Genomic DNA, 57,671 nt, shown 5'->3' on the forward strand with positions numbered 1-57,671 from the left:
CGCTATGCCCTGCCCCAACCCGCGGCCACCGCCGGTGACCACGATGTGGCGACCGGTGAGTCGATAGTCTTCCGACGGCATGGCGATACCCGCCAGGGCCTCTGTTGCTCCACCACGAACGTTCTCATCCAACGATCTCATCTTCCTTATCTGCCGCACCGCGACGTCAACTACTCACTGCCGATTTTGTGATCAAGTCTTCGCTCGCGTCGAGAACACGCTGAAGATGTTCACGTGCTGCGGCTGCGGCCAGTGTCGGATCCCGCGACTCGATCGCATCGGCAATCTTGGCGTGTTCGGCGTAGGTCTGGCTCTGCGCTGCCACATAACCGCGACTCTCGTCATATGCCTTGCGCAGGTAGTCGTTGACCGGGTTGACCAGATGAACGAAGAACGGGTTGTGAGATGCTGCCGCGACGGCCGCGTGAAAATCAATGTCTGCCTGCAACGTCTCGTTCTGACCCTGGTTCGCGCCGAATGCCGCCAGCGCCGTTCGGATGAGCGCCATGTCTTCAGCAGTGTGCCGAAGCGCCGCGTATTCAGTCATACCGACCTCCATGACCAGCCGCATCTCCATCAGCTGCCGAAACGTTCCGTGCTGCATATCGAGGACCAGCCCGAACTGACGAGATATGGCGGCGCCGTCAAAGTCGGCGACGGTCATTCCCCGACCCGGGCGAATGTCGACCAGCCCACGTTCGGTGAGAATGCGGCCGGCCTCGCGGATCACACTGCGACTCACGCCGTAATATTCGGCCAGTTCCGGCTCGGTTGGCAGCTTGTCGCCAGCTTTGAGTCCGTCGGCGATGAGCTTGTCGGTGATTGACTCCGCCACCTGATCAGACAAAGATTGGCGCTTGGCCCGCCGATCCGGTCTCAAGCCAACGGCGGGCGAGTCGAGCGAATCAATCGTCATCTTGGTGGCCCATTTCTTGAGAGATTGTCACACTGCCTGTTCACCAGTCATACCACCTTGCACCGCAATGGCTCGCCGCGAAGCGCCCTGGCACCCTCTTCGCTCGCCAATTGCTGCAACCGATGAAGGGACTGTTCGTCATAGAAGGCGGCGTGGGGGGTGAAGACGACGCCTGGCAACTCTCGCAACGGGGAGTCGGACGGAACCGGCTCCGGGTCGGTGACGTCGAGAGCCGCGCCGGCCACCCGACCGCTGCGTATCGCTTCAACAAGGGCAGCCTCGTCGATCAGGCTACCGCGAGCCGTGTTCACGATCACCGCCCCTTCAGGAACCTTCGACAGGAACTCCGCGTTGATGATTCGATGGGTCTCCGACGTGCTCGGGGCATGCAGGCTGATCGCGTGCGAACGTTGCGCCAGTTCGTTGATCTCGACGATTTGAACGCCGAGTGAATCGGCGACATCACGGGGGCAGTACGGGTCATACGCAACGAATTGGAATCCGAAGGGGCGCAGTCGTGCAACGACCTCTTGCGCGATCTTTCCCAGACCAACCAGACCCACCGTCATCGAGCGGAAGCTGCGGATCGGTCCGAGCCCAGCCGGTGCGATCCAACCTCGCGCACGAATCTCGTGATTGAACATCGGGATTCGCCTGGCCAGGGTCAGCAGCCCGGCACTAGCGTGGTCGGCAACGGTCTGGATGCCGTAGTCGGGCACATTTGCCACCTGGACCCCAAGCTCGTCGGCGGTTTCAATGTCGACATTGTCATAGCCGATGCCGTACCGAACGACGGTGGCTCCCGGGTTCAGCGCGCTGAGAACTGCGTGGTTGACTGGCGCAAAATTCACGAACGCAACATCGGCACCGGTCACCGCGGCTACCGTTTCCGCCTCCGAAGCACAGGAGAACTCGGCGAAGTCTGCGTTCAGCGCACGCGCCATGGCGGCTTCCTGCACCACGTTCTGAAACGCATGATCGGTGACAACGACTCGTTGTTGCATCGGTGATCTCCTCTGAACCCATTCACGACATCATGCCCAAAACCTCGAACATCGGTTGATCCTATCATCTGATGTTTGCTGTGTTATAGTTCATCATGCCGCAGGGGAACCATCCGGTCTTCCCCTTTTCAAAGCCGAGAAGGGTACAGCAGTGAACGATCAAGACTTCACCAACCACACCAAAGGCTCCCGCCTTCCCCGCTACGCCACTCGCGCCGCCATCGCAGCCGTCGCTGCACTGAGCCTCACCCTGGTCGGTTGTTCCGGTAAGGCCCCAGATGCCGTCGGTACATCTGCAGACGGACCGACGATCGGCATCTTCGTCGACAACGCGTTCGGAGACGGCGACTTCTTCGACCAGGCCGCCGGAGCAGAGGCCACCCTCGCCAGCGAGTTCAACGCTTCGGTCAAGACATATGAGGGCCAGCTTCAGGCGCAGAACTTCGAACCCCTCCTGCAAGACGCGGCCGACGCCAACGAGTTGGTTTTCGTGCTCGGTTTCGAAGCAATCGACGCCATGATCAAGACTGCGGACAGCAACCCCGACACCACCTTCGTCTTCGTCGACGGCGTCGTCGACAACCCGGCAATTGTTTCTGCCGAGTTCCGCACGGCTGAGGGGTGTTTCATGGCCGGGGCTCTCGCCGCAGTCAACAATCAGGGTGCCGGCAAGTCGGTAGCCGGATTCATCGGCGGCGTGAATGCCCCAGTGATCGAGAACTGCCAGAGCGGCTACGAACAGGGCGTCGCCCAGGCAGACAGTTCACAGACTGTCTCGTCGCAGTATGTCGGATCGTTCGTCGACCCCGCGAAGGGCAGCGAGATCGCGACCGCACTCGCCAACAAGGGTGCATTCTCCATGTTCGCGTACGCGGGCCTTTCAGGCGCTGGTGCCTTCGACGCCGCCAAGTCGGGTGCCGACATCGCGCCGATCGGCGTTGTGGCCGACAAGAGCAGCCTGGCCCCCGGAAAGGTTCCCGGCAGCCTCACCATGGGCGTCGACAAGGTGATTCTCGCCACCACCCAGAAGTTCGTCTCTAACGAGCTCACCAAGGGCGAGTCCACCAGTTACGGTTTTGCCGAAGGCGGCTGGGCAATGGTCTACGACGACACCCTGCTGAGCAGTGACCAACTGGCCACTCTGGCAGACATTCAGGAGCAGATCACCAGTGGCTCACTCACCGTCACCGCAAAGTAGCCCGGCTGGCGCCGGTGCCAAATCGGCCACCGGCGCCACGGTGCTGAAGGTCAACGGTGTCACCAAGCGATTCGGCTCCGTCACCGCGAACCAGAACGTGAACTTCGACCTGCACAAGGGTGAGATCCATGCCCTGGTCGGCGAGAACGGCGCCGGAAAGACCACTCTGATGCGCATTCTGTACGGAATGTACCAGCCGGATGCAGGCTCGATTGCCATAGATGGTGCAACGGTACGGTTCGCCAAACCGATGGATTCGATCAGGCATGGCATTGGGATGGTTCACCAGCACTTCATGCTCGTGCCCAGTTTCACCGTGGCCGAGAACGTGACGCTCGGTGCGGAGCCGGGGCGTGGCGGCTGGTACAGCCACGCGGCCGCCGCGGAGTCCCTGGCCGACCCGATGGCGCGCCTGGGCATCCGACTCGACCCGAAGGCAATCGTGGGTGACCTGAACGTCGCCACCCAGCAGAAGCTCGAGATCATGAAAGTGCTCTACCGAGGCGCTCGCATCATCATCCTCGACGAACCCACCGCGGTTCTCACACCGCAGGAGACGGAAGAACTGTTCATCCTGCTGCGAAAGCTCGCCGATGACGGCTCGTCGATCATCTTCATCTCGCACAAGCTCCGTGAGGTCTTCGCCATTGCCGATCGCATCACTGTGCTGCGCAATGGAAAGACCGTGATCACTCAGGTGGCCACCGAAACAACCGCCGCCGAGGTGGTCGCAGCCATGACCGGCCGCAAGAATGTCAGCCTCGGCCGAATGGAGCACACCAACGACACCAATGCACCGGTCGTGCTCGAGGTCGCTGGGCTGTCGACCGGCCCGCAGGGCCACGACGCCTCGTTGGAGGGTGTCGGCTTCCAGATCCGGGCTGGGGAGATTCTGGCAGTCGCCGGCGTGGAGGGCAACGGCCAGTCCGTACTCGCTGAAACACTGATCGGCACCATCCAGCCGAGTGAAGGCTCGATTCTACTCGACGGCGAGGATATGGCCACCAACGGGGTCTCCGAACGGCGCGAACGCGGCGTCTCCTACGTTCCCGAAGACCGTCACTTGGAAGGCATTCCGATCAACGGAACGGTACTCGAAGGCCTCGCAGCCGGGCGTCTTCGTGCCCGCAACGCGGTGCAGTCGTTCGGCAACGCCTTTCCGCCTGCCATGCGCGCCTGGGCCTCCGAGCTGGTGGATCGCTACTCGGTCAAGACTGCCGGCATCGACGCCCGCTGCAGCACTCTCTCGGGCGGAAACCAACAGAAGGTTGTGCTCGCCCGGGAATTGGAGGAACTGCCCAAGTTGCTCATCCTCGCCCAGCCCACGCGCGGGGTCGACCTCGGTGCCATCGAGTTCATGTACGAACAGGTGGCGGAGGCGACAAGGCGCGGATGTGCCGTGTTGCTGATCTCGGCCGACCTCGACGAGATCCTCCGTTTCGCCGACCGCGTGATCGTCATGTATGACGGCAAGATCGTGGCTGAGGAGATCGCCACTGAAACCACCGCCGAACAGCTCGGCATGCACATGACCGGAATAACGACGGGAGCCGCATCGTGAGTTTCATGCAGACTCGGCCGATCAAGGTGGCCCAGGCCACCGGCCTGCGCACCTGGTTGGCAACGTCGACCGGCCGCACAGTCGTCACCAGTGTGTTCATCATCGCGGTTGCACTGGTCACCGCCGTCATTCTCATCCAAGTACAAGGGTATGAGGCATTCGGCACCATCGGTGCCGGCCTGCAGTACGCGCTCGGCTCGGGCACCAGCATCGCGCGCACTCTGGCGTGGGGACTACCGCTTTACGTGGCGGCGCTGGGAGTCGCGATCGCGTTCCGATCGGGAATGTTCAACATCGGAGCCGAAGGCCAGGTCTACGCCGGTGCCTTGGCGGCGGCACTCGCCGGCGCGTACCTGGGCCCGATGTTCACGGGCCTGCACCTGGTGATCACTACCGCAGCAGCCGCCATCGTCGGTGGTGCCATCGCGGCCGGTTTGGGCTGGCTACGCGCGGCGTGGGACGTCGACGAAGTGCTCTCCACCCTCCTGTCGAACTACATCATCATCCTCTTCTGCACGTACCTTGCCACCGGTCCCCTGCGTGACCCGGGCCGACAAAGTGGAACCACGAGGGAGATCTTCAACTCCGCGCGCTTCACAGAGATCATGCCCAGAACCGGCCTGACCTGGGCCATCGTTGTAGTGTTGCTCGCCTGCGTCGGCACCTGGTGGCTCAGCGAACGCACCATCGTCGGCTACCGATGGCGCATGACCGGGGAGAGCCCCGGATTTGCAACGGCTGTGGGCATCAATGTCAAGCGGTCCCGCATTCTGGCCATGATGACCAGCGGTGCTCTCGCGGGCATCGGCGGATCACTTCTAGTCACCGCTTCCCAGGGCAGGTTCTGGACGGAGATCGGCTCCGGCATCGGCTGGGACGCCGTGCTGATCGCACTGATCGCCCGCGCCCGCCCGATCCCGACGATCGTCTGGGTGACCATTTACTGTGTGATGCGTGCCACCGCCCGCGGAATCGAGCAGGTCTCGACCGTGCCGTCGGAGTTGTCCCTCATCCTCATCTCGGTGATCATCATCGCCGCCGCGGCCAAGTCAGGCCTGTTCGCCCGCATCGCCGCCCTGCATACCCGCTTCAGCAGCACGAAAGGACGGTAGGTCATGGATCTCATCGATGCGTTCCTCGCCTCCGGAATCCGGTTCACCACCCCAATCCTGCTCGCAGGCCTCGGCTGTCTGACCACGATCTGGACGAAAGACCTCAACGTTGGCCTCGAAGGGGTCATGCTCTTTGGCGCGTTCCTCGGCGTGGTGATCGGATTGACCACCGGGTCGGTCGGTCTGGCCATCATCTACACGCTGGTTCTGGCGGCAATCGCCGGATTGGTTTTCGGCTATCTGATCACCGTGCTCAAGGTCAACGTCTTCGTCGCCGGCATCGTGTTGAACATCTTCGCGGCCGGGGCGACGGTGTATCTGTTGCGGTCCATGTTCGGGGTGAAGGGTACTCTGAGCGATGACGGCATTCCGGGCGTGGCCAAAGTCGTGATCCCCGGGATTTCAAACGTACCGGTGCTCGGCCCCCTCTTCTCCGGCCACACAGTGTTGACCTATGTCAGCTGGGTGCTCGTGGTGCTGGTCTTCATCGCGGCCCGCCGAACCGTGCTGGTGCGGCACCTGAAGGCTGCCGGCGAGCATCCGGCCGCGCTCATCTCGGCCGGCGGCAGCGTGGTTCGCATGCGCATCCTCGCTCAGGTCTGGTGCTTCGTTCTCTGCGCCCTGGCCGGCGTGCAACTGAGCATGGGGCAGCTCACCCTGTTCACTGAGGGGATGACCAGCGGTCTCGGGTTCGTCGCACTGGCCGCCGTGATCTTCAGCCGGGGACGTGTGCTCCTGCTGGCACTCATGTGTGTCGGCTTCGGGTTCTCGTCGGCCGCCTCCATCGTGATCGATGACTCGGTCATGCCGCCCCAATTCGCCCAGATGATTCCATATGTGGTCGCGTTCATCGGGTTGGTGGTTCTCGCCCGCACGTCGAAACAGGGCTCCACGCGCATCGCGACACCGGTGATGGACTGACATGAAGACACGTGAACTGACCGCCGCAGACGTCGACCTGTTCGAGCGAGCCAAAGATCTGCTGCAGCGCGCGCACCATCCCGAACTCCATCAGGTGGCCGCGGCGGTGCAGACTGCACGCGGGTCTGTCTTCCTGGGGTTGCACATGGGGTCGCGGCGAATCAACATCTGCGCCGAATCGTCGGCACTCGCGAACGCGCAGATGGCAAATGACACGCAGATCGTATCGATGGTGGCGGTCTGCAAGAACGAGGAGGGTCGCATCGTTGTGACCAACCCATGCGGGTTCTGCCGGGAGCTCATGGGCACCTACTGTCAGGACGCCGAAGTGATCGTCGACGTACGCGGCACGCCGCAAGTTGTCGCCTCCCGCGACCTGATGCCGTTGCCTTGGATGTTTCCGCAGGAGAACGACTGGTCCGTGAGCGACCCGCAGAACCCCACGGTCTCCAATCCCTGACCACACCGCGCCAACCAGCCCTGCCCCGACCAGAACAACGATTGAGGAGAACTGATTTGTCCCCCAAACCGAACATCACCGATGTCTGCCTGATCACCCGCACGCTTGACGAGAGTGTGACCTTCTATACCGAAAAGCTGGGGTTCACTCCGCGCAGCCGGATGCCCGGCTTCGCCGACTTTGAGGGCCCCGGACTGATCCTGGCCCTGTGGGACGCGCGAAAGCTCACTGAAACCACGGGCGTCCCGGGTCAACTCACCGAGTCCTCTGGCCACGGAGTCATGCTCGCCTGCGAACTGGACTCCCCCGCCGCCATCGATGAGACCTACCAGGCGCTACTGGCCAAGGGCGTCGAGGTGTACTCCCCGCCCGCAGACTACCCGTGGAACGCCCGCTGTCTTTACTTTTCAGGACCCTCTGGTGAACTGTGGGAATACTTCGCGTGGAATACAGGCGGCATGCCCGGCGTCGTCCCCGCGACCGGCGCTACTACGACATCCGTAGATACGAAATGAACGCTGAGGAACCCAGCACAGTGACCCTGAACTCCATTACGCTCGCCGAGCTCCTCCCCGCCGATGCAGAAAAAGCCACGTTGGTGGGCCGGGTGTTCGACCCTGAAGCCGGCGGACCATGCGTGGTCGTCGTTGATTCCGGCTTTGCCGTTGACATCACCGACCTCAGTCCGACGGTTTCGACACTCTTCGAGCGAGACGACCTGCTGGCGGTGGTGGCCCGTGGTCGCGCAGAGAGCGCCGACCGAAAGCGCTGGGAGTTGGCGAGCCTCGTGAGCGCATTCGGGGAAGAACGGAACCCTGAGGTTCCTCATCTTTTGGCCCCGATCGACTTGCAGGTCGTGAAGGCCGCCGGCGTCACCTTCGTGGCCTCGATGATCGAGCGCGTGATTGAGGAGCGGGCCGGCGGCGACTCAGCGAGGGCTGCCGCCCTCCGAGAGAAGCTCGCCGAGGTCATCGGCGGGGCCATCTCCGAGGTCAAACCGGGCAGTGAAGAGGCGGCCCGGGTGAAAGAGGTCCTGCAGAAGGAGAACCTGTGGTCACAATACCTCGAGGTCGGGATCGGGCCCGACCCGGAGATCTTCACCAAAGCACCCGTGCTGTCCTCCGTGGGCTCAGGACAGGCGATCGGTGTGCACTCCGAATCGTCATGGAACAACCCGGAGCCAGAGGTCGTCTTCGCCGTACGTTCCGACGGCCACGCCGTCGGGGTGACCCTCGGCAATGACGTCAACCTTCGCGATGTCGAGGGGCGAAGCGCTCTGCTGTTGGGTGAGGCCAAAGACAACAATGCGTCGTCGGCGATCGGGCCGTTCGTGCGGCTCTTCGACGATCAATTCACCATGGACGATGCGCGCACGCTCGATATCGAGTTGAGGGTGGACGGCCAGGATGGGTTCACGATGGAGGGTACGAGTTCGATGCGCAAGATCAGCCGCGACCCGCTCGAGCTGATCGGCCACGCGATCGGTGACCACCACCAGTACCCGGATGGTTTCGTGTTGTACACCGGCACCCTGTTCTCACCGACCACCGATCGCCTCGCCCCGAAGGCCGGCTTCACCCATGTTCTCGGCGACATCGTGCGAATCTCGACTCCGCAACTTGGAACGCTGGTGAACACGGTCATGCATTCCGAGACGGCGCCGCGCTGGGAGTTCGGAATCTGGGCGCTCGTCTCGAACCTGAAGAACCGCGCACTCCTGTAGGGGCTGCGCACTCACAACTACCGGTATCAACGAAGGAGAATCACAATGTATAAGGTCACGAACCCCGCCGATGGAACCGTCGTCGAGGAGTTCCCGATCATTTCCGACGAGAACCTGCGCGACGCAATCGAGCGGGCCGACGTCGAATATCACTCGTGGAAGAACCGAACGGTCGCCGAGCGCGCCGCCATCGTGCACCGCGCCGCGGAGCTCTTCGCCGAACGAGCAGACGAGCTTGCCGCGATCATCACTCTCGAAATGGGAAAACGGATCGACGAGGCCCGCGGCGAGCTCGGCATCACGAACGAGATCTTCCGCTACTACGCCGACAACGCCGAGCAGCTGACCGCCGACGAGCCGATGGACATCGTCGGCGGCAAGGCGGTCGTGCAGAAGCGGCCGATCGGGGTCATCCTCGGCATCATGCCGTGGAACTACCCCTATTACCAGGTTGCCCGGTTCGCCGCGCCGAACCTGGTGTTGGGCAACACCATCCTGCTCAAGCACGCCTCCAGTTGCCCACGCTCCGCCGCGGCCATCGAGAAAGTGCTGCAGGATGCGGGTGTGCCCCGGGACGCCTACATCAACGTTTACGCGTCGAGTAGCCAGATCGAATGGGTGCTCGCCGACCCCCGCGTGCAGGGTGTCTCCCTGACCGGAAGCGAGCGGGCCGGACGTGCCGTGGCCGCGATTGCGGGCGCAAACCTCAAGAAGATGGTGCTCGAGCTTGGCGGGTCCGACCCGATGGTCATCCTGGATTCGGACGACCTCGACAAGACGGTCAAAATCGCGGTGGATTCGCGTATGGGCAACACGGGGCAGGCCTGCAACGCTCCCAAGCGCATGATCATCATGTCTGACCTCTACGACGAGTTCGTCGAGAAGTTCGCCAAACGTCTGGAGCGCTTCACGCCCGGCGACCCAGCAGACCCGAAGACAACCTTGGCGCCGCTTTCTTCAAGGAAAGCGGCCGAGGATCTGGTCGGCCAGATCCAGGGTGCGGTGAACGACGGGGCGACCCTTCACACCGGCGGGCAGCTTCATGACGGTCCGGGGGCGTACGTGCAGCCGGCCCTCTTGACCGATGTGAAGCCGGGCATGAAGGCCTACCACGACGAACTCTTTGGTCCGGTGGCGATCGCATTCCGGGCAGAGTCGGAGGACGACGCCATCCGCATCGCCAATGACACCCCGTTCGGTCTCGGCTCCAGCGTCTTCAGCACCGACCGTGAACGTGCCGCTCGAGTCGGGTCACGCATCGACGCCGGAATGGTCTACGTGAACCAGGCCGGCGGCTCTCAGGCCGACTTGCCGTTCGGCGGCATCAAGGCGTCGGGTGTCGGCCGCGAACTCGGCCCGCTGGGCATGGAGGAGTTCATGAACAAGAAGGTCGTGCGCCTGTAACGAACCTTCGACTGCTGGATTCCGGTGCAGCGAATTCAGGCGTGACAGGATCGCAAAAACGTTGGGGCACCGGTTCGACATTGTCGGCCGGTGCCCTGACGTTTCCTGAGGAGCGCTTGAAGCCGCATTGTGGCCATTTGTCGAAAATCGTGCCGGTCAGCAGCAGTCGACGGCCAAGCCCTAGGACGCGACCGCAAGCCGGGTGTCGTTCGTCCACAATTGATCACAGCCGGAAAGTTGTGCCGCTGCGAGGCGAAACGCATCCGGCGTTTTGAGCTCGTGCCGTGCACACAGCTGAGCGGCTGATCTGCGCACTCAATCCGCCCCACGGCTACGTCCCGCGACGCGGGCGCGGCGCTCTGCCTGCACCGCCGCCCGGTGTTTGACAAGCGCGTCAACCGGAATTGAAAGGAACAAAACCAGCAACGCCCAATAGCCGATCGATGGAAATACGACCCCAACCAGCAAAGCGACGAAAAAGCCTGACGTGATCGTGATGCTCCCCGACATGAACCGGGAGGTCAACGGGTTGTCGGTCGATTCGAGGTCGGGGCTTCGCCGGATGAGAAATGCGATCGCGGTCAGGCAGAGGCTGCTGAGCGTCATCGTGCCGATGTAGAACGCGATCGTAAATCGGGTCGTCGGAAACTCGGCGGTCATAGCGGTCGGCAGGGGCAGCACGACGATCGTCAAAAGCCAGAGCATGTTGAGAAACACCAACCGGCCCGAGTACGACCGGATGTGTTCGAAGACCGAGTGATGGGCGAGCCACAGCCGCGCAATCACGGCGAAGCTGATCAGGAACGCGATCAACTCTTCGAAATGTTGCCCCAGGAACTGCGTCGCCGACACCCGGCTGTCGGCGGCACTGACCACTAGGTCGACCAGCGGCAGGATGAGTACGGTCAACGCGATTGCGGTGACCGCGTCGGTGAAGAACACCAGCCTGTCGAAGCCACGGGTCGTGCCCATACCTCACACGCTAACCCCTTTGCCTGATCACGGCCGAGGATGCCCGTGGCCCGGTCTCACCGTCGCCCGGCCATGACCCCGGATCACGCTTTCCCTCAAGGCTTCCGAGCCGCCACGGCACTCGTTCACCGTCCCGGCGGCGCCTTCCGGTCACGGCCCCGGGGCTCGCTGCGGCCCCCACTTCGCATCGCTGCTTGAGATCGTGGCCCATGACCCGCGGGAGCTCGCAGCCTCTTCTGGCGCTAGTCGTCATCGCTCGACGACACGAGCCGACGCCTCGCCGAGAGCAACTCGATCTCGGGCCGGTCGGCGACGAACCGCTCCACCTCGTCGAGCACCTCCACCGCGTGCTGGCTCGTGGACGACACGACCGCAACGCCCACCAGGCTGCGGCGGTGCAGGTCGAGGTGGCCGACCTCGGCGACGCTGAGCTGAAACCGGCGCCGCACCTCGGCGATCAGCGGGCGCACCACGGAGCGCTTCTGCTTCAGGCTCTGCACGTCACCGAGCAGCACATCGAATTCGATCCAGCCGATCCACATGCCTCCATCGTGGCAGACTCACGCCTGACACGAGCCAGCCACATCACCGCAACCGCTGGCCAAGGCGGTGAGGGAGCAAAAGGGAGCCTTCCGAAGCAGCGCGAAGGCGCTGTTGTGCGGTCTCAGCGCGAAGGCGCTGTTGTGCGCTCTCAGCGCGCCACCTTCAGGCAACGAAGGCATGGAATCAGCTCAGGCGAGCTCGAACCCGCGGGTGCGGCCGGCCGCCGGGGCTACGTCGGATGCCGCTGCGGCAGTGAAGCGCGCGGGCGACAAGAATGTGGGGTCGACCTGCGGCGGGCGCCCGGTCGCGAGGTCGGCCAGGATCTCGCCGATCACGGGCACGAACTTGAACGCGTGGCCCGAGCATCCGGTGGCGACAATGAGCCCCGGCGCCTCGGGCAGTGCTCCGATGATGAAATCCTCATCGGTGCTCATCGTGTACATGCAGGTGTAGGAGTCGCGCACGTCGCCGGCCCCCGCCGGGATGAACTCGCGCAGCACGGCGTGCAGTTCTTCGACTTCGTGCGGGTGCACCGTGCGATCGATCGTGTCGGGGGTGCACCATTCACCGCTGGAATGCCGGGCGATCTTCAGCCCTTGGCCGTCGAGCACCGGAAAGCCGTAGTACTCCTCGTCGTTGTGGGTGACGAAGAACGCGGGGAAGGTGTCGGCGGTCAGTTGCGTGTCATCCAAAGGCGTGAAATGGGCGACCACCTTGCGCCTGGTCCGGATCGGCAGTTCCAGGCCGGCCAGAAGTTCTGGAGCCCAGGGACCTACGGCCATGACCACCGCACGCGGCCGGTAGACGGCATCGGCGGTGATCACCCGCAGCACCGGATCGTGCTCGACGCCGAGCACCACCCTCTGCTCGAATACCGCGCCGTGCTCTTTCGCCAACCGGTGGTGCGCGGCGACCGTCAGTTGCGGATCGACGAATCCGGCGTCGGCTTCGAATACCGCCTCGTAATCGTCACCGACCGTGATCGCCGGAAACTGGGCCCTGATCTGGTTGGCCGACAGGTGGTCGAGCGGCAGGCCGTACTGCTGGCCCGCGTCGAGGGTGTCGTGCACGATCGCGACCGGGTCGCCGATTCGGCCGATTCCGACCACGCCGGATGCCGTCAGCAGGTGTTCCCCGGCCGCGTCTTCCAGCTCGTGCCAGAGCTGCCACGCGCGGCGGGCCAGGGGCACATAGGCGGCATCCTCGAAGTAGGCCTGTCGCACCATACGGGTGCGCCCGTGGGACGAACCGTCGGTGTGGCCGGGAAGTCGGGGGTCGAAGCCGAGCACCGTCTCGCCGCGGGCGGCCAAATGGTAGGCGGCGGCCGAGCCGAACCCGCCCAGGCCGACGACGATGACGCCGTCATATTCGATTTCGGGCATGTCTACACTCCAGTCATTCATCTGCCGCCGGGCGCACTGCATCTGTGCGCCTCGCCGCCGTGTTCATCACCGCGTGGTCGTTCACCGCGGTGTCCATGACCGGCGTGCTCCATTGCCGGACGCTCTGCCGGCAGGTGCCGCTCCAACCAGCCGAGAAGTCGACCCAGAAAGTCGGCCGTCTCGGGAAACCCGGTGATGCCGTGCCCCTGCCGCGGATACAACACCAGTTCGGTGGGCACACCGTTGCGCCTGAGCGCCTGGTGGAACGGCACCGCCTGCGCGGGCGGGGTGCACTTGTCCATCAGGCCAGCAGTCAGCATCGTCGGTGTGGTCACCCGCGACACGTAGCGCAGCGGGCTGCGGGTGACATAGGCGCTGGAATCCGATTCGACCTCGGCGTCAAGAAAGATGCGGTCGAAGTCAGGAATGTTCGACGAATGGTGCTGGGTGGTGAAATCGACCACCGGTGAGGTGCAGATCGCGGCGGCAAAGCGGTCGGTCTGCGTGACCAACCAGGCCGACATCTGGGCACCGTAGCTGTTGCCGGTGACGGCAAGCGCTGCCGGATCGACCAGGCCCTCGGCAATCAGGTGGTCGATGCCGCTGAGCAGGTCGTTCATGTCGGCACCGGCCATGTCGCCGTGAATCAGGCCGGTGAACTCCTGGCCGCGACCGTGGCTGCCGCGCGGGTTCACATACAACGACGCGATGCCGTTCTCGGCGAGCAGGCCGACATACGGATGCCGGTCGTGGTTGGCGATCCCCCACCGGTTGCGCCAGGCGGCCACCGGCCCGCCGTGAACGTTCAACAACAGAGAATGCGGGCCGGGCGAATCAGGACTGACGAACAGCCCCTCGACGGTGCGCCCGTCTGGGGCAGTCCATGAGATCTGTCGCATCACCCCACCGGTGCGCCGGATCTCGACGCTGCCCGGATGCGCGAAATCGACGATCGTCGTCACCGAGTCGCCCCTGAGCGAGACCAGCTGCGGGTAGCGGTCGTAGGATTCCAACACCCCGTAGAACGTGCCGGCCGCATCGATTGTGACCTGCGGGGAGCTGCCGTAGAACGTTTCCGGTGTGCTCCAGACGATTCGGCCCGTGTGGGAGTCGGGGTCGATCAGTCCGACCACTGTTTCGAGCCCGCGCAGCCCGGTGAAGCCGATCGCGCCGATTCCGGCCGAGGTGAGGCAGGTCACATCTGCGCCGAGCGTGGGCTTGTGGATGTCGCCGGCCGGGTCGACGATGACCACGTCGCCGGCGACCACACCGCGGTCGCTGCAAATCGCCTCGACGGCCAGGCAATGGCCGTCATGCACGAGCGGAAGCGCCAGTTGCACTCCCTCCACCGGCCGATAGAGCTCGGTGACTGTTCCGGTAGCCGCGTCGAGAACGACCAGGGCTGAGTGGTACCAGCCGGTCTCCCCAGCCGTCTCGGAGGCAACCGCCAGAATACGGTTGTCGTCGAGCCAGCATGCCTCCCACACGTTCACGTCGGTCGGCACCACGTTCGCCGTGCCAGCAGTGGGGTCGACGATCACCAGGCGGCGCGGCTGCTCCGGCACCCCGGTGAACACCAGCGGTTCGACCTGCCCGGCCTCGGGCAGCAGCTGCTCGCTGGCGTCGTAGTTGTCGGGCTGCGGAACGGCCACCACCGCCAGCAGACGGCCACCTCCGGGCGAGGTGGCCAGAAACTCGGCTGCTCCGCCGAGATCGACGCGGTCATCGACGCCGTCGCCGTCTGAGTGATCATGCGCCTGGTTGCCAACGTGCTCACTGGCCTGGTTACCGACATCACTGCCCGCCAGACCGGCAATCCGCCCGCCGTTGAGGCCGGGATCGAGGCCAGGCTTGGTGCCGGCATCTTCACCGAGTCCCGCCGGCACGCCCTCGGCTGGGTCCCACAATCGCACGCGCCGGCCACTGACGACAGCAATGCGGTCACCGAACCAACAAAAAGCAGTGGGCGACCCCGGCAGGATGCTCAACTCCCCGCTGGCGACGGTGACCACGACAACGACGCTCCGGGCCGCCACCTTCAGGCTCGAAAGAATCGTGCCGATACCAGCGACGAATCGGCCGCTCGGATCCACCTGCACCAGTTCGAGGGTGCTGACAGCACCGAATGCCGGCGACTGGGTTCGATGCAACCAGTCGAGTGCCCTCTCCTCGGCCGAGCCGCGGAACTGATTCCGGGCGCGCTCGTTCCCCGAATCGGAGGGGTGACGGGCCGCTGTCTCATCTGCCATCCTCTGACCCTATCCAGCGGCATCCGCCCACCGTCATGGCTGTTCGTTGAGGATTTACAGGCACGTCATATACATTTGTCGAAAGACACAGGGGCGGCACCGTGTCGCAATCGACGGTGAGATCGGTCATGTCTTCGTTTCAAAGTGAACTCGAGCGGTTCAGCAGACGTGTTCAACGCGCTCTCGCCGTCGACGACACCGACTTCGTTCTGATCGCCCACACCGCCGGCGACGGCCGGGAGGACGGCACCCGGGTGGAATCGATCCTCTACCGGCGTACCGCCGAGGCCGCCATCGCACACGGCATCTCGTACGGCATCGACACCGCGACCGAGCCGGTGCGACTGCCCGCAAACGAGAGCATCGGCTACGACGCGCGCGTCTGCGTGCCACTGGTCGTGGGGGCGGTGCGTCTGGGATACCTCTGGGTGATCGACAATGACGACTCCCTGCAGCAGTGGCAGTACGACGCGCTCTCCAGTGGTGCGCGCGCACTGTCTGCCTCCCTGTACGCCACCACGCATGGCGACGGCACCCAGATCACCGATGACCGCTGGGTCGTGACGCGGCTGCTCTCCGACGACCCGACCGACCGAGAGGCTGCCCGGCTCGTGGTCGAGGAGGGCTGGGCCTCCGCGCCTGTGCTCGGTGTCGTATTCACCGCCGCCGCCGGGGCCGACCATGACCAGCTGACCTCGGCCCTCACCCGAACGTTCGACGGGTTGAAGACTCTGGCCGCCGACGTGACCGAGACCGAGACCGTGCTTCTTGTCGCCAATACCGGCATGTCGGGCACATTCGCCCACGATGTGCTGTCGCGCGCATCCGCCGCTTTGCACAAGCTGAATCCGGCCACCGGCGCCCCGGTGTGGTGCGCCGGCGTCGGCCCGCGGGTGGAGGAATTGGACGACATTCGCACGAGCGTCGACCGGGCGAGGCTCTGCCTGCACCTGGCCGACCGCATGCCCGGGTTCGGAACCGTGGTCGCCTGGTCTGACCTCGGCGCCTACCACGTCTTGTTGCAACTGCCGCTGGACAACGGCCCGAGCGACTTGGTCGACCCGCGGGTGCGACGACTGATCGACGCAGACTCGACCGGCCAACTCGTGGCGACTCTGGAGTCGTATCTGCGAAGCGGAGGCTCACCGAAGGCGGTCAGCGACGAACTGCACATCCACCGCGCCAGCCTCTATTACCGGCTCAGCCGCATCACCGAGATCTGCGGCCTCTCCCCTGCCGACGGCGACGACCGCTTCCAGCTCGACCTCGGGCTGAGGATGGCCCGCCTGACCGGGCTGCTCACCTGATCGGGCCCGCTCACCCGAGCGGATGAGGCACCGATCAGGTCAGACACCCATCGGGTGGGCTCCGACATATGTCGAAACGGGAGCGGTTGATTTCTTCCAATCGTCCGTATCCGCACCCCCATCACGCCTGACTAGAGTGAGTTATGCCCCTTGATTCCCACCAGCTTTCCGAGCCCATCTGCGTTGTCGGAGCCGGCATTCTGGGTGCATCCGCCGCGCTGCATCTGGTGCGCGCGGGCGCGACCGACGTCACCATTGTCGACGCGGTCGAACCGCTCGGAGGCACCACCGAGGCCGGAGCCGGGTTCGTCGCAGCCTTCGCCGCCGACTCGGGGCGCCGGTTCGACCGGGCCGCGATCGCCATGGCCCAATACAGCATCGAGTTCTACAAGGGCCTGCGGGATGCGGGCCACGAGATCGAGTTCGCCGCGAACGGCAACCTCGTGCTGGCCACCACCGAGAAGACCCTGGAGCGCATTCGCACGGGCATTCTCGACCACCCCGACAAACTGCCCGGCACCCGTGAATTGACGCCAGCCGAGATCGGCGAGATCAGCGGCGGCACCATCGACCCGGATGCCGTGCTCGGCGGCGTCTACCTGGCCGAGGGCATCCAGTTGACCACACGGCTCGCCCTTCTCGCGGTGCTCGCCGATTTGGAGACCGCCGGAGTGACATTCCGCTTCAACGAACGCGTGACCGGTTTCACCCGCACCGACGACGCGGTCACCGGCGTCGAGACCGACACCGGGCACATCCCCGCGGCGCGCGTCGTGCTCGCCTGCGGTGCCTGGTCGGCCGACCTGCTCGCCGACCTCGGCTGGCCGCTGCCGCTGGTGCCGGTGGTGGCGACCCGGTTCGTCACCGACGACTGCGGCCTGCCATCGACCATGCCCACCGTTCAATGCCTCGACTTCGAGTTGTGGCTGCGCGAGTTGCACGGCGCCTTCTCGTGGGGTCTCGGCCCCGCCTACCGCAGCGTCAGCGCGCTGGAGAAGGATGGCGTGACCATCGGCCGCGACCGCCCGGTCGTGGAGCAGCTGATCCAGGCCCAACGCGAGTGCCAGGCCTCGTTGGAGAAGGTGTTTCCGAAACTGCGCGGCACGACTCCTGCGGAGATCATCCAAGGCATCCCGGTGTACACGGTCGACGGTAACTTCTACGTCGGGCCGGTTCCCGACTGCGCGGGCATCTGGGTGCTGGCCGGCGACAACGAGTCGGGCGTCACCCACGGCCCGGCCATGGGGCGCCTGGTCAGCGAATTGATCGTTGGCGCCGAGCCGTTCGTCGACCCGCACCCCTTTCGCCTCGACCGCACCGCACCCGACCAGTTCTCCACCGAGGAGTCTGTGATCGCCGCATTCGAGGGCGACCGCATAGCGTCCATCCTGTCCTGAGCCCCGCGCGACAGGCCACCCTGTGCCTGAGCGCGCCACCGCACCACACCACGCCCCATCAAAGGAGTATGCCGGCATGACGAAAACGAACAAACTACTGACGGTTCTCGCTTCAGTCGCGACCGTCGGCCTCTTGGCCTCCTGCGCCAACGCCGGAACCACCTCGGGCTCGGATGCGCCAGCCGCCGGTGAGCCGATGATCATCGGCACCACCGACAAGGTGGTCTCGCTCGACCCGGCCGGCGCCTGGGACCTCGGTTCGGCCACCCTGCACAACCAGGTGTACCGCTGGCTGCTCACCTCCGAGCCCGGTGACACCCAGCCGGTGCCCGACCTGGCCGAAACGGCCGAGTTCACCTCCGACACCGAGTTCACCGTCACCATGAAAGACGGGCTCACGTTCGCGAACGGCAACCCGCTGACGGCGTCCGATGTGAAGTTCAGCTTCGACCGCATGGTCGCGATCGCCGACGCGAACGGCCCCTCCCAGTTGCTGTCCGACCTCAAGAAGGTCACCGTCGACGGCGACAGCACAGTGGTCTTCGAGCTGTCATCGCCGAACAATATTCTCTGGCCGCAGCTGCTCACCAGCCCGGCCGCGATCATCGTCGATGAAGACACATTCCCCGCCGACGCCCTGGCCGACGACAACGCCATCGTGAAAGCCAACGCGTTCGACGGTCAGTTCACGATCAGCACCTATGAGAAGAACAGCCTGCTCACCCTGCAGAAGAACGAGACCTACAACGGGATCCTTGACCAGGCTGCGACGCCGTCATTGGTGATGAAATACTACAGCGATGACAACAACCTGAAGCTCGACCTGCAGCAGGGCAACATCGACGTCGTCTACCGCACCCTCGGCCCGACCGCTGTCGCTGACCTGGAGAAGGATGACGCGCTTGCTGTGCACACCGGCCCCGGCGGCGAGATGCGCTACATCGTCTTCAACTTCGACATCGCGCCGTTCGGCAACAAGCTGCCTGACGCCGACCCGGCCAAGGCTCTCGCAGTGCGCCAGGCCGTCGCCGACCTGATCGACCGCGAGCCAATCGCCGACCAGGTGTTCAAGGGCACGTACGCACCCGCCTACACCCAGGTTCCGAGCGGCCTCGACGGATCGACGGATGCCCTGAAGCGCCTCTACGGCGATGGCAACGGTGGCCCCGACGTGGCCAAGGCCACGAAGCGGCTGGCGGATGCCGGTGTGAGCACCCCGGTGGCGTTGAACCTGCAGTACAACACCGACCACTACGGCTCCTCCTCCTCCGAAGAGTACGCCGCGATCAAGGAGCAGCTGGACTCGAGCGGCCTGTTCGCGATTGACCTGCAATCGACCGAGTGGACCCAGTACGTCACCGACTCGGAAACCGACTACCCCGCCTACCAGCTGGGCTGGTTCTCCGACTTTCCCGACACCGACAACTACATCAACGTCTGGTACGGAACCCCGGAATTCCCGTCGATCCTGGGCGCCCACACCGAGAACCCGGAACTGAACGCGCTGATCGAGAAGGAGCGGGTCACGGCAGACCCCGACGAGCGCACGAAGGTGATGGAGCAGGCTCAAGAAATCGCAGCCTCCTACCTGCCCACAATCCCACTGTTCCAGGGCTCAGACATCGTGATCGCAAAGAAGAGCATCCAGGGCATCGACTCGGCCCTCGACGCCTCACTGCGGTTCCGGTTCGCCGCACTCAGCCAGGGCTGACCCCGGGTCACAGCTCACCAGGAGCGGCCGCGCCGGTGCCTCGCACCGCCGCGGCCGTTCGGCTTCACACACGACTTTACGTTTCAGGCCAGGGCTTCGGCCCGCACTGACGCGGTCAATGACTCCTTGTATTCCATCAGGGCCGGCGAGGTGAGCACCTCGGGGCCGCGCGGGCGCGGAATCTCGATGCGCACATCGTCTTTGATTCGCCCCGGCCGCGCGCTCATCACGAGGATGCGGTCGGAGAGGTAGATCGCCTCCTCGATGTCGTGCGTGACGAACAGCACACACAGCCGGTGACTCTCCCACACCTCGGTCAACAACTCCTGCATCTCGATTCGGGTCTGCGCGTCCAGGGCGCCGAACGGCTCATCCATCAGCAGGATCTTCGGCCGGTAGGAGAGCACACGGGCGATGCCGACCCGCTGGCGCATACCTCCCGAGAGTTCGGCCGGCTTGGCATCGGCGAACTTCTCCAGGCCGACCAGGCGCAGCTGTTCGTGGGCGATCTCCCGGCGCTCCGCGCGGCTGAGCCCGAGCCCTTTCAACGCGAATTCCACGTTCTCGGCCGCCGTCAGCCACGGGAAGAGCGAATACGACTGGAACACCATGCCGCGGTCTCGGCCAGGGCCGTCCACCCGCACGCCGTCGACCAGAACCTCGCCGCTGCTGGCAGTCTCCAGCCCGGCAGCGATGTGCAGCAGGGTGCTCTTGCCACAACCGGAGGTGCCCAGCAGTGTCGTGAACTCGTCGGCGTGCAGTTGAAAAGAGACCGGTGCGAGCGCCTGCACCTCGCCCTTCTTGGTGGCGAACGTCTTGGAGACGTTAGCGAACTCCGCGACTGCGTTCATCGGGCTCCTCCTCTGGACCAGCCGAACCAGGCGCGGTCGATGGCCCGCATGGCCTGGTCGATGACGAGGCCGATCACACCGATCAGGATGATGATCATGAAGATGCGGTCGGTGTGAAAGTAGCGTTGCGCGACGATGATGCGATGCCCGAGACCGCTCTCGGCGGCGACGAGTTCGGCGATCACCAGCCAGGTCCAGCCCCAACCGAGGGTGATCCGAATGGTGTCCCAGATCGCTGGCGCCGAGTAGGGCAGCACGATGCGGCCCAGCAGCGGCAGCGTTTTCATTCCGAGGGTCTGCCCGACCTGCACATATTCGCGCGGGGTGCGCTTCACATTGTCCATCACCATCAGCGCCTGCTGAAAGAAGGTTCCGATGAACAGGATCGAGTACTTCTGGCCTTCGCCCACACCCAACCAGACGATGGTCAGCGGCACGAACGAGACGGCGGGCATGTACCGGATGAAGTCGACAATCGGCTCGACCGCGGCCTCGAACCGCCACACGGTTCCCATCAGGATGCCGACCGGCAGGGCGAACAGGGTCGCAATGCTGAACCCGATCGCGATTCGTTGCAGGCTTATGGCCAGGTCGCCCTGCAGGGTGCCATCACCCCAGAGCTCGGTGAACGCCCCGAGAACGGCAGCCGGTGACGGCAGAAAGTACGGGCTGACCAGCTGCAGGGCTGTGACAGTCCACCAGAGTGCGAACAGCGCTGCCAGCGCCGAACCGCCCCACACCCAGTAGTCGCGGGCGCTGACCTGGTGGAAGAGTCCGCGCCGTGAGTCGCGTCTCATCTTCTGGCGAGAGCAGCTTCACCAAACGACGGGTCGGCGATCCCGGCAAGGTCGACCTCCGCAAGTGCTGCATCGCCGCTGGTCTGCCAGAGGTTCTTCAGCACGTCGGCAACGGGGCCGTAGTCGTCGGCGAAGAACTCGTTCGACGCGGTCAGGGTCATCAGCTGAATCCCCTTGAAGGTCTCGGCGAATTCGGCCGGGTCGGCACCGATCGCGGTGGTGATAATGGTCTGGCCCTCGGTGGGATTCTGTTCGAAGAACTCCACCGCGTCGTTCCAGGCGAGCAACACGTTCTCCAGAGTCTCGGAGTTCTCCTTCGCCCAGTCGGGGTTCACCAGCAGGGCGTCGGTGATCAGGCCGAACGTCTCGGCAGCCGTGTGTACCACCTGCAGGTCGCTGCCCTCGCCGAGGGTGGCCGAGAGGTAGGGCTCGTAGGTGACCGCGGCATCCACCCCGCCGGAGAGCAGTGCGGCTCCCGCCGAGGAGGCGGGCGTGCCGACGACGGTGATGTCGTCGAGGGTCATGCCGGCCGTGGCCAGGTAGTCGCGGATGAGGATGTCGCTGGTGGCGCCCTCCTCGAAGGCGACGCGCTTTCCACGCAACGACTCAGCAGTGTCGAGCCCGGGGCCGGCCATCACGGCGTCGGCGGTCGTGGTGACGGCTTGGATGAGCACGTTGCTGACATCCTGACCGGCCGTCGAGTAGACGGCGGAGGTGTTGAGCGCCGCATCCGCCAGCGGAACTCGGCCCGATCCGAACGCAGAGATCATGTCGGAGTCGGTGTTGAAGGTGATCAGGTCGAGCTTCACACCGTGGTCGGTGTCGAAGCCCTTCTCCACCGCGATCTGCCAGGGTCCGTAGCCGATCCACGGTTGGGTGGCGATGCTCACATTCACCGGGGAACCATCGGTCGTGCCTGTGTCGGCCGGCGAACCGTCGGGCACGGCAGGGTTGCAGCCGGCAAGGAACAGGCTGGACGCAACGGCAAGGCCCGCCGCGATGAGAATACGGTTTTTCAACAACACTCCTAATAATTGGGTTTCTGCAGAACGCGCCGCCGATTGTGGCGAGCCCGGCCGCGGCGCGCGGACCGTGTCACTCTGCTGTGGCGCATTCGGGCTGAGAGACTCTTCAATTCCTGTCCTCGACCGGGCACGCCGAAGCATATTCCCAGTCCACGGTCGAAACTGTGCGGATACATCACGCAGGTATTGAACGTCAGTTCAGGTTATCAGTTCTTCAACGCTGAGACTCGCGCGCCGACACCCTCCTGAGGCCCGCGAACACGCCCTTGCCACACTGACCGCACGGGCGGAAACTCAAATTGTGCACGACTCTTCTCGGCACAGGCAGGGATTCTCATGACCAGTGAAAGCGTTCCCATCGGCCCGGTCGATGCGAGTGTGGTGCCCCGGTTCGCCGGGATCGCCACGTTTGCCCGGCTGCCGCGGTTGGACCAGGTGCCGCGCGCCGATATCGCGATCGTCGGGGTGCCGTTCGACAGCGGTGTCAGCTACCGGCCCGGGGCCCGCTTCGGCCCCTCCCATGTGCGCGAATCCTCGCGGTTGCTGCGCCCCTACAACCCGGTGCAGGACGTCTCCCCGTTCGCCTCGCAACAGGTGGCCGATGCCGGCGACATCGCCGTGAACCCGTTCAACATCCTCGAAGCCGTCGACCAGATCGAAGCCGGCGCCCGCCACCTGGCCACGGGGGGAACGAAACTGGTCACCATCGGCGGCGACCACACCATCGCCCTGCCGCTGCTGCGGGTCGCGCACGCCCAACACGGCCCGATCGCCGTGCTGCACTTCGACGCCCACCTCGACACCTGGGACACCTACTTCGGGGCACCGATCACGCACGGCACCCCGTTCCGCCGCGCCTCCGAAGAGGGCCTCATCGATCTGCAGCACAGCCTGCACGTCGGCATCCGCGGGCCGTTGTACGACCGTGAGGACCTGCGCGATGACAAACGGTTGGGCTTCGCGATCATCGCCAGTCACGAGATCCAACTCGAAGGCCTGCAGTCGGCGATCGATCGGATGCTCGCCCGCCTCGGCGACCGCGCCGTGTATCTGTCGGTCGACATCGATGTGCTCGACCCGGCGCACGCGCCCGGCACCGGTACCCCGGAGGCCGGCGGGATGACCAGCAGGGAACTGCTGGCCATGCTGCGCGAACTGCAGCACGTGAACCTGGTCGGCGCCGACATCGTCGAGGTCGCCCCCGCCTACGACCACGCCCAGATCACCGGCATCGCCGCCGCCCACGTGGCCTACGAGATCATCTCATCGCTCGCACCCCGCGAACGATCCGTCCCCGCCGAAAAGGATGACGATGAACGCGGCACCGAATAACCCACCGACCTCCCCGCCGCGCACACGCGAAGGGGTCATCGAGAGACATTCCATCGACTACATCCCACTCGCCGAACGTGGGGGCAAGGTCTGGCACCAGGGACCGTTCTGGTTCACCGGCAACTTCGTGCTGCCCACCATGGTGACCGGCTTCATCGGCCCGGTGATGGGGCTCAGCGTGGGCTGGACCATTCTCGCGGTCACCCTGGGTGCGTGCTTCGGCACATTCTTCATGGCGTTCCACGCGAACCAGGGGCCACGCATGGGGTTGCCGCAGATGATTCAGTCCCGCGCCCAGTTCGGTGCCCAGGGAATCATCTTCCCGTTCGCGGCAACCGTGTTCGTCTACATCGGGTTCATGGTCTTCGACACGATCCTGGCCACGCAGGGGTTGCAGTTGGTTCTTCCCGGCAACAACTTCTTCTGGTACACCGTGCTGATCGCGATCTCCATCGTGATCGCCGTGGTCGGCCACGACCTGCTGCATTTCGTGCAGCGCTGGCTCACGTACCTGTTGATCGTCGTGTTCGTGATCATCACCATCCTCGCGATCACGACCCTCGGCGGAGACCCCGCCGCCCCCGCAGCCACTGCCGGGTGGGATCCAACAGCGTTCCTGGTGCAGTTCTCCCTAGCGGCCGGGTACAACATCAGCTACGCCGTGTACGTCTCGGATTACACGCGCTACCTCCCCGAGAACGTGTCGGCCCCGAAACTGATCAGCTGGGTCTACGCCGGGGCCGCCGGATCGGCCGTCTGGCTGATGTCACTCGGCGGGATCCTTGCCAGCCAGATTCCCAACGCCGACGCGATCGGGGCGATCAAGCGCGTCGGCGACAACCTGTTTCCCGGGTTCGGCACGTTCGCCGTGCTGGTCTCCTGCGTCGCCCTGGTCTCGATCATGGGGGTGAACGCCTACGGCGCAATGCTCACCGGTTCCAGCGCGGTCGACGGCTTCCGACAGGTGCGTCCCACCGTGCGCCTGCGGGTGGTCGGCCTGGTTCTGGTCGGCATCGTCACGCTCATCGTCGCGCTCGCGATCCCGGAGAACTACCTCGGCAGCTTCAACGACTTCGTCATTCTGATGCTGTATTTCTTGGTGCCGTGGACCGCCGTCAACCTGGTCGACTTCTACCTGGTGCGGCACGGAAAGTACGCCATCACCGAGATCTTCAACCCGAAAGGCATTTACGGCCGGTGGGCGTGGCGTGGCGTCACCGCGTACCTGATCGGCTTCGTCGCGATGATCCCGTTCTTCTCGACCACCTTCTACGAGGGCCCGGTGGCCCAAGCGCTGGGCGGTGCAGACATGTCGTTCATCGTGGGTCTGGCGGTCTCCGCCGTGTTGTACTACATTTTCTCCCGCAACCTTGACCTGACGGCCGAGGCCGAGGCCCGCCGCCTCAGCCGGTTGCAGTTGGAAGGCTCGGCCCACTGACCAGGGTCGACCACGCCAACAGTCGAACTGCACGTACGATCAAAGGGTGGCCCCGCCCGCGAGGGTGCGGCACGCCGCCTTCAACGACAGGAGACACTCTTGGAGTCCCCCGCAACATCCACAACAGACACGACAGACACAGCGATCACAGCGAACGCCAAGACCACCGTCGCCTGCTGCCAGCTCGCCCTGGCCGTTGGCGACATTGCCGGTAACCGCGCCAAGGCGCGCGCCGCGATCATCGAGGCGGCGGATGTCGGCGCCAAAGTCATCGTGCTGCCGGAGTTGTGCAACACCGGCTACATGTTCACCGACCTCGACGAGCTGCGGCCCGCAGCCGAGACCGTCGACGGGCCGACCGTCACCGAGTGGGCAGAATTGGCCCGTGAGCGCGACCTGATAATTGTGGGCGGGTTCGTCGAAGCCGGTGACGACGGCAACGTCTACAACGCCGCCGTCGCGGTCGATGCGAGCGGGGTTCTCGCGAAGTACCGCAAGGCACACCTGTGGAACTTCGAGAAGAACAAGTTCACTCCAGGTTCGGAGACTCCCCCGGTGGTAGACACTGCCGTCGGGCGGATCGGCATCGCCATCTGTTACGACCTGGAGTTTCCGGAGTGGATGCGCCTGCTCGCGCTGGCCGGCACCCAGTTGCTGTGTTCGCCGGTGAACTGGCCGGAGTACCCTCGGCCTGACGGCGAGCGGCCGAGTGAGATCGTGAAGGTACAGGCGAACGCCACCTCCAACCGAATGTTCATCGCTGCAGCCGATCGGGTCGGCACTGAGCGCGGGCAGGACTGGGTGGGCGGTTCGGTCATCGTCGATGCCGACGGGTTTCCGGTCACCCAGATCCGTCTCGGGGCGGAGATGATCGCCTACGCCTCTCTCGACCTGACGGATGCGCTGGAGAAGCAGATCAGCGAGAACAACAATGTTCAGACCGACCGCCGCCCCGAACTCTACGGCGGCGTGGCCGAGGCTCCCCCCGTCTCGGCCTGAGCGTTCGTAATCAGCACGATAGCCCCTGTCGCCCACGGGCACCCCAGCCGGCAAGGGCCCGGCCAAGACGTTTCTGAAACGTCTTCTGCATGCTATTTCGGACTTTCGCGTTCACCGCTTACCTGTTGGCCGTGTTCTCCGTTCTGGGTGACCTCTTCCGCGACCGGAAGCCAATGACCGGCGCTCTGGTCAGGGCGCCGGTACGCCTTTATCTTCTTCCTCTTCTTCTTCCTCTTCTTCTTTTTCGTTCTCGTCGTTACGCACATCGGTCAGCACCGTGTCGGGGATGTTGCGGGAGAGCATCAGGGAGAGGCCACTGATCAGGGCGAGCGCGAAGAAGGAGATGCGCAGCGAGCTCACCTGTGCATCCTGGTAAAGGCCCATCAGTTCGCTGCTGTCCGAGGAGCTGAGGCCCGCTTTTTCGGCGATCTGTGGCACGGACGAGGCCGGCACGATGGCAACACCGGAGTCCGTTGACTGCACCACCGTCGTCTTCGCCGATTGGGGCAGTGAGCTGGGGTTCACCCCGGCCAGGAAGATCGACCCGAGCGAGGCGATCAGAATCGAACCGATCAGGGCGGTGCCCAACGAAGATCCGAGATTCTGGAACACTCCCTGCAGCCCGCCGGCCTCACTCGACTGCTTCTCAGGAACGCTCGACATGTTCACGTTGCCGAGTTGTGAGGCGAGAAGACCGAGCGCAGCGCCGGCGAAGAACATTCCGACCCCGAAGGCGACGCTCTTCAGGTTTGCAGACACCGACGCGACCAACACGAGACTGCTGGCAATCAGAACCAATTGGCCGATGCGCACAATGAACTTCGGCGACCAACTCCGGTTGAGCCAGGTGCCTACCATCGAAAAGAGGATGAGCGCAATCGAGAGTGGAAAGATGCGGATGCCGGTATCAAGCGCATTGAGACCCAGAGTCATCTGCAGGTAGATCGGAACCATGAAGAACAACCCGGCGGTGAAAGCGTATTGTGCCGCCACGACGCTCAGGCCGCTGCGAAGCCGGCGGATGGAGAGCATCGAAACGTGAAGCAGTGGCACCCGACCGTGGCGTTCGAGGGTGCTCTGCCGACGAAAGAACCACCAGAGCAGCAGCCCGGCCACGATGAAATAGGGCACCAAGGAGAGGCCCAACGGGGTGATCGGGGCACCGTTGATGGTGGGCGGAAACAGCGGCAGAACCCATCCCTAGGTCTTCGTCTGCAGCATGCCGAACACAACCAGCACAAGGCCGGCGGCCGACCGAACATCTCTCCCGTGCGTGGATGCCGCCCGCTTTCACGAAACGACGAACCACTTCGCAGGCCAGGGCGAAAAGAATGTGCCAGCCGTCAGGAGCGTGCGCTGCGGGCGAATGTCAGCGTCTCGCCGCGGGCTCCGCCCATCCAGATGTCCTGGCAGGCGGCCGCCATCTCGTCGAGCCCCTCGACGACCGTGCCGAACACATTGCCGGGCACCCAGCCCTGGTCGCCGTTGATCAGCAGGTTGTTGCGGCCGTAGAACAGGGCCAGGTCGATGATGTCGCGCTTTTCGGTCGGCACCTCGCCGCCGCCGTAGCCGTGCGACGGAGTGACCAGCACGTCGGAGTCGAACTGAAAGTAGCAGAGGTCGCCGGGGATCGGCGTGACGGTCGTGTTCTCCTTACCCGGCTCCACCTCTGCGAAGGCGGGCACCAGGTTGTAGATCTCGTTGCGCGCATACTTGCCGTGGAAGACCTGAGACGACAGCGGCAGGGCATTCCACACCGCCGAAGCTGTGCGCGGTGCTTCGTCGTCAAGCAGTCGGGCGAGGCAACTGACGCCGCGCTTCTCGAGAGTCACCGTGATGTAACGCGCCATGGCAGAAACTCCTTTGATCCGGCGTAAAATCACCGACGAATATCTTCCCTGAGACTACGACCCATAACGTAGGATTGTCAACAATTACTCTCGTATTGTCACCGAGGCCGATGGCACCCGGTTCGTCCCCTTGGAGTCCCGTTATGAACCTCACCCCGCCACCGCCCAGGCGCGTTCCAGACGCCAGCGTTCCGGGCCCGGTCGCCCCCGACTTTCCAGACGCATCACCGTCGGGCATCCCGGACGGCCCGGCCTGGCGCATCCCGGTCGGGATCGTCGCCCCCTACGACATGGCCCTCGACTCCGAGCTGTGGCGATGGGTTCCGGACACCGCTGCCCTGCTCTTCGCCCGCACCCCGTACGAGGCGCTCCCGGTGACTCTGGAGATGGTCAGATTACTCGGCGACGAAGCGGCACTCCGCGCCACAACCGAACAACTGAAGATGATCTCACCGGCCGCGTATGCATTCGCCTGCACCTCGGGCAGTTTCGTGAACGGCCGCGATGGGGAACGCGCAATCGCGACCGCCATGGCCGAGGCCGGCGGCGCCCCGGCGGTGACCACCTCTGGTGCCGTCGTCGCCGCCCTGGCCGCGCTGGGCGCAGGTGCCGTCGCCATCGCCACCCCGTACGACGCGGAGATCACTGCGAAGCTGGCCCGGTTTCTGGCCGAGCACGAGATCGATGTGACCGGCGCCGCTCACCTGGGGCTCGACTCCGAGATCTGGGCGGTGCCGTACCGGCGCACCGCCGAGCTGATCCGGCAGGCGAACACTCCTGATGCCCAGGCGATCGTCGTCTCCTGCACGAACCTGCCCACCTACGACCTGATCTCCCCGCTGGAAGCGGAACTCGGCAAACCGATCGTCAGCGCGAACCAGGCCACCATGTGGGCGGTGTTGCGCGCGGTCGGGCTGGAGGCGGTGGGCCCCGGCCAGCGGCTGCTGGAGGCGACGCTGCAGCGCTGAGGCTGAAGTCCTGGTGTTATGGGTTTCGAGACGATCCTTCGTTCCTCAGGATCCCTCAACCCGCGTAAATTCACGCTGGTCGAGGGTGACGCGGGGATCAGTAGGGGTTGACGGCTTCCAGAAACTTGCGCGTGCGGTCGTGCTCGGGGCTCTTGAAGATCTGGTCGGGAGGGCCCGCCTCGACTACGACACCCTTGTCGAACATGACCACCCGATCGGAGATCTCCTGGGCGAACCGCATCTCATGGGTGACCAGCAGCATGGTCATGTCGGTGGTGGTCGCCAGGCGACGGATCACGTTCAGCACTTCCCCGATCAGCTCGGGGTCAAGCGCCGAGGTCGGCTCGTCGAAGAGCATGACACGCGGGCGCATCGCCAACGCTCGCGCGATCGCCACACGCTGCTGCTGGCCCCCAGAGAGCTCCGGCGGGGTGTGCTTCATGTGCTCCTTGAGGCCCACCAGCTCCAGCAGGTCGACCGCACGTTCGGTCGCATCCTTTTTGGAAAGCCCCAGCACGTGGATGGGTGCCTCGATCACGTTCTCCAGCACCGTCATGTGCGGAAACAGGTTGAACTGCTGAAAGACCATGCCCACCTTGCGGCGAGTGGCGATCGTCTGCTTGGTCTCCCTGGCCTTTTCGCCCGGCTTCACGTTCCAGAGGGTATCGCCGCCAACCGTCACGAGCCCCACATCCGGAGTCTCAAGCGTCATCAGGATGCGCAGAATAGTGGTTTTGCCCGAACCGGATGGTCCAATGATCGAAACCTTCTCGCCGGCCTTCACCTCGAAGTCGAGGCCGCGCAGAACGTGATTATCGCCCCACGCCTTGTCGACTCCGGCGAAGGAGATCTCAATGTCAGAGCTGGGCTCCGGGGAATTCAGGGTGTGCAGAATGTCAGTATGCGGGGACAAGGCGTCGCTCCAATCGGCGAATCAAAAGTGATGACGGGAAGCTGATCGCCAGATACAGCAACCCAGCGATCGTCATCGGTTCCAGGTACATGTAGTAGTTGCCACCGATCTGCAGTGAGGTGCCCATCAACTCGAGGATGGTGATCGACGACAGGATCGCGGAGTCTTTGAACATCATGATCAGGTAGTTGCCCATGACAGGCACGATCGGTCGTACCGCTTGCGGCACGACGATTCTGAACCAGGTGCGCGCAGGCGGCAGGCTCAACGCACGCGACGCCTCCCACTGCCCTGTGGGCACCTGCTCGATACCCGACCGGTAGACCTCCGCGCAGTAAGCGCTGTAGTTGATGCCGAGCACCACGATCCCGGTCGGCAGGGCGTCGAACCCCATCCCCCACAGTGGCAGCACGAAGAACGCGATGTACGCCTGAACGAGCAACGGGGTACCGCGCACGAACGACACGTAGAAGTCGAAGAGCTTCGACACCACGGGGATCTTCAGGAAGCGCACGATGGCCACCAGCAACCCGACGGCCAAGCTGATCGCAAAGCTTACGAAAGTGATCTGTATGGTGAGCCAGAACCCCTTGAGCAGGGCGGGCATGATCGAGATCGCGAATTCGTTGTCCCAGACGTTCATCAGAGCCTCCCTCCCACCAGCACGGCCTTGCGCGGTCGCGCCTTGGCCAGCGATTTACGGTCGAGCGCGAATCTCTTCTCCAGCCAGCGGGTGAGCCAGCCGAGAAGCAACGAAAGTAGGTAGTAGAGAACCAGGATCGTGAGGAAGAGTTCCACCGTGTTGCCGGTGACAGTGCGTTCGTTCATCGCGCGCCACGTGAGATCCGAAACCGTGACGAGAGACACCAACGATGTGTTCTTCAAGAGATCGACCATCACGTTGCCGAACGCGGGAAGCATTGCGGGAATCGATTGCGGGATCAGAATGCGTCGCATGCGAAGGCCCGGGCTCATTCCCAGCGCGATGGCCGCTTCGGTCTGGCCCTTGGGTCTTGATCGGATGGTGCCGCGAACGATCTCGGCGGCATAGGCGCCCTCATTGAGTGCGAGTGCGAGCACACCGGCGACCAGCGGTTCGAGCCGGATGTCAAAGAGCACGGGGAGGGCGTAGAAGAACCAGAACATCTGTACCAGCAGGCCGGAGCCGCGGAACACTTCCACGAAGACTGTTGATGGCCAACGCAAGTACCAGCGCTTCGAGAGCCCGGTCAATCCTGCGATGAAAGCGACGATCAGGGTGAAGAATATCCCGAGAACGGTGACCAGGATGGTGACCCCGAGGCCCTGCATCATGAGCGGGAAGAAGTCGATTATCGCACTCAAGCTTTACCAGCCTTCCTTGGCGGCGAGCGAAATGAGACGGGGCACAGCTGCTGTGTGCACGGCAACTGTGCCCCGCCCGGAGGAAACTAGCCCTCGGTCTTGCAGAGCTCCGCGGCGGTGACGCCCTCAACCACGTCGGGGTCGAAGCCCCACTGGGTGAGGATCGCGGCAAACTCGGGAGTCTTCTTGAACGCGGCGAGTGCCTCGTTGTAGGCGGCGAGCAGCTCGGTGTCACCCTTGCGGAATGCAGCGCCCGAGCCTGTGCGCGGGGCATCCTCGATTGGTGCAGTCACTTCGATGCTCGCGTCTTGCTCCACGAGTGAACGCAGCGACAGTGTCGGCAGCAGGAATGCGTCTGCACGCTTGGCGGTGACCGCCTCCATGCCGCTTCGGCTGTCCTTCACGAGAACCATCTGCCCTTCGGGAACGCCTGCGGAGTCAAGAATTCCCTGCTCGAACGCACCGGTGAGCACCGCGACCTTTAAGTCTTTGTTGTCGAGAACGTCTTTGATCGTGGTGATGTTCTTCGGGTTGCCCACGGGGGTACCGAATGACTCAGTCGAGACGATAACCGGCTCGGAGTATGCCACTGCGTCACAGCGTGACTGCTTCATGAACAGCCCGGCGGCGATCACGTCCCAGCGGTCAGCGTTCAGCCCAGGGACCATAGCGTCGTAGGGAGTGATGACACCTTGGATGTCGTCGATGCCCATGGTCTTCAGAACGGCGCGAAGCACGTCTGGCTCAGCCCCGTGCACCTCACCGCTCGCTGTGACCTCCGTGTATGGCGGCTCGTTGGCGATACCAACGCGAAGGTAGCCGTCAGCCTTTCCCCGCTCAAGCGTGTTGCCGGCGCTGGAGGCACCGTCGCTTGCGCCGCCGTCTGCGCCGCCGGATGCCGACGAGCAGGCAGCAAGGCTGCCGGCAAAAAGCAGTCCCGCAGCGACGGCACCGATCGTGCGCATCATCAATCGACGTTGAGGATTTCGGTTCATTCTTGGTGTCCGATCTCGTTGGGGCCCGACCTTGGGCCATGTATGACTCCTGCTGTTCAACTGTACGAAACAGCGCGTTCGTGCTTTAGTCGAACTTATTGATTCTCTATAGGATTGTCAACAATCAACGAATAACATTTAGGAATCGGGTCAAATATTTCTCTATACAAGGGAGCTACCTTGCCACAGTCACCCGAGGGGTTGCAAATGCCACTTCCGCTAAATATCGGCCTTCTCTACCCCGGATTGGGCGCTGACGACGACTTTCCCTACTTGGAAAGTGCCCACCCCGGGTTGCTCAGTCTCCCCCTTGTTCGCACCGCTGGCGGCGATGTCGCGCACCTCGTCGATGAGCTGCTGGCTGTCGGTGGAACCGAGAATCTACTCGCCGGAGTAAGTGAGCTCCAATCGTTACATCCCGATGCCGTGATGTGGGCCTGCACCTCCGGGAGTTTCGTGTACGGCTGGGCCGGGGCTCACGTTCAGGCTGACGAGGTGGCCGAGGCAGCCGGAGTGCCCGCATCATCCACCTCGATCGCGTTCGCCGAGGCGTGCCGCGCCCTGAACGTGACTTCGGTGGCGGTCGCGGCGAGTTACCCCGACGACCTGGCGCAACACTTCCGGAGGTTTCTCGACGACTGCGGCTTCGGCATCGAGGTACTGTCGTTCACCAGCAACGACATAGCCACAGCGGGCGAGGTGGGGTTGCTCGGCAGGGACGAGGTGATTGCGATGGCGAAGGCTGCGGATCATCCAGACGCACAGGCCGTTCTCATCCCCGACACCGCGATGCACTCGCTGCGGTGGATCGACGATCTCGAGCGAGAGCTCGGCAAGATCGTGCTCACCGCCAACCAGGTCACGGTGTGGGAGGGCCTGCGAATCGCCGGCCGTCCGCTGAAGCTGGACGGCCTCGGCACCCTCTTTCGCTGAGGCACCCAGCCCGCGAATGCTTCGCGCCACGCGGAACGCTTCGCACCTGTTCGAACTTGAGCGAAGCGTTCCAACTGGTGCGCACGCGAGAATAGCCCAGCGTTCGCTCCGCGCACAGCGCGCACGGGGGTCAGTTGGGCACGAAGCCAAGTTGCTTGTCGACCACGTTCACGAGGTCGGCGCCGCGCACGTAGCGGTCAAAGTTCTCGCGGAACAAGTCTGAGAGCCGCTCGAGCCAGCCCACGGCGTCACCGCTCAGGTGAGACGAGATGAGCACGTTCTCCATAGCCCACAGCGGGCTGGAGTCGGGCAGCGGTTCGGTGCTGAACACGTCGAGCGCGGCCCCGGCAATCCCCCCGGAGGCAAGCGCATCAACAAGCGCGTCGTCGTCGATCAGCTCACCGCGGCCCACGTTGATCACCCGGGCGGTGGGCTTCAGCGCATCAAGCACCGCCTTGTCGACCATGTTGCGGGTGGCATCCGTCAGTGGTGCGATCAGCACCAGCCAGTCGGCATCGGCAACCACGTCGGCAAGGCGGTCGGAGGCGTGCACCACACCGAAGTCGGGGTCGACGCGGTCGGTGCGCCCGACGCCGACCACCGTGAGTTCCATCGCGGTCAGCATGCGCGCGGTCGCCCGACCGATCGCCCCGGTGCCGACGATCAGCGCCTTGGTGCCGTCGATGCGCTCGGTCTCACGGTGCTCCCACTGGCGCTTCTCCTGGCGGCGAAGCGAACCCGGGATGTCCTTGGCGATCGCCAGAATGCTGGCCAGCACGAACTCCGCGATCGGGCGGTCGAAGATACCGCGGGCGTTCGTGACCACGACGTCGGATTCGTTGAGCTCATCGAACAGCAGCTTGTCCACCCCGGCCGCGGCCACGTGGATCCACTTGAGCGAATCCGCGTGCTCCCAGACCGTCTCGACCGCTGACGAGAAGAAGTCCCAGAGGAAGAGCACGTCTGCACCGGGCAGCGCGGCAGCCAGCCCGTCAGCCTTCACATAGCGCACCTCGGCGACGGCCTCGACCTCGTCCATTCCTGCAGGAAGGTCTTTGCCATGCAACACGACGACCACCGGTGACTTCGACCCTGCCACGTTCACTCCTTGCTCTCTTTTGCACCGAGGTTCTCTGTTGCACCGCTGTCATCTGTCACACCGAGCAGGCGTAGCGCCATCAGCGCATAGGCCCGGGCGGCGATCACGAGTTCGTCGATGCCCACCGATTCGTTGGCCTGGTGGGCCTGGTCGTTCAGGCCACCCGGCCCGAGCACGATGGTCGTGATGCCCACGTCGCGCGAGATGAACCCGCCGTCGCAGGCCGCGGTCCAACCGCCCACCTCGAGCCGGCCGCCGCCCGCATCATCGATGGCGTCGACGGCGGCTGACACGAGCGGATGCCCCGGATCGGTGCGAAACCCGGGCATCTCCATCTCCACATCGAGGGTGATGTGGATCCCGTCGCCGTCGATGCCAGCATCGCGAACCCGCTGCAGCATGTCGTCGGCAACCTCACGGGCGTCTTCCCCCGGCATCAGGCGCCGGTCGATCGAGGCCACACACTCCGCGGCGACGATTGACGTGCCGGTTCCGCCGACGATGGTACCCAGGCTCCAGGTCGGGGCGCCGAGCAGCGGGTCGGGTGATTGGCGGTGCTTCTCATGATCGGCGCGGATCAGCTCGAAAACCCGCGCGGCAGCCGCAATCGCGTTGCGCCCGTCGTCTGGGCGGCCCGAATGTGCGGCGACGCCGGTGACGCCGAGCCTGAGATAGCTGTCACCGCGGCATCCGATCACCGTCTTCAAATCGGTGGGTTCGGCCACCACACAAGCTTGAAACCTGCCTCGGGGTGCGATCGGCGCGTACGCGCGGATACCCAACCCCAGGTCTTCTTCATCAACGGTGCACACTAGTTGCACCGGGCCGCGCAACGAGAAACCGGCCCGGCTGATCGCCGCCATGGCGAGAATGACCGCTGCCAGACCGCCCTTCATATCGGTCGAGCCTCGACCGTACAGCCGACCATCCTTCTCAGCGGGTAGGAACGGATCGTGCAGCCAGCCGTCACCGGCAGGCACCACGTCTGAGTGGCCGAGAAACATGAGCCCCGGCTCTCTGCCGCCTGCCAGCGTCGCCACAAAGTTCTGCCTTCCAGGCGCCACATCGAACAGTTCCAATTCGAAACCAAGCCGGCTGCAGGCGGCGGACAGTGCCGCGACCGTTGCCTCCTCGGTGGAGCCGGGGTTCTCGCCCGCTGCAGCGATCAGCGTGGAGGTGAGTTCGACGATCTCCTCGACGTCGATCTGCTCCGTCACCGCCGCCTCAGCCTCGGTCAGGCCGGACGGCAGGGCAACATCGCGGCTCATCGCGCATCCCGTGCGATGTCCAGCGCGCGCGTCAGGCGCTGCACTCCCTCTTCGATGCGCTCGGGTGACGACGATGCGAAACACAGTCGCAGGGCGTCGTCGAAATGCCCGGCCGCCGACAGTGCGGGCCCCGGAATGAACGCGACGCCCTCGGCGAGCGCCGTCTCGAACAGGTCAGACGTCGAGGTGCTGGCGTCGGCCCCCTGGAGGGTCAGCCACAGGAAGAACCCGCCGTCGGGGTCGGTCATGGTGATGCGTTCGCCCAGGTGGTCGGTCAGGCTTGCGACCATCGCGAGTTTGCGCTCGTGGTATGTGGCCCTGATGCGCTCGATATGGTTGGCCAGCCCACCCCGGCGAATGAATTCGGCCACCAGGTGCTGGGCCGGCACATTCGTGCAGGTGTCCATAGCCTGCTTGGCCTTGATCACGAGTTCACGCACCGCCGGGTCGGTGTCGACCCAGCCGACTCGGATGCCGGGCGCGAGAATCTTCGAGAAGGTGCGCACCGAGAAGATCAGCGGGTCGTCCGGGCTGAGCTCCTGGAAGCCGGGCAGGTGCTCACCGGAGAAGCGCAGCAATTCGTAGGGGTCGTCGTCGACGATCACCGCGTTCCACTCATGCGCCAATTCGATCAATCGTTCGCGGCGTCCAAGGGACAGGGTGGTTCCGGTCGGGTTCTGAAAGTTGGGGATGACGTAGATGGCCTTGGGGATGCGGCCGGCCTTCTCCACCAGGGACGGCAACGCCTCCACGATGAGCCCATTGTCATCCATCGGCGCCTCAAGAATCCGGGCGCCATAGCTGGCGGCCGTCGCGCTACCGTTGGTGTAGGTCGGGCTCTCGACGATCACGAGGTCGCCCGGGTCGACGAAGAGCTTGAAGGCGAGGTCGAGCCCCTGCATGCCGCCTGAGGTGATCGTCAGGCGGTCACGGCTGGTGGGTTGGCCGGATGCGGCGAGGTATGCAAGCAGCTGGTGGAGCAGTTCGGGCTCACCCTCGGTCGCCCCATAGGTGAGGCTGTGATGGTCGAGAGTGGCCGCTGAGATGTCGCGAAATTCGTCGAGCGGCACCGCCTCATCGGCCGGCGATCCCATCGCGAATCGCACGATGTCGTGCGTCTGTGCGGCGAGCAGCGAGGTGCTCGAGTCGATTACCGACCCCGTCAGCCGCGAGGCCCGATGCGCGAGTGGAAGTACTTGGGTTCTCATTCATTTCCTTTCTGGATGAGCTCACGCGGAAAGTCCGTGAACGTCTCCACACCGTCGGCCGACACCCGAAAGGGCTCGGAGACCTCGTAGCCGTAGTTGTCCATCCACATTCCGCAGATCAGATGGAAGGTCATGTTCTCCTGGAGCTCGGTCTGTTCGCCGCTGCGCAGACTGACCGTTCGCTCGCCCCAGTCGGGCGGGTAGCCGATTCCGATCGAATAGCCGAGGCGAGACGGCTTCTGGTAGCCGTGTTTGGCCAGCGTGATGTCCCATGCCTCGGACAGTTCGGTAGCGAGGATTCCGGGGCGTACCAGATCAAGAACAGCCTCAAGTCCCTCGCCCACAGCACCGGCAACCTTCTGCAGCCTCTTCGACGGCTTGCCGAGCATGATCGTGCGCGCGAGCGGGGTGTGGTATCTCTTGTGCGCGCCGGCGAGTTCGACTATGACCGCCTGATGATCCTCGAAGGGTTCAGAGTTCCAGGTGAGGTGTGGCGTGTCGGCCGCCTGCCCGGTGGGCATCATCGGGACGATGGCGGGGTAGTCCCCACCGAATTCCGCCGTTCCCGCGGCCTGGGCGCGGCTGATCTCTGCGGCCACGTCGCACTGCCTGGCACCGACGCGCACATGCTCGATGGCCGCGTTCATCGCCTCGGTGCACACCCTGGATGCCGCCCGCATCAGGTCGATCTCGGCCGGTGACTTGATCAGTCGAACCCAGTTGACCAGCTCGTGGCTGTCGACGAAATCCCATTCCGGCAGCCCCTGCACCAACGAGCGGTAGGCCTTCGGCGAGAAGAAGTGCGCGTCGAGATCGAGACCCACCTGTTCCCCCGCGATCGGGGAGACCAGGCCGCGCTCCCTCAGGTCGCCTGCCACCCAGTCGAACGGGTGAATCTCGCCGTGGTGCACATAGTGTTCCGGATACCCGACGATGTTCTCGGGGGGCAGCCAGGCGGTGCGGAACGCCCCGAAGGCATCCATGGCGCGGGAATAGAAGATCATATCCCCAGATGCCGGTACGAACAAGAACTGCGGGGTGTAGAACGACCACGCGTTGTAGCCGATCAGATAGTAGAGATTGGCCGGGTCAGAGACCAGTATCGCGGCCAGATTCTGCTCGGTCATCCGTGCGCGCACATTATGGAGCCGCGCAGCGTACTCCTCGCGGGATATGGGCATCTTTAACACCTAACTACTTTGGTAGATTGTTGACAATCAGAATATCTTTGTGCGCCTCGCAAAGCAAGACCCGAGAACCCTCAGGATTTCGTTGAATCGCGTGCCAGCAGCGAAGCCCTGAGGTCGGTGACGCCGGCAGCCATGTGGGCAGCGATCGCCGTTTCCAGCCCGGGCCAGTCTGCGGCCACCAGTTGGTCGATCAACGCCTGGTGTTCGGCGACAAGGGCCTCGGCGTGGGGGTACGATCCTTCGAGGTTGACGATGCAGATGCGGGACTCTGCGGCCAGCGTGGAGTAGATCTTCGACAGCCGCGAATTACCGGCGCTGGCCACGAACGCCATGTGGAACGACAGGTCAAGCTCGGCCAGGCGCAACCAGTCCCGCTGTTCGACCAGAGGCTCCATCCTCGCGATGATCTTCTCCAGCGACTTGACCGTCTTCTCGATCGTCGGACGGTCCTGCTTGCTGATGGCCGCAGCAGCACCGATCTCGATGGCCTGCCGGGCCGCGTAGATCTCCTCGATATCAGTGATCTCCAGCTCAAGCACGAACATGCCGCGGTTGCGGTGGCTGACCAACAGCCCCTCCTGGCTCAGCCGCTGCAGCGCTTCGCGCACGGGGCCGCGGGAGACCCGCAGCTTGTCGACCAGGGCGGCTTCACGGATCTGCTCTCCCGGACGGAACGAACCGTCAATGATGCGTTCGCGCAACTGGTCTGCGATCAACACCGACGTCGGGCGCCCTTCCAGCGCCGACAGCCCGTCTTCACCCGCCATGTCTTCTCCTTGTTGAGGCCACGCCGGTCATCGGCGCGGAATTGAAAGGTATTTGTGTTCCAAGAACTCGTCGATGCCGACCCGACCGCCCTCGCGGCCGAGGCCCGACTGTTTCACCCCGCCGAACGGCGCAGCCGGGTTCGAGACCAGGCCGGAGTTGAGCCCGACCATACCCACCTCGAGTTCGTCGCCGAGCCGGAGCGCACGGTCGATGTCTTGAGTGAAAAGGTATCCCACGAGACCCCACTGGGTGTCGTTGGCGATGCGGATGGCGTCGTCTTCGTCATCGAACGGGATGACCGGGGCCACGGGGCCGAAGATCTCGTTGCTCATCAGCAAGGACTCGGCGCTCACATCGGCCAGCACTGTGGGGTTGTAGAAGTAGCCGGGGCCGTCCGGGCAGTCGCCGCCGACGACCACGCGGGCGCCGAGCGCGACCGCGTCGTCGACGAGTTCCTGCACCTTGTCGCGACCGGCGGCATCCACCATCGGTCCGATATCGGTGCCCGCCAGGCTGCCGTCGCCGACGGTGAGCGCAGCCATGCGGGCAGCGAGCTTCTCGGTGAATTCGTCGGCCACCGAGCGGTGCACGAGGAACCGGTTCGCCGCGGTGCAGGCCTCTCCCATATTGCGCAGTTTTGCGAGCATCGCGCCCTCGACCGCCCGGTCGATGTCGGCGTCGGCGCAGACGATGAAAGGGGCGTTTCCGCCGAGTTCCATCGACGATCGCATCACATTCTCGGCGGCCTGCGTGAGCAGGATCTTTCCCACCTCGGTGGAGCCGGTGAAGCTCACCTTGCGAGCGATGCCGCTCGACATCCAGCTTCCGACGACCTTCGAGGAGCTCGACGTGGTCACCACGTTCAACACCCCGGAGGGCAGGCCGGCCTCGTGCAGGATCTGTACCAGGGCGAGGGAGGTCAGCGGGGTCTGGCTCGCCGGCTTGAACACCATGGTGCACCCGGCCGCGATCGCCGGGCCGATCTTGCGGGTGCCCATCGCCAGCGGAAAGTTCCACGGGGTGACCAACACGCACGGCCCGACCGGAACGCGAGTGACGAGGATGCGGTTCTTGCCGTCGCCCGTGGTGCTGTAGTCGCCCGAGATGCGCACAGCCTCCTCGGAGAACCATCGAAAGAACTCGGCGCCGTAAGCCACCTCGCCGCGGGCCTCGGCCAGTGGTTTGCCCATCTCGGCCGTCATGATCGCGGCCAGCTCATCGGTGCGTTCGATGATGAGTTCGTACGCGCGACGCAGGATCTCGCTGCGTTCGCGCGGCGGTATCTTGGCCCAGTCGGCCTGAGCGTTGCCGGCGGCCTCGATGGCACGCTCAGCGTCAGCAACCGAGCCATCGGCAACGTGGGCGATGATCTCCCCGGTCGCCGGGTTCTCGACCGGGAACCTCTTGGCGCCTTCTGCGTCGACCCACTGCCCGTTCAGGTATAGCCGAGTCTCGAGGTCGGGGAGGGTGGAGTTCTTCTCCGCGGCAATTGTCGTCATTGTTTGTCCTTTACTAATGGTCGTTACTAATGGTCGTTTTTGACGGATCGGTCGTTTTTGACGGATCGGTCGTTTTTGACGGATCGGTCGTTTTTAACGGATCGGTCGTTCTTGAGGGATCGGTCGTTGTTGAAAGATCGGTCGTTCCTGAAGGATTGTTCGGTCTGTCGATCTGTGGGAGCGACATCCAGCAGTTGGGCCAAATGCAGACCGGCGCGCTCGGGGGCCACTTGCATGAGTTGCATCTGGCAGCTGAACCCGTCGGCCAGCACCGGGGTAGTGGCCGCACTGTCTCGGAGAGCCGGGATGAGGGCCTGCTCGGCCACGTCCATGCTGATGTCGTAGTGGCTGGGTTCGAAGCCGAAGTTGCCGGCGACTCCGCAGCAGCCGGTGGCCTCGCGCACCCCGGCCACCCCGACCGCGTGCAACGCCTGGGTCTGGGCGCGGGCACCGAACACGGAGTATTCGTGGCAATGCGTCTGCACGGTCACCTCGGGTGGCGCCCCATCTGGCCACTCGGGCTGCCAGCCGGACTGGGTCAGTTCCGTGACCATGCCGGCGAAACTGCGGATGCGCGCAGAGACCCGCTTGGCGGCATCCGTGTGGATGAGCTCGGGCAGGTCTTTCTTGAAGGCCGCCGCGCAACTGGGTTCGATGACCACGATCGGCCGGTCGCTACCGTCGTCGAGAACTGCGGCGGCGCGAGCCAAGCGCTTCTTGGCAGCGCCGAGCTGACCGGTGGAGATGAGGGTCAGCCCGCAGCACACGTCGGCGTTGCATTCCACGGTGCGCCCGGCCTGGCGCAGCACCCGCTGGGCTGCCCCGGCCACTTCGGGCCGGAACCCCTTGGTGAAAGTGTCGACCACCAGGGTCACATCCGGTACTCCGGTGTTCTGGGCATCGCTGCGCCTGTCATCACCGTTCGGTGTACCGCTCAGCTCGGCGCGCAGCGCACCAGCGCTCGCGAACCGAGGCAGGGTTCGCTTGGTGGTGAGACCGCCGAGGAAGGAGACGACTTTGCCGAGCGGCGAAGACAGCACGGCGTTCACGAGCGGGGCGATGCGCGTGGTGATCTTCAACCAGGTGGGCAGCCAACCGAGTGTGTAGTGCGAGAGGGGACGCAAGCGCCCCCTGTAGTAGTGGTCGAAGAACTCCGACTTGTAGGTGGCCATGTCGACGCCCACCGGGCAGTCGGTGGAACACGCCTTGCACGACAGGCACAGGTCGAGCGCCTCGCGCACATCGTCGGAGCGCCAGCCCTCCTCGACGCTCGAGGCCCCGCGCACCATGTCCTGCAGCACGCGGGCCCGACCCCGGGTGGAGTCCTTCTCGTCGCCGGTGGCCCGGAAGCTCGGGCACATGACACCGCCGCTGGTGGTGCGGCAACGGCCGATTCCGACGCAGCCCTGCATTGCCCGAACGAACGGGTCGACATCGGTTCCGGCGGGCTTCACCCTGGGGGTCAGGTCGAAGCTGGTGCGCCATTCGCGCTCGGGAACACCGGCCAGGGCGAGGTTCGCGCCGAGAGGTTCTGGAGCGACGAGGATGCCGGGGTTCAGAACTCCTGCTGGGTCCCAGATGGTCTTGAACCGCCGGAACGACTCGAGAATGGCCGGGGAGTACATGATCGGCAGCAACTCGCTGCGGGCACGGCCGTCGCCGTGTTCACCGGACAGGGACCCGCCGTGCGCGACGACCAGGGTCGCCGCGGCCCGCATGAAGTCTTCCATCACGCTGCGGCCGGCATCTGACCGGAGGTCGAAGGTGATGCGCACGTGCATGCAACCGGCACCGAGGTGGCCGTACATCACGCCGGTGAGGTCGAACCGGGCCAGCAGGTCACGAAACTCAGCGAGGTAGGCCGCCAGGTTCTCAGGCGCGACCGCGGAGTCTTCCCAGCCGGGCCAGGATTCCCCTCCCGTGTGAAGTCGGGCCGACAGCCCGGCACCGTCTTCGCGCACCCGCCACAGCAGCCCGCGTTCGGTGAGGTCGCCGACCACTCGGCCGTCGACGAGGCGCCCGTTCTCACGAAGGCGCACGAGCAGCTGCTCGGCCTGGGCCGCCACGGCATCCATGGCGTCGCCGTCGAGGTCGACGTAGAGCCACGCCGTGCCTTCGGGCAGCCCGGCCACCGAATCCTTTCCGCGACGCTGTTTCATGGTGTCGACGATGGCCTCGTCGATGCCTTCGATGGCCGCCGGTGAGAACTCGAGAATGGTCATCACGTCTTCGGCGGCGGCCACGATGTCGTCGTACCCGAGCGCGATCAGAAGGGCCGCTTGGGGCACCGGAACCAGTTTCACCGTGGCGCCGACCACGATCGCGCAGGTTCCCTCGCTGCCGACCAGTGCGCGAGCGATGGCGAACCCGTTCTCGGGCAGCAGGTTGGCCAGGTGAAAGCCGGAGACCTGGCGCGGTATGCGGCCGAGTTCCAGCCGAAAGTCGCTGAGGTTCTCGTCGGCGAGCGCCCGCAACTCATTGCTGAGCGTCGCCGCCCTCGCCGCCGCATCCGCGTCGTTCGGGTCGGTCGCGTCGATGCCACTTTGGGTGGCGGTCACTCGGTGACCGTCAGCGGTGACAAGGTCGAGGGCGATGACATGGTCAGAGGTGCGCCCGTAGCGCACGGAGTGGTTGCCGCAGGCGTCGTTGCCGATCGCGCCACCCAGGGTCGCCCGGGTCTGGCTCGACGGGTCGGGCGCGAATGTCAAAGCGCCGCCGGTGGCATCCTTCGCGGCCTTCTGCAGGGCGCTGAGCACGATGCCGGGCTGCGCGGTGGCGGTGCGGGCCTTCTCGTCAATGGCGATCACCGCGTCCATGTGGCGAGAGAAATCGAGCACGATGCCCCGGCCTACGGCACCGCCGGCCATCGACGTGCCGCCGCCGCGGCTTGTCAACGGCGTGCCTGTGCCGGAGCAGGCTCGCACCACGTCGACCACGTCCTGCACTGTGCGCGGAAAGACGACGCCCAGCGGTTCGATGCGGTAGTTCGAGGCGTCGTAGGAGTACTCTGCCAGTCGGCGGCTGTCGGTTTCGACCTCAATGCCGAGCCCGCGTAACCAGGCGAGCAGCGGCTCCGTGACTGGCGGCTCCGGGGCGGTGAGGGACATGGCGTGGCTAGCTGTTCACGAGTTCGGCGTGCGCGGCGGTGAGTGCGGCAGCGAACCGGTCGAGCCCGGTGGCGATCTCGTCAGGGCTGACCGTCAACGCGGGGATGATGCGCACCACGTTGCCGAACCCACCGCAGGTGAGCAACAGCAGGTTTTCCTTGATCGCGGCCTGCTGCACGGCAGCCGCCAGTTCAGGGTTCGGTTCACCTTCATCGGTGCGGAACTCCACTGCCTGCATCAGGCCGAGGCCTCGAACATCGGCCATCAACGGGTTCTGCGCCGCCAGGTGCACGAGACCCTGCTGCAGTTCCTCGCCGCGCACGCGCGCATTGGCGACCAGGTTCTCGTCGCGCACGACGGCCAGGGTTGCGACCGCTGCGGCTGCCGCCACGGCGTTGCCGCCGTAGGTGCCGCCCTGCGAGCCCGGCCACGCCTTGCTCATCATTTCAGTGGATGCGGCGATCGCCGAGATCGGAAACCCGCTGGCCAGGCCCTTGGCGGTGATCAGCACATCCGGGCTGATGGAGCTGTGCTGGTGGCCCCAGAACTCACCTGTGCGGCCGACTCCGGTCTGCACCTCGTCGACGATGAGCACGATGCCGTGCCTGTCGGCGCGTTCGCGCAATCCCTCGAGAAACCGGGGAGGGGTGGGCAGGTAGCCACCGTCACCGAGAACCGGCTCGATGATGAACCCGGCGGTGTCGGCCGGCGACGAGACTGTCTGCAGGAGGTAGTCGAGCTCCTTCAGCGCGAAATCGATCGCGGTTTCCATGTCCCATCCGTAGCGCAGGGCATACGGGAACGGGGCGATGTGCACTCCGCCCATGAGCGGGGAGAAACCGGACCGGAACCGGGTGCCTGCTGTGGTCAGCGAAGCGGCGGCGACGGTGCGGCCGTGAAAACCGCCGTGAAAGGCGATGATATTCGGGCGGCCGGTTGCCATGCGGGCGAGGCGAATGGAGGCTTCGACCGCTTCAGAGCCGGAGTTCGCATAAAACACGCTGTCGAGCCCACTAGGCAGTACCTCTCCGAGCGCTTCGGTGAGCTCGAGCAACGGCTTGTGCATCACCGTCGTGTATTGCGCGTGGATGATGACACCGGTCTGCTCACGGGCCGCCTCGACCACGCGCGGGTGGCAGTGTCCGGTGCTGGTGACGCCAATGCCCGTCGTGAAATCCAGATAGGTCTCGCCGTCGGTGCCGTAGATCCAACTGCCCAGAGCCCGGTCGACGATGACCGGGGTGGCTTGCTTCAACAACGGACTGAGCGCTGTCATCTGTGGTCCTCGATTCGTAGGCGGACTTTACAACTGCAGATTGTCAACAATAATACATTTGAGCATACAAGCCAAGCCTATTGTTGACAATGCGAATCACGGCATACCAAACTGTCGAAATGGATGATCTCGCCACTTTTTCAGCAACCGACCTCCTGGCGGCGTACCAAAGCCGGGAGCTTTCCCCGGTAGAAGTCACCCGTGCAGCACTTGACCAGATCGCCCGACTGGATGCCGGAGTGAACGCGTTCTGCCTCGTCGACGAGGAGTGCGCTCTGCAACAGGCGAGGGGGTCCGAACAGCGGTGGCAGGCAGGCAGCCCGCGGGGAGAACTCGACGGCGTGCCCACCAGCATCAAAGATCTGCTGCTGACCCGCGGCTGGCCGACCCTGCGCGGATCGCGCCTGGTCTCGCCCGATCAGGAATGGACCGAAGATGCGCCATCGGTGGCGCGCCTGCGCGAGGCTGGTGCCGTCTTTGTCGGAAAGACGACCACCCCTGAGTTCGGCTGGAAGGGCGTGACCGACAACACCCTCACCGGCAATACCGGCAACCCGTGGGACGTGACCAAGACCAGCGGCGGCTCCAGCGGCGGCTCGGCAGCCGCCGTCGCCTACGGAATGGGGCCGCTCTCGGTCGGCACCGACGGGGGCGGGTCGGTGCGCATCCCGGCGGCCTTCTGCGGCATCGTCGGGGTGAAGCCGACCTATGGCGCCATCCCGGTGTATCCGACCAGCCCGTTCGGCACTCTCTCCCATGTCGGCCCGATGACCCGCACCGTCGAGGACGCCGCACTGATGATGGACGTGCTCACGAAGTTCGACTCCCGCGACTGGTCGGCTCTGGCGCCCCCTCTCTCGTCGCATCTGGGCGGCCTGCGCGACGGAATCCGTGGGCTGCGCATCGCGTACAGCCGTGATCTCGGGTATGTGGCTGTCGATCCAGAGATCGCGGCGTCGGTGGATGCGGCCGTTCGCGTGTTGGCCGAACTGGGCGCGATCGTCGAAGAGGTCGACCCGGACTTCAGCGACCCGATCGAGGCGTACCACACGCTCTGGTTCGCGGGAGCGGGCAAGGTGATCGAGTCCTACCCTCGCGCGCGCTGGAACGAGTTGGATCCCGGGCTGCTCGAAATCGCGCTGGCAGGGCGCGAAATGACGGCGATGGAGCTCCTCGACGCCAACCAGGTGCGCGCCGACCTCGGCCGGCGCATGGGAGCGTTCCACGTGAAATACGACGTGCTGGTCACCCCGACCATCCCGATTGCGGCCTTCGACATCGGCGAAGAGGTGCCGACCGGTTCGGGACTGACCCGGTGGGCCGAATGGACGCCGTTCACGCATCCGTTCAACCTCACCCAGCAGCCGGCCATCTCGGTGCCGTGTGGCCTCACGAAGGGTGGGCTACCGGTTGGGATGCAGGTGGTGGGGCCCCGTTACTCCGACGCGCTGCTGCTGAGTGCGGCCTTCGCCTTCGAGTCGGTGGCTCCGTTCCCGTCCCCGCCCGGAACCGTCCCGTAGTCGTCAAAACTCGCACCCGCGGGCTGTTCTGGGGGCCGGTGTTCTTCCCGGTCACACAGCTTTTTCACACTAGGCGTCCAGTTAGGCTCGAAGCATGGAAATTCTGAGAAACGTTCTTCTGGTTCTGCACTTCATCGGGCTCGCGGCGATCATTGGCGGCGTCATGACGCAGATGTCGAAGTTCAAGACCGGCACCGCCCGGGTCGTTCCGGCGATTATGCACGGCGCTTGGTTGCAGCTGATCTCCGGCGTGGCGCTGGTGGGCATCATCGAGGCCGCCGACCTCGGCGACATCAACAACATGAAGATCGGCGTGAAGCTTCTCATCCTCGTCGTGATCACGGTGCTTGCATTCCTCAACCGCAAGAAAGACAGGGTCGCCTCCTGGATCGTGCCGACCATCGGCCTGCTGGCACTCGCCGACGTCGTGATCGCGGTGTTCTGGTAGGCCTGTAGCCCACTTTCGCTGCCCGTGCTCGCACCCGTGAGGGCGCACAAGAGTGCCTTCCCGTTCGATCGGAAGGCACTTTTTTGCACTCTCACGAAGCTGGTCAGGAGCTGGTCAGGAGCTGGTCAGCAGCTGGTCAGCAGCTGGTCAGCGCAGTGCCCCCGAGAGCGACTTGTGCACCCAACTGCGGTAGTTCACCGCCGACCAGCCCAGGTCGCGTACCAGGGTCAGGTAGACGTTCGGGTGCCCGATCGACCAGATCGTGGCAGCCGCTTCGATGTCGGTGACCTGCGTCAGCCCACCACGCTCGCGCAGTGTGGCGGCCGCGAGGCCGTAATTGCTCAGCCGCTGCTCGCCCCGACGGCGTGCGAGGTCGGCTGCCTCGGGATCAACGGCTGCAGCCTGCTGGATCACCGCCCACACGTCGACCGTGCGCTCTCCCACCTCGACGAACCAGTCGGCGAGAACGTCGAGCACACCAGACACGTCCTGGGAGGCGTCCGTTCGCTCCCGCATGAGATCTCGCACCGGCATCGGAGAATTTGGGCCCGACGCAGCGTCATCGAGCATCGCGGACAGAAGGGCCACCTTGTTGCCGACCGAGTTGTAGATCGTCTGCACCGCCACGTTCGCTTCGGTTGCGATCGCGGCGATTGACGTATCCACGTAGCCACGGCTCAGAAACAATCGTCGCGCGGCCCGCACGACCTTCCCCCGGGTGAGAGCAACCTGTTCCTCGCGCAGAGTCGGAGGGCGTCGGTCGGCGACACCGCTGGTATTGGATGCCGCAGTTTCGACTGCCCTGACGACAGGAGTGATTGTGTCTGCAGTTCGCGGCGCAGGGGTGTCCATAAGTCCAAGTCTAACGTCAGATTAGCATTGTGCTCTATTGAGTAGAATGGTATTCTAATGGGGATGAAGGGAGGCCCGCCATGAGCGTGGACACTATTGTGATCGGGGCCGGCCAAGCCGGTCTCGCAACCGGCCACCATCTGGCCAAACAGGGCATCTCATTCGAGATCCTCGAGGCCGGTCAACGCATCGGGCAAAGCTGGCGTGACCGATGGAAATCGTTGCGACTGTTCACGCCGGTCCAGTACAGCGCCCTTCCCGGAATGTCGCACTCGAATTCACACTCGGATAAGGGCTACCTGCGCAAGGACGAGTTCGCCGACTATCTCGAAGAGTACGCATCCCAGTTCGAGTTGCCGGTGCGGTTGGGGGTGAGGGTTGAGCGACTCACCCGAACGGCTGACGGGTTCGAGGTCGTGACATCCGCCGGCTCGATCAATGCGCACAACGTCGTATTGGCCACTGGGCCGAATGCACTCCCCCACATTCCCGCGTTTGCCGCGACCATTGACCCGTCGATCACCCAGCTTCATTCTTCCGAATACGTCGACCCGGCTTCGATCCCCGACGGCAACGTGCTGGTGGTCGGTGCGGGAACCTCGGGGGCCGAAATCGCCCTCGAGCTTGCGGCAACCCATCGGGTGACCCTGGCGGGCCGGCCGACCGCTCATATTCCCGATCCGGTATTCACCTATGCGGGCGCCGCATATTGGGCGTTCATCTCCTCCGTCCTCACCGTGAAGACACCAATCGGTCGCCGGGTGGCCAAGGCGTTCCACGCCAGCGGTGCGCCGCTGATCCGTATTTCGATGAAGCAGGTGGAGTCAGCCGGGGTCTCACGCAAACCCCGATTGATGGGAGCCGCCGACGCAGAGTCGTCCGCACCCACGACCATCATTTGGGCGACGGGCTTCACTCCCGACTTGTCCTGGCTCCCCGATCTGCCGCTCGGCCCCGGCGGGTACCCCACTTCCGTGCGCGGTGAGGTCACGGATGTCCCGGGGCTGTTCCTCGTCGGGATGCCGTTCCAGTTCGGGCTCACATCGGGCCTCATCGGCGGCGTGGGTCGTGACGCCGAGTGGATCGTGAAGCGCATCGCCCACACTCGTCACGCTGAGCGATCCACCGTCAACACCCTGTGACCTCGTTCGTCGCCGACGGGTGACCGCGACCGAACGAAGTCAGCCTCAGCCGAGCCATCCTCGGCTCAGTCGGATTCGCCGATGTCCTCGTTCCACAGTGCTGGCTCCGCGGCGATGAAGTCAGACATCATCTGGATGCATTCGTCATCGTCGAGCACGACGACATCGACACCGCGCGACCGAAGGTAGTCCTCTCCACCGTAAAAGGTGGAGTTCTCGCCGATGATCACCCGGGGAATCTTGTACAGCAGGATGGCGCCGGTGCACATGTCGCATGGCGACAACGTCGTCACCATCGTTGCTCGTTCGTACACGCTTGCCGGCAACCGACCAGCGTTCTCCAGGCAATTGGTTTCACCATGGTGAATCGCACTGCCCAATTGCACTCGCTGATTGTGACCGGTCGCGAGTACCTCACCGTCGACGATCAAAGCGGCGCCGATCGGAATTCCGCCTTTCGCTCGGCCTGCCTTGGCTTCCGCGACGGCAAAAGCGAGCTGTTCTGAATCGGTCAATGCCATTTTCTTCTCCATTCAATGGGGGTTGATCATGTGGTCACGCGCGCCGATAGGGGGTCAGGTAGGAACCCGGATAACGCACGCCGCGACCCCAGATGGCAAGTGCCGCGATCACGACGATGTACGGGAACGCGATCAACAGCTCGTTGGGCACGGCGCTGAACATGGGCGAGATCGCCAACTGCAGCTGCAATGCGTCGGCGAAACCGAACAGAAGTGCTCCGGCGACCACGGGCCAGACTCGCCACCGCCCGAAAATGACCAACGCGATGCAGATCCAGCCTCGACCGCTGACGATATCCAGTGTGAAACTGCCGAGCAGACTCAGCGTGAGAAACGCTCCTCCGATGGCCATGAACGCCCCGCCGAACATGAGCGCGGCATACCTGGTGCTCGCCACAGGAATACCGGCAGCATCCGCCGCTTCAGGATTCTCGCCAACGGCGCGCAACCGCAGCCCGAAACCGCTGGACCGCAACACCCACCACAGCGCCGGCGCAAGGATCAGGAACGCGACATACGTCATCGGATACTGGGCGAAAACCCCTGTGCCGGGGAACCAGCGGTCGAACTTGGCTGTAACAGTTTGCGAGCCGCCGCTGAACAGCAGACGGTTCGTAAAATCACTGGCTGCCACCAACAGGAGAGTGGTGCCGATGCCGGCGACGTGCTGGTTCACGCCGAGCGTGACGGTGAGCACAGCCATCAGCAAGCCCGCAACGAGGCCGGCGACGATCGCTGCCGCAATCCCCAGCAGGGCGGAATCGGTATACGCCGCGGTGAGAAAGCCGACGAACGCTCCCGCGTACATGGTTCCCTCGATCCCCAGGTTCATGATGCCGGTGCGCTCGTTCAGGATCGCGCCGAGCGCCGCCCAGACCAGGGGGGTGGCGATCGTCAATGTTGCCGCGAGAACAGCGAGCAGGGGAAAATCCATCACTGCACCTTCTCTGATTCATGCCCGGTGTCGGACGTTCGCGCTGGGTCTGCTTCGGGTGCGCGTATCGGTTGGCCGAGGGCTTCGATATCGTCTTCGGTGCGGGTACCAGCAACTCGTCCGTGCCCGAACACAATGCGGTAGTGCCGGGCGACCATCGCTGAAACCACGGTCAACAGCAATGTGGAGCTGACAATCGCGCCCATCTGTGACGGCACGTGCAGGACAACGGACGCGTTCTGCGCCCCGACCGCAATTGTTCCGAGAAGCAGTGCGGCCAACAGCACTCCACCGGCGGAGAGTGCCCCCAACGTTGCCACGACCACACCGGTGTACCCGTACCCGACCGCAATGCTCGCGGTGAGCTGATGTTGGACACCGAGCACCTGGCTGGCTCCGCCAAGACCGGCGACAGCACCAGACACCAGGGCGCTGCGCCACTGCAGGCTGGACACATGGATGCCGGAGAATCGGGCCGCAGCACCCGCCTGCCCGGCCGCCCGCAATCGCAAACCGAGCGGGGTGAACGACATCACGATCCAGGTGGCCACCACGAGCAGCAACGCAATGATCAGCCCCCAATGCACACGGGAGCCGTCCACGATCGCCGGCAGGGTGTAGCCGGCCCCGAAGCTGTCCGAGTCGGGAAAGCCGGTCTGGGAATTGCGCCAGGGACCGTTGAGCAGTCCCTGCACCAGCAGCAGAGCGACCGGGTTCAGCAGCAATGTAGTCACCACTTCGTCGATGTGCGCGCGTCGTTTCAACCACGCCGGAAGCAGAGCCCAGGCTGTGCCGCCGAGGGCTCCCGCCGCCAGAGCGAGCGGGAGGGCGAGTAGGGCCGGCAGGCCCGGCAGGTACAGCCCCGGAATGGTGGCCGCGATCGCCCCAGCCAGATATTGACCCTCCGCGCCGATATTGAAGTAGCCGACCCGGAACGCGATCGCCACCGCCAGACCGGTGAAGATCAGCGGGGTGGATGCCAGCAGCACCTCACCGATCCCGCCGAACGAGGTGAGCGGGGTGATGACGTACCGTTCGTACGCGGCGAGCGGATTGGCGCCGGCCAGCCGGATCGGACCCGCCGTCAACAGCAGTGTGACCAGCACGGCCACACCGATCGCCGCAGGTGCCAGCCACCGTGACTCGTGGGCGCGTAACAGGAGCTTCATGCGGCCTGTCCCGTCATCAGCAGACCCAGTTCCTCGCGTGACGCGTCGGCCGCCATCACATCACCGATGATCCGGCCTGAAAAGAGCACGACGATGCGATCGCATAACCCCAGCAGCTCGTCCAGATCTTCGGAGATCACGAGCACGCCGGCACCATCATCGCGCAACCCGCGCAATTGGGAGTACACATACTCACAGGCGCCAACGTCAAGCCCGCGGGTCGGTTGAGAGGCGACAAGGGCCCGCGGGTTGCGGGAGAGGGCGCGGGCCAGCAACACTTTCTGCATGTTTCCGCCCGACAGGCTGCGGATCGGATCGGTGGCGTTCGCGCGAATATCGAATCGCTGCATCAGCTGATGCACATGCGTGCGCATGCGCGTGCGGCTGAGGAATGGGCCGCGCCGAAACGTATCGAGATCTTCGAGCACAAGATTCTGCTCCACGCTCAGATTCGGGATGACACTACCCCGGCGGTCCTCGGTCAGACGTCCGAGCCCGGCACGGATGCGTTCGACCACGCCGAGCGCGGTGATGTCGACTCGCCCGATCTGGATGGAGCCGCTGGTCGGCTCGGCCATGCCGCACAGAACACTCACCAACTCGGTCTGACCGTTTCCGGACACTCCGGCGACTCCGACGATCTCACCGGGCGCGACAGTGATCGAAACCGTGTCGAGCAACGGCGCCCCGGAACCACGCAACGTGAGATCTCGGATGGCCAGGGCGGGGACGGACGCGGTGTTCGCTCGGCCGGAAGTTGCGGCAACTGCGGTCGACGCGGTTGCCGCCGGGGTGGCACTCGACACGGTGGTGGCGCGGCCGACGCCCGGCGGCCGATCGCCTGCAGGTGCGACCAGGGCTGTGGAGACCGCGGACGGTTCGAGCCCGATGCTCGTGGCAAGCGCGTCAGCTTCGACCGTACTGACAGCTTCGGTGATGCCCCCGTGAGCTACGACCTCCGCCCCCACCATCATCGCCGCGATCTGCCGCGGTTCGAGACCCGCCGCCGGAACACTGGCGACGATCTTGCCGCGGCGCAGAATGCTGACTCGGCCGGCGATTTCGACCACCTCGTGCAGCTTGTGGGAGATGAAGATGACGCCCATGCCGTCGGCGGTCAGCCGCCGGATCGAGTCGAACAGCATGCCGACATCTTGCGGCACCAGTACCGCGGTCGGTTCGTCGAGGATGAGAAGTCGGCAGTCGTGGAACAAGGCCTTCACGATCTCGACGCGTTGCCGTTCGCCAACCGAGAGCGTTTCGACGACGGCGTCGGGATTGATGGACACGCCGATCCGGGCAGCTGCCTCCAGCGCCCGGGTGCGGGCGGCAACCCGGTTGATCCGGCCAATGCCGACACCGGCGAGCATCAGGTTCTCGGTCACCGTCATCGTTCCGACGAGGGAGAATTCCTGCGTGACCATGCCGATCCCCGCCGCCATGGCATCCGCCGGGGACGACATTTTGCGCACGGTGCCTTCGATGCTGATTTCGCCGCTGTCTGGTTGGCTCAGCCCGTAGAGGATGCGCGTCAGCGTGCTCTTGCCTGCCCCATTCTCGCCGAGCAGGGCATGCACCTCCCCCGGCTGAACCACCAGGTCAATGCTGTCATTCGCGACCAGAGCGCCGAAGGTCTTCGTGATTGCGCGAAGCTCCGCCAACGGCGGACGAACGCCGGTCACTTGCCGACTGTGGTTGATCCGGCCGGAGCTTCCTCGTTGATCGGCGTGGCGAACGCACCGGATGTGATTTCGTCGTGCTTGGCCTGCACCTTCTTCAGCAGATCACTGGGAATCGGGAACGCCGTGCCGGTGTTGATGGGCGCGATCGAGCTGCCGCCATTGACCATGTAGGAGTACTTGCCGAGGTTGCTCGCCGTGAACTTGCCACCGGTCACCTCCGCGACCACCTGGTCGACGGTCGGCCGCATGTTCCACAGCAACGACGTCACGACGTAGTCCGGTGCCTGGCCCTGCTGATCGACCATCATCCCAAAGGCGGGTAATTTGTGCTCGCTCGCCGCGGCGATGACGCCATCCCGTTCCGCGAACAACACGTCGGCCCCTCCGGCGATGGCCGCTTCGGCTGCCTGCTTGGCAGTCGCCGGGTCGAAGAACGAGTTGATGAACGACACGGTGACGGTAGCCGAAGGGTTCGTTTCGGTGACGCCCTCTATGAAGCCGTTGACGATGCGGTTCACCTCTGGGATGGGCATTGCGGCCACGACGCCGATGGTGTTGCTCGTCGTGAGACCTCCGGCAAGCATCCCGGCCAGATATGCCGGGTCTTGCAGCCAGTTATCGAAAACGCTCAAGTTCGGCGCCTGCTCCGCACCGCCTGAACCGAACGCGAATTTGGTGTCCGGGAAGTCCTTGGCGACCGCTCGCACCGCATCCTCCGCGGCGAACGCGTCCCCGAAGATGACATCGGGCTTCTCGCTGGCGATGATGTCCCGCAACGCGCGCTCCATCTCGTCGGCGGTGCTCAGGTTGTCGACGTGCTGGTATTTGATCAGCCCGTCGTCAGCAGCGCTTTGCAGCGCGGCGTGCACCGCACCATCCCACGGCTCCTCCAGCGGAGTGGCGAAGGCACCGAACACGAATGGCACGTCAGCGGCGGCCGATGGCCCGCCGGAGGCGTTGGGGACAGCGGCCGGTTCGTTGCCGGTTGTTCCGCCGCAACCGGTGACGGCGAACGCGAGCACTGTTGCCAGACTTGCTGCGCCCAGAAGTCGCGCGAGTGAGCGTGAAGAGGTGCGGGAACGACGGCTGCTCATCATTGAGTCTGCTTTCTGTTGTGGTGCGCTGCAATACCTCTGAGACTACGGGGCGAGTAGGTAAATGCCATAGGGACGTTTTGACACGTGGCAGCCGCAATAACCGCACACTCTGTACGGTGAGGGCATGACTTTCTCTGTAGCCGACATGCTTGCCCTGCCTGCACTCAAGCGTGCCCGTGCCGAAATCCTCTACGGCGAAGCGCTCGACCAATTGCCGGTTCGCTGGGTGCACACGAGCGAGATCTACGATATTTCGCCGTTGCTCAAAGGCGGGGAAGTGCTTCTGACCACCGGTCTCGGATTGATCGGTGTGACGCCCAGTGCTCGGCGGGCCTATATTGTCGCTCTCGCGCAAGTGGGCGTGGTTGCGCTGGTGCTCGAGTTGAGCCGCACATTCGTGTCGGTGCCGGATGAGCTGGTTTCGGAAGCCCGGAAGGCGGGTTTGCCGCTTATCGTGCTGCACGGGGTGGTTCCGTTCATCGAGGTGACGGAGGCTGCGCAGACACGCATTCTGGGCGACGAGCTCGCGGCGTTTCGGATGACTTCTGGCGTGGGAGACAAAGTCCTGCATGCCTACGGCCAGAGCAATGGGCTGGTCGCGTTCACCGGCGCCATCAGTGAGATTGCCGCATGCCACGTCGCCTTGTACTCCGCCACTGGCGAGCTGGTTGCAGGGACGGCCACCGATGACGACGTGGCCGACGCGGATTTGTCCGCGCCGATCCTGGTCGCGGGTGAGCTGTGGGGGCAGCTGGTTCTGGGCGCGGACGACTCGGTGGCGAACGTTGATGGTGCTCGTGTTGGCGGTGGGGCTGCACTTGGAGGGTCGGCGGCTCGGAAAGCAGCAGTCCAGTGGCGACGCAGCGTCTTGTCGGCTGCAGCACCGCTGATGGCGGCGGAAGTACTGCGCACCGGCGCCGCCGGGCTGAGTCGGATGCACGCGGGTGCTGAGCTGCTGCGCGACATGGCCTCTGATCGGCACCTCTCAAGCGGCGAATTGACCTCGCGAGCCCTGGGTGCCGGACTTGTGGCGTCTCCTGGCCAGCAGATTATTGCCCTGTGCATCCGCGCACGCGTCGCAGGCACCTCGGCGGCGAGTGCTCTCGCTCCCGCCCGGGAGGTGGCAAGCCGCGTCTATGGGGCCAGTCTGGTGGCGGAGCATGAGGGCGACATTCTGATCGGAGCTGTCACGGATTCATCGAACATGCGCTCAACGCTGGCTCGGTTCGCGGACGAACTCGTGCGAGGGCTTCCCGCTTTCTTGCGCGACAGTGTGATCGTGAGCGCCGGATCCCCCGTCGACGATGCGCGGTCGCTCGTCCAGGCATTGGCCAGCGCACGCGAGACCGCCCGATTGGCCGTGAGGCTTGCGCCTTCATCCACCGTCGTATTAGCCGCAGACTTCGCGCTGTATCAGCTGCTCATTTCGCTGGTCGATGACGAAGCACTCCAGCAATTCGTGAATAATCAGCTTGGCGCGCTCCTCGCCCATGACGCCCGCACCGGGGCCAATCTGGTGGTCACGCTCGACACGTATCTCGCCGCTGGTTTGTCCAAGACCCGGGCCGCTGCGGTACTCGCAATCCGCCGGCAGACCCTCTACGCGCGGCTCGAACGCATCGGTGAGCTTCTCGATGGACTCGATCTCAACAACCGTGAGCGCCGAACGGCACTTGATCTGGCGCTGGTCAGTTGGCGGCTCCGACTCTCAGCGACGCAGATTCCAGTGCGGTAGCAGTCATTCTCCACCAGTTCGGCTAGCACGTGCAGACGCGTCACGCCGGGCGAGCCACTGCGATGCACCGGCTCAGAGTTCGCCGAGCGCCCGGTCGAGGGCATCCACGAAGAAGTCGGCGCTAGCCAGGCTCAGGCACAGCGGCGGCTTCACTTTCAGCACGTTCTGCCGTTCGGAGGTGGGCTGCATGACCACGCCGAGTTCGAGCAGACGCTCACAGACCGCCGCGGTCTCCTCGGTCGCAGGCGTCAGTGTCTGCCGGTCACGCACCAATTCGACGCCCAGGTACAGCCCCATGCCATGCACGGCGCCGATGATCTGATGCCGCGTCGCCAATTGCTCCAACCGGGCGACCAGGTGCCGGCCGACCACTTCCGCGTTCTCCTGCAGCTTCTCGTCACGCATGACATCGAGCACCGCGAGGCCGGCGACGCAGCTGACCGGGCTGCCCCCGGCGGAGGAGAAGAAGCTCCCCTCCCGCGACAGCGACTCGGCGATCTCCGTGCGGGTGATCACGGCTCCCAGGGGATAACCGTTGCCCATCGCCTTGGCGATCGTGACGATGTCGGGCACGGCACCCTGCTGCTGCACGCCCCACAGGTGTGAGCCGAGGCGACCGTAGCCGACCTGCACCTCGTCGGCGATGCAGAGCCCGCCGCGTTCTCGAATCTCCTTGTATGCGCCCGCCAGGTAGCCGTCGGGCATGAGCACACCCCCGGCGTTGCCCAGGATCGGTTCACAGATGAAGCCGGCCGGGTGCCGCCCGTCTGCGATCATGGCGTCGAGCTGAGCGCGCAGGTCGACCAGATAGCGCTCGGCGCTGTCTGCGCCACGGTATTGCCCACGATACGGGTTGGGTACGTCCGCAATCTCCACCCACTCCGGACGATTCGACAGCGCAGACGGGTTGTCGTAAGCGGACGTGGTGATGGCATCCGCCCCCATCGACCAGCCGTGATAGGCCTCCCTCAACGCCACGATCGGGCGGCGGCCGGTGAACACCTGGGCAAGACGCAGGCCAAGGTCGACCGCTTCGGTGCCACTGTTCACAAGCAGCACGGTGTCGAGGGACGGGTCGGGCGCCATCGCCACCAGACGTTCACTCAGGTCGGCGAGAGCACGGTACAGAAAGCGCGAGTTGGTGTTGAGCAGGGCCATCTGCGCGGCGACCGCCTCGACCTGGCGCGGATGGGCGTGACCGATGCCGCTCACGTTGTTGACCATGTCGAGCAGCACTCGCCCGTCAGATGCCACCAGAAACTCTTTCCAGCCGCGCTCGATCTGCGGTGGCTCAACGTAGTAGCGCTCCTGGGCGCTGGCGAAGATGTGTGAGCGACGCTCGAGCTCACGCTCGGGATCGAATGGGTTCGGTGCTGGCTGGAGGCCGATGACTTCAGCTGGGTCTGTGGTCAGCGCCATCCAGTGCGCCGCTTCGGCCGGCGTCGAGAACGCCGGCACCTCGCCGGTGCCCGTGGCGACGCGCTGCACTCGGAGCCGACCGATCCCGGGTCTCTGCTCGGAGATGACCCCGACGGTCGCCCCGGCCGCCAGCGAGTCGCCCACGGAGGCCGCCGGTACCAGACCGCCCAGGCGTAGCTGAATCTCCCCCGACCGCAGATGCACTGCCTCGGCTGTCACCGCAACAACTCGCGCGTCGATGGGGGCACAGACCGGGGTACCAGCGGCGACGAAAAGATCCCACACCAACGAAAGGGTGTGCGGCTGCGCTGAGCTGTTGGGCACCGACCGAGTCATCCGATAGTGCCCATAGGGCGCGGCCAGCACGGCGGAGTGCTCCAGACCCTGCCGGGCAAGCTTCCATTCAGCGTCTTCTTCCAACCAACGCCCATC

52 protein-coding genes (2 of these 52 cut by a window edge) are annotated in these 57,671 nt (G+C 64.5%); 20 read left to right on the forward strand and 32 right to left on the reverse strand.

Translation table 11 applies throughout. From position 1 onward, the window contains the following. The 3 genes from DL891_RS14305 to DL891_RS14315 all read right to left on the reverse strand — a co-directional run. Positions 1-141, reverse strand: the start of a protein-coding gene (locus tag DL891_RS14305; protein ID WP_198668927.1) for an SDR family NAD(P)-dependent oxidoreductase. Its footprint begins 687 nt before the window's first position; the window shows 141 of its 828 coding nt (coding positions 1-141); its start codon is at positions 139-141; the stop codon falls past the left edge of the window. A gap of 25 nt (positions 142-166) precedes the next feature. Continuing rightward, positions 167-835: a FadR/GntR family transcriptional regulator gene (locus DL891_RS14310; RefSeq protein WP_198668928.1), complete on the reverse strand. Its 669-nt coding sequence runs from the start codon at positions 833-835 to the stop codon at positions 167-169. 128 nt (positions 836-963) lie between these two features. After that, on the reverse strand, positions 964-1,920 hold the full coding sequence (locus DL891_RS14315; protein ID WP_111721135.1) for a C-terminal binding protein: 957 nt from the start codon (positions 1,918-1,920) through the stop codon (positions 964-966). A gap of 151 nt (positions 1,921-2,071) precedes the next feature. Between DL891_RS14315 and DL891_RS14320 the strand changes: the two genes are divergently transcribed. The 8 genes from DL891_RS14320 to DL891_RS14355 are packed head-to-tail and all read left to right on the forward strand — an operon-like array spanning position 2,072 to position 10,299. Continuing rightward, positions 2,072-3,118: a BMP family protein gene (locus DL891_RS14320; protein WP_157962532.1), complete on the forward strand. Its 1,047-nt coding sequence runs from the start codon at positions 2,072-2,074 to the stop codon at positions 3,116-3,118. Further along, the gene (locus DL891_RS14325; RefSeq protein WP_198668929.1) at positions 3,090-4,679 is read left to right on the forward strand and encodes an ABC transporter ATP-binding protein; all 1,590 of its coding nucleotides are present in this window, start codon (positions 3,090-3,092) and stop codon (positions 4,677-4,679) included. Before DL891_RS14320 ends, DL891_RS14325 begins: the two co-directional genes overlap by 29 nt. 5 nt (positions 4,680-4,684) lie before the next feature. Beyond that, a complete protein-coding gene (locus tag DL891_RS14330; RefSeq protein ID WP_232819203.1) occupies positions 4,685-5,791 on the forward strand; it encodes an ABC transporter permease in 1,107 nt (368 codons plus the stop codon). Between the two features lie 3 nt (positions 5,792-5,794). Then, positions 5,795-6,712, forward strand: a complete 918-nt coding sequence (locus tag DL891_RS14335) for an ABC transporter permease (protein WP_111721139.1) — start codon at positions 5,795-5,797, stop codon at positions 6,710-6,712. 1 nt (position 6,713) lies between these two features. Next, positions 6,714-7,172 (forward strand): hypothetical protein, encoded by a 459-nt coding sequence (locus DL891_RS14340; protein ID WP_111721140.1) that lies wholly within the window; start codon positions 6,714-6,716, stop codon positions 7,170-7,172. Positions 7,173-7,228: 56 nt separating this feature from the next. Beyond that, on the forward strand, positions 7,229-7,687 hold the full coding sequence (locus DL891_RS14345) for a VOC family protein (protein WP_198668930.1): 459 nt from the start codon (positions 7,229-7,231) through the stop codon (positions 7,685-7,687). Between the two features lie 20 nt (positions 7,688-7,707). Continuing rightward, entirely contained in the window at positions 7,708-8,895 is a 1,188-nt protein-coding gene (locus DL891_RS14350) for a fumarylacetoacetate hydrolase family protein (RefSeq protein ID WP_232819195.1), read from the forward strand. Between the two features lie 45 nt (positions 8,896-8,940). Next, positions 8,941-10,299 carry an NAD-dependent succinate-semialdehyde dehydrogenase gene (locus tag DL891_RS14355; protein ID WP_111721143.1) on the forward strand — a complete coding sequence of 453 codons (1,359 nt, stop codon included), beginning with the start codon at positions 8,941-8,943 and terminating at the stop codon, positions 10,297-10,299. Between the two features lie 180 nt (positions 10,300-10,479). Here DL891_RS14355 and DL891_RS17820 read toward each other — a convergent pair whose 3' ends face one another. The 5 genes from DL891_RS17820 to DL891_RS14380 all read right to left on the reverse strand — a co-directional run bounded on the left by DL891_RS17820 (position 10,480) and on the right by DL891_RS14380 (position 15,445). Next, positions 10,480-10,614 carry a PIN domain-containing protein gene (locus DL891_RS17820; protein WP_111721144.1) on the reverse strand — a complete coding sequence of 45 codons (135 nt, stop codon included), beginning with the start codon at positions 10,612-10,614 and terminating at the stop codon, positions 10,480-10,482. Then, positions 10,615-11,271, reverse strand: a complete 657-nt coding sequence (locus tag DL891_RS14365; RefSeq protein WP_111721145.1) for a TMEM175 family protein — start codon at positions 11,269-11,271, stop codon at positions 10,615-10,617. Positions 11,272-11,513: 242 nt separating this feature from the next. Then, positions 11,514-11,813: a DUF503 domain-containing protein gene (locus tag DL891_RS14370; RefSeq protein WP_111721146.1), complete on the reverse strand. Its 300-nt coding sequence runs from the start codon at positions 11,811-11,813 to the stop codon at positions 11,514-11,516. A 189-nt stretch (positions 11,814-12,002) separates the two neighbouring features. Continuing rightward, positions 12,003-13,196: an N-methyl-L-tryptophan oxidase gene (gene solA, locus DL891_RS14375; protein WP_157962533.1), complete on the reverse strand. Its 1,194-nt coding sequence runs from the start codon at positions 13,194-13,196 to the stop codon at positions 12,003-12,005. Between the two features lie 17 nt (positions 13,197-13,213). Next, on the reverse strand, positions 13,214-15,445 hold the full coding sequence (locus tag DL891_RS14380; RefSeq protein WP_111721148.1) for a S9 family peptidase: 2,232 nt from the start codon (positions 15,443-15,445) through the stop codon (positions 13,214-13,216). A gap of 128 nt (positions 15,446-15,573) precedes the next feature. Between DL891_RS14380 and DL891_RS14385 the strand changes: the two genes are divergently transcribed. The 3 genes from DL891_RS14385 to DL891_RS14395 all read left to right on the forward strand — a co-directional run bounded on the left by DL891_RS14385 (position 15,574) and on the right by DL891_RS14395 (position 19,860). Beyond that, positions 15,574-16,752: a CdaR family transcriptional regulator gene (locus tag DL891_RS14385; protein ID WP_111721149.1), complete on the forward strand. Its 1,179-nt coding sequence runs from the start codon at positions 15,574-15,576 to the stop codon at positions 16,750-16,752. A 143-nt stretch (positions 16,753-16,895) separates the two neighbouring features. Then, positions 16,896-18,149, forward strand: a complete 1,254-nt coding sequence (locus DL891_RS14390; RefSeq protein WP_111721150.1) for an FAD-binding oxidoreductase — start codon at positions 16,896-16,898, stop codon at positions 18,147-18,149. Between the two features lie 76 nt (positions 18,150-18,225). Then, a complete protein-coding gene (locus DL891_RS14395) occupies positions 18,226-19,860 on the forward strand; it encodes an ABC transporter substrate-binding protein (protein ID WP_111721151.1) in 1,635 nt (544 codons plus the stop codon). Between the two features lie 83 nt (positions 19,861-19,943). Here DL891_RS14395 and DL891_RS14400 read toward each other — a convergent pair whose 3' ends face one another. From DL891_RS14400 to DL891_RS14410, 3 genes are read right to left on the reverse strand one after another with little or no spacing between them, the layout of a single operon-like run. Beyond that, positions 19,944-20,711 carry an ABC transporter ATP-binding protein gene (locus tag DL891_RS14400; RefSeq protein ID WP_111721152.1) on the reverse strand — a complete coding sequence of 256 codons (768 nt, stop codon included), beginning with the start codon at positions 20,709-20,711 and terminating at the stop codon, positions 19,944-19,946. Continuing rightward, positions 20,708-21,508 carry an ABC transporter permease gene (locus tag DL891_RS14405; protein WP_111721153.1) on the reverse strand — a complete coding sequence of 267 codons (801 nt, stop codon included), beginning with the start codon at positions 21,506-21,508 and terminating at the stop codon, positions 20,708-20,710. Before DL891_RS14405 ends, DL891_RS14400 begins: the two co-directional genes overlap by 4 nt. After that, on the reverse strand, positions 21,505-22,527 hold the full coding sequence (locus tag DL891_RS14410) for an ABC transporter substrate-binding protein (RefSeq protein ID WP_157962534.1): 1,023 nt from the start codon (positions 22,525-22,527) through the stop codon (positions 21,505-21,507). Before DL891_RS14410 ends, DL891_RS14405 begins: the two co-directional genes overlap by 4 nt. A gap of 342 nt (positions 22,528-22,869) precedes the next feature. On the opposite strand from DL891_RS14410, the gene speB reads away from it, so the two are divergent. From speB to DL891_RS14425, 3 genes are all read left to right on the forward strand, one after another. Continuing rightward, positions 22,870-23,865: an agmatinase gene (speB, locus tag DL891_RS14415; RefSeq protein ID WP_111721155.1), complete on the forward strand. Its 996-nt coding sequence runs from the start codon at positions 22,870-22,872 to the stop codon at positions 23,863-23,865. Further along, a complete protein-coding gene (locus DL891_RS14420) occupies positions 23,846-25,303 on the forward strand; it encodes a cytosine permease (RefSeq protein ID WP_111721156.1) in 1,458 nt (485 codons plus the stop codon). The genes speB and DL891_RS14420 overlap by 20 nt, the downstream gene beginning before the upstream one ends. 99 nt (positions 25,304-25,402) lie before the next feature. Next, positions 25,403-26,302 (forward strand): nitrilase family protein, encoded by a 900-nt coding sequence (locus tag DL891_RS14425; RefSeq protein ID WP_198668931.1) that lies wholly within the window; start codon positions 25,403-25,405, stop codon positions 26,300-26,302. A gap of 189 nt (positions 26,303-26,491) precedes the next feature. Here DL891_RS14425 and DL891_RS14430 read toward each other — a convergent pair whose 3' ends face one another. Together DL891_RS14430 and DL891_RS14435 are read right to left on the reverse strand one after the other, a co-directional pair. Beyond that, entirely contained in the window at positions 26,492-27,448 is a 957-nt protein-coding gene (locus tag DL891_RS14430; protein ID WP_157962535.1) for an MFS transporter, read from the reverse strand. A 197-nt stretch (positions 27,449-27,645) separates the two neighbouring features. Beyond that, the gene (locus DL891_RS14435) at positions 27,646-28,152 is read right to left on the reverse strand and encodes a DUF3830 family protein (protein WP_111721158.1); all 507 of its coding nucleotides are present in this window, start codon (positions 28,150-28,152) and stop codon (positions 27,646-27,648) included. A 143-nt stretch (positions 28,153-28,295) separates the two neighbouring features. Between DL891_RS14435 and DL891_RS14440 the strand changes: the two genes are divergently transcribed. Next, a complete protein-coding gene (locus DL891_RS14440; protein WP_157962536.1) occupies positions 28,296-29,120 on the forward strand; it encodes an Asp/Glu racemase in 825 nt (274 codons plus the stop codon). 97 nt (positions 29,121-29,217) lie between these two features. On the opposite strand, the gene ehuA is transcribed toward DL891_RS14440, so the two are convergent. The 4 genes from ehuA to ehuB all read right to left on the reverse strand — a co-directional run bounded on the left by ehuA (position 29,218) and on the right by ehuB (position 32,345). Continuing rightward, complete coding sequence (gene ehuA, locus DL891_RS14445; RefSeq protein ID WP_368665637.1) at positions 29,218-30,033, reverse strand: ectoine/hydroxyectoine ABC transporter ATP-binding protein EhuA; 816 nt, start codon at positions 30,031-30,033, stop codon at positions 29,218-29,220. Then, positions 30,017-30,676 carry an ectoine/hydroxyectoine ABC transporter permease subunit EhuD gene (gene ehuD, locus DL891_RS14450; RefSeq protein WP_111721159.1) on the reverse strand — a complete coding sequence of 220 codons (660 nt, stop codon included), beginning with the start codon at positions 30,674-30,676 and terminating at the stop codon, positions 30,017-30,019. The genes ehuA and ehuD overlap by 17 nt, the downstream gene beginning before the upstream one ends. Further along, the gene (ehuC, locus tag DL891_RS14455; protein ID WP_198668932.1) at positions 30,676-31,377 is read right to left on the reverse strand and encodes an ectoine/hydroxyectoine ABC transporter permease subunit EhuC; all 702 of its coding nucleotides are present in this window, start codon (positions 31,375-31,377) and stop codon (positions 30,676-30,678) included. The genes ehuD and ehuC overlap by 1 nt, the downstream gene beginning before the upstream one ends. An 86-nt stretch (positions 31,378-31,463) precedes the next feature. Next, the gene (gene ehuB, locus DL891_RS14460; protein ID WP_232819196.1) at positions 31,464-32,345 is read right to left on the reverse strand and encodes an ectoine/hydroxyectoine ABC transporter substrate-binding protein EhuB; all 882 of its coding nucleotides are present in this window, start codon (positions 32,343-32,345) and stop codon (positions 31,464-31,466) included. 234 nt (positions 32,346-32,579) lie between these two features. Between ehuB and DL891_RS14465 the strand changes: the two genes are divergently transcribed. Further along, positions 32,580-33,305 (forward strand): maleate cis-trans isomerase, encoded by a 726-nt coding sequence (locus DL891_RS14465; protein ID WP_111721161.1) that lies wholly within the window; start codon positions 32,580-32,582, stop codon positions 33,303-33,305. A 130-nt stretch (positions 33,306-33,435) separates the two neighbouring features. On the opposite strand, the gene DL891_RS14470 is transcribed toward DL891_RS14465, so the two are convergent. The 8 genes from DL891_RS14470 to DL891_RS14505 all read right to left on the reverse strand — a co-directional run bounded on the left by DL891_RS14470 (position 33,436) and on the right by DL891_RS14505 (position 44,720). Next, complete coding sequence (locus DL891_RS14470) at positions 33,436-34,404, reverse strand: D-2-hydroxyacid dehydrogenase (RefSeq protein WP_304598471.1); 969 nt, start codon at positions 34,402-34,404, stop codon at positions 33,436-33,438. A 2-nt stretch (positions 34,405-34,406) separates the two neighbouring features. Further along, on the reverse strand, positions 34,407-35,672 hold the full coding sequence (locus tag DL891_RS14475) for a M20 family metallopeptidase (RefSeq protein ID WP_111721162.1): 1,266 nt from the start codon (positions 35,670-35,672) through the stop codon (positions 34,407-34,409). Next, positions 35,669-36,880: a PLP-dependent aminotransferase family protein gene (locus tag DL891_RS14480; protein WP_111721163.1), complete on the reverse strand. Its 1,212-nt coding sequence runs from the start codon at positions 36,878-36,880 to the stop codon at positions 35,669-35,671. The genes DL891_RS14475 and DL891_RS14480 overlap by 4 nt, the downstream gene beginning before the upstream one ends. Further along, positions 36,877-38,061, reverse strand: a complete 1,185-nt coding sequence (locus DL891_RS14485; protein WP_111721164.1) for a M24 family metallopeptidase — start codon at positions 38,059-38,061, stop codon at positions 36,877-36,879. The genes DL891_RS14480 and DL891_RS14485 overlap by 4 nt, the downstream gene beginning before the upstream one ends. 80 nt (positions 38,062-38,141) lie before the next feature. Beyond that, positions 38,142-38,837, reverse strand: a complete 696-nt coding sequence (locus tag DL891_RS14490; RefSeq protein ID WP_198668933.1) for a GntR family transcriptional regulator — start codon at positions 38,835-38,837, stop codon at positions 38,142-38,144. Positions 38,838-38,864: 27 nt separating this feature from the next. Next, on the reverse strand, positions 38,865-40,337 hold the full coding sequence (locus DL891_RS14495) for an NAD-dependent succinate-semialdehyde dehydrogenase (RefSeq protein ID WP_111721165.1): 1,473 nt from the start codon (positions 40,335-40,337) through the stop codon (positions 38,865-38,867). A gap of 26 nt (positions 40,338-40,363) precedes the next feature. Next, positions 40,364-43,444, reverse strand: coding sequence for an FAD-binding and (Fe-S)-binding domain-containing protein (locus tag DL891_RS14500; RefSeq protein WP_111721166.1), 3,081 nt, complete (start codon positions 43,442-43,444; stop codon positions 40,364-40,366). A gap of 7 nt (positions 43,445-43,451) precedes the next feature. After that, entirely contained in the window at positions 43,452-44,720 is a 1,269-nt protein-coding gene (locus DL891_RS14505; RefSeq protein ID WP_111721167.1) for an aspartate aminotransferase family protein, read from the reverse strand. Positions 44,721-44,839: 119 nt separating this feature from the next. On the opposite strand from DL891_RS14505, the gene DL891_RS14510 reads away from it, so the two are divergent. Both DL891_RS14510 and DL891_RS14515 read left to right on the forward strand, forming a co-directional pair. Then, the gene (locus tag DL891_RS14510; protein WP_111721168.1) at positions 44,840-46,240 is read left to right on the forward strand and encodes an amidase; all 1,401 of its coding nucleotides are present in this window, start codon (positions 44,840-44,842) and stop codon (positions 46,238-46,240) included. Positions 46,241-46,334: 94 nt separating this feature from the next. Continuing rightward, positions 46,335-46,688: a hypothetical protein gene (locus DL891_RS14515; RefSeq protein WP_111721169.1), complete on the forward strand. Its 354-nt coding sequence runs from the start codon at positions 46,335-46,337 to the stop codon at positions 46,686-46,688. Between the two features lie 147 nt (positions 46,689-46,835). Here the strand turns inward: DL891_RS14515 and DL891_RS14520 are convergent, their stop codons facing one another. After that, the gene (locus DL891_RS14520; RefSeq protein ID WP_111721170.1) at positions 46,836-47,540 is read right to left on the reverse strand and encodes a TetR/AcrR family transcriptional regulator; all 705 of its coding nucleotides are present in this window, start codon (positions 47,538-47,540) and stop codon (positions 46,836-46,838) included. 80 nt (positions 47,541-47,620) lie between these two features. On the opposite strand from DL891_RS14520, the gene DL891_RS14525 reads away from it, so the two are divergent. Beyond that, positions 47,621-48,682: an NAD(P)/FAD-dependent oxidoreductase gene (locus DL891_RS14525; protein WP_111721171.1), complete on the forward strand. Its 1,062-nt coding sequence runs from the start codon at positions 47,621-47,623 to the stop codon at positions 48,680-48,682. Between the two features lie 65 nt (positions 48,683-48,747). Here the strand turns inward: DL891_RS14525 and DL891_RS14530 are convergent, their stop codons facing one another. The 5 genes from DL891_RS14530 to DL891_RS14550 are packed head-to-tail and all read right to left on the reverse strand — an operon-like array spanning position 48,748 to position 54,085. Further along, on the reverse strand, positions 48,748-49,203 hold the full coding sequence (locus DL891_RS14530; RefSeq protein ID WP_111721206.1) for a nucleoside deaminase: 456 nt from the start codon (positions 49,201-49,203) through the stop codon (positions 48,748-48,750). 34 nt (positions 49,204-49,237) lie between these two features. Then, positions 49,238-50,137: an ABC transporter permease gene (locus DL891_RS14535; protein WP_111721172.1), complete on the reverse strand. Its 900-nt coding sequence runs from the start codon at positions 50,135-50,137 to the stop codon at positions 49,238-49,240. Continuing rightward, positions 50,137-51,306, reverse strand: coding sequence for an ABC transporter permease (locus DL891_RS14540; protein ID WP_111721173.1), 1,170 nt, complete (start codon positions 51,304-51,306; stop codon positions 50,137-50,139). Before DL891_RS14540 ends, DL891_RS14535 begins: the two co-directional genes overlap by 1 nt. Further along, on the reverse strand, positions 51,303-52,988 hold the full coding sequence (locus tag DL891_RS14545) for an ABC transporter ATP-binding protein (RefSeq protein ID WP_198668935.1): 1,686 nt from the start codon (positions 52,986-52,988) through the stop codon (positions 51,303-51,305). The genes DL891_RS14540 and DL891_RS14545 overlap by 4 nt, the downstream gene beginning before the upstream one ends. Next, positions 52,985-54,085, reverse strand: coding sequence for a BMP family protein (locus tag DL891_RS14550; RefSeq protein ID WP_111721175.1), 1,101 nt, complete (start codon positions 54,083-54,085; stop codon positions 52,985-52,987). The genes DL891_RS14545 and DL891_RS14550 overlap by 4 nt, the downstream gene beginning before the upstream one ends. Positions 54,086-54,209: 124 nt before the next feature. Here DL891_RS14550 and DL891_RS14555 point away from each other — a divergent pair, with 124 nt between their 5' ends. Beyond that, positions 54,210-55,820, forward strand: a complete 1,611-nt coding sequence (locus tag DL891_RS14555) for a PucR family transcriptional regulator (RefSeq protein WP_111721176.1) — start codon at positions 54,210-54,212, stop codon at positions 55,818-55,820. 72 nt (positions 55,821-55,892) lie between these two features. Here the strand turns inward: DL891_RS14555 and DL891_RS14560 are convergent, their stop codons facing one another. Beyond that, a protein-coding gene (locus tag DL891_RS14560; RefSeq protein ID WP_111721177.1) for an aminotransferase crosses the window boundary here: on the reverse strand, positions 55,893-57,671 show its 3' portion. Its footprint extends 1,158 nt past the window's final position; only the last 1,779 of its 2,937 coding nucleotides appear in the window; its start codon lies beyond the right edge, outside the window; it ends in the stop codon at positions 55,893-55,895.

This window comes from Homoserinimonas sp. OAct 916, from assembly GCF_003260275.1.
In the GTDB taxonomy this organism is placed as follows: Bacteria; Actinomycetota; Actinomycetes; order Actinomycetales; family Microbacteriaceae; genus OACT-916.

What these genes read in the sequence shown, in the direction of transcription:
- DL891_RS14315 (WP_111721135.1), bottom strand. Translation starts at nt 1,920, where the DNA reads ATGCAACAACGAGTCGTTGTCACCGATCATGCGTTTCAGAACGTGGTG.
- DL891_RS14330 (WP_232819203.1), top strand. Translation starts at nt 4,685, where the DNA reads ATGCAGACTCGGCCGATCAAGGTGGCCCAGGCCACCGGCCTGCGCACC.
- DL891_RS14335 (WP_111721139.1), top strand. Translation starts at nt 5,795, where the DNA reads ATGGATCTCATCGATGCGTTCCTCGCCTCCGGAATCCGGTTCACCACC.
- DL891_RS14340 (WP_111721140.1), top strand. Translation starts at nt 6,714, where the DNA reads ATGAAGACACGTGAACTGACCGCCGCAGACGTCGACCTGTTCGAGCGA.
- DL891_RS14355 (WP_111721143.1), top strand. Translation starts at nt 8,941, where the DNA reads ATGTATAAGGTCACGAACCCCGCCGATGGAACCGTCGTCGAGGAGTTC.
- DL891_RS14365 (WP_111721145.1), bottom strand. Translation starts at nt 11,271, where the DNA reads ATGGGCACGACCCGTGGCTTCGACAGGCTGGTGTTCTTCACCGACGCG.
- DL891_RS14370 (WP_111721146.1), bottom strand. Translation starts at nt 11,813, where the DNA reads ATGTGGATCGGCTGGATCGAATTCGATGTGCTGCTCGGTGACGTGCAG.
- solA (WP_157962533.1), bottom strand. Translation starts at nt 13,196, where the DNA reads ATGCCCGAAATCGAATATGACGGCGTCATCGTCGTCGGCCTGGGCGGG.
- DL891_RS14380 (WP_111721148.1), bottom strand. Translation starts at nt 15,445, where the DNA reads ATGGCAGATGAGACAGCGGCCCGTCACCCCTCCGATTCGGGGAACGAG.
- DL891_RS14385 (WP_111721149.1), top strand. Translation starts at nt 15,574, where the DNA reads ATGTCTTCGTTTCAAAGTGAACTCGAGCGGTTCAGCAGACGTGTTCAA.
- DL891_RS14390 (WP_111721150.1), top strand. Translation starts at nt 16,896, where the DNA reads ATGCCCCTTGATTCCCACCAGCTTTCCGAGCCCATCTGCGTTGTCGGA.
- DL891_RS14395 (WP_111721151.1), top strand. Translation starts at nt 18,226, where the DNA reads ATGACGAAAACGAACAAACTACTGACGGTTCTCGCTTCAGTCGCGACC.
- DL891_RS14400 (WP_111721152.1), bottom strand. Translation starts at nt 20,711, where the DNA reads ATGAACGCAGTCGCGGAGTTCGCTAACGTCTCCAAGACGTTCGCCACC.
- DL891_RS14405 (WP_111721153.1), bottom strand. Translation starts at nt 21,508, where the DNA reads ATGAGACGCGACTCACGGCGCGGACTCTTCCACCAGGTCAGCGCCCGC.
- speB (WP_111721155.1), top strand. Translation starts at nt 22,870, where the DNA reads ATGACCAGTGAAAGCGTTCCCATCGGCCCGGTCGATGCGAGTGTGGTG.
- DL891_RS14420 (WP_111721156.1), top strand. Translation starts at nt 23,846, where the DNA reads ATGAACGCGGCACCGAATAACCCACCGACCTCCCCGCCGCGCACACGC.
- DL891_RS14435 (WP_111721158.1), bottom strand. Translation starts at nt 28,152, where the DNA reads ATGGCGCGTTACATCACGGTGACTCTCGAGAAGCGCGGCGTCAGTTGC.
- DL891_RS14440 (WP_157962536.1), top strand. Translation starts at nt 28,296, where the DNA reads ATGAACCTCACCCCGCCACCGCCCAGGCGCGTTCCAGACGCCAGCGTT.
- ehuD (WP_111721159.1), bottom strand. Translation starts at nt 30,676, where the DNA reads ATGAACGTCTGGGACAACGAATTCGCGATCTCGATCATGCCCGCCCTG.
- ehuB (WP_232819196.1), bottom strand. Translation starts at nt 32,345, where the DNA reads ATGATGCGCACGATCGGTGCCGTCGCTGCGGGACTGCTTTTTGCCGGC.
- DL891_RS14465 (WP_111721161.1), top strand. Translation starts at nt 32,580, where the DNA reads ATGCCACTTCCGCTAAATATCGGCCTTCTCTACCCCGGATTGGGCGCT.
- DL891_RS14475 (WP_111721162.1), bottom strand. Translation starts at nt 35,672, where the DNA reads ATGAGCCGCGATGTTGCCCTGCCGTCCGGCCTGACCGAGGCTGAGGCG.
- DL891_RS14480 (WP_111721163.1), bottom strand. Translation starts at nt 36,880, where the DNA reads ATGAGAACCCAAGTACTTCCACTCGCGCATCGGGCCTCGCGGCTGACG.
- DL891_RS14485 (WP_111721164.1), bottom strand. Translation starts at nt 38,061, where the DNA reads ATGCCCATATCCCGCGAGGAGTACGCTGCGCGGCTCCATAATGTGCGC.
- DL891_RS14490 (WP_198668933.1), bottom strand. Translation starts at nt 38,837, where the DNA reads ATGGCGGGTGAAGACGGGCTGTCGGCGCTGGAAGGGCGCCCGACGTCG.
- DL891_RS14495 (WP_111721165.1), bottom strand. Translation starts at nt 40,337, where the DNA reads ATGACGACAATTGCCGCGGAGAAGAACTCCACCCTCCCCGACCTCGAG.
- DL891_RS14500 (WP_111721166.1), bottom strand. Translation starts at nt 43,444, where the DNA reads ATGTCCCTCACCGCCCCGGAGCCGCCAGTCACGGAGCCGCTGCTCGCC.
- DL891_RS14505 (WP_111721167.1), bottom strand. Translation starts at nt 44,720, where the DNA reads ATGACAGCGCTCAGTCCGTTGTTGAAGCAAGCCACCCCGGTCATCGTC.
- DL891_RS14510 (WP_111721168.1), top strand. Translation starts at nt 44,840, where the DNA reads ATGGATGATCTCGCCACTTTTTCAGCAACCGACCTCCTGGCGGCGTAC.
- DL891_RS14515 (WP_111721169.1), top strand. Translation starts at nt 46,335, where the DNA reads ATGGAAATTCTGAGAAACGTTCTTCTGGTTCTGCACTTCATCGGGCTC.
- DL891_RS14520 (WP_111721170.1), bottom strand. Translation starts at nt 47,540, where the DNA reads ATGGACACCCCTGCGCCGCGAACTGCAGACACAATCACTCCTGTCGTC.
- DL891_RS14525 (WP_111721171.1), top strand. Translation starts at nt 47,621, where the DNA reads ATGAGCGTGGACACTATTGTGATCGGGGCCGGCCAAGCCGGTCTCGCA.
- DL891_RS14530 (WP_111721206.1), bottom strand. Translation starts at nt 49,203, where the DNA reads ATGGCATTGACCGATTCAGAACAGCTCGCTTTTGCCGTCGCGGAAGCC.
- DL891_RS14535 (WP_111721172.1), bottom strand. Translation starts at nt 50,137, where the DNA reads ATGGATTTTCCCCTGCTCGCTGTTCTCGCGGCAACATTGACGATCGCC.
- DL891_RS14540 (WP_111721173.1), bottom strand. Translation starts at nt 51,306, where the DNA reads ATGAAGCTCCTGTTACGCGCCCACGAGTCACGGTGGCTGGCACCTGCG.
- DL891_RS14550 (WP_111721175.1), bottom strand. Translation starts at nt 54,085, where the DNA reads ATGATGAGCAGCCGTCGTTCCCGCACCTCTTCACGCTCACTCGCGCGA.
- DL891_RS14555 (WP_111721176.1), top strand. Translation starts at nt 54,210, where the DNA reads ATGACTTTCTCTGTAGCCGACATGCTTGCCCTGCCTGCACTCAAGCGT.